This window comes from Streptomyces sp. NPDC127117 (assembly GCF_042677325.1).
In the GTDB taxonomy this organism is placed as follows: domain Bacteria; phylum Actinomycetota; class Actinomycetes; order Streptomycetales; family Streptomycetaceae; genus Streptomyces.
This window is the reverse complement of the sequence record NZ_JBHXTM010000055.1, coordinates 1-48,972: the sequence shown is the minus strand read 5'-3', so window position 1 is coordinate 48,972 and position 48,972 is coordinate 1. Positions and strand designations below refer to the sequence as shown.

At 70.5% G+C, this 48,972-nt stretch carries 37 protein-coding genes and 1 pseudogene; 25 read left to right on the top strand and 13 right to left on the bottom strand.

Annotated features, from left to right (window positions below; translation table 11 throughout):
- Positions 1-59 precede the first annotated feature (59 nt).
- Positions 60-2,324, bottom strand: coding sequence for a transglycosylase domain-containing protein (locus tag ACFVH0_RS33520; RefSeq protein WP_385826409.1), 2,265 nt, complete (start codon positions 2,322-2,324; stop codon positions 60-62).
- 386 nt (positions 2,325-2,710) lie between these two features.
- Between ACFVH0_RS33520 and ACFVH0_RS33515 the strand changes: the two genes are divergently transcribed.
- A complete protein-coding gene (locus ACFVH0_RS33515) occupies positions 2,711-3,061 on the top strand; it encodes a WhiB family transcriptional regulator (protein WP_176740522.1) in 351 nt (116 codons plus the stop codon).
- 13 nt (positions 3,062-3,074) lie between these two features.
- On the opposite strand, the gene ACFVH0_RS33510 is transcribed toward ACFVH0_RS33515, so the two are convergent.
- Positions 3,075-4,577: an ArsA family ATPase gene (locus tag ACFVH0_RS33510; RefSeq protein WP_385826413.1), complete on the bottom strand. Its 1,503-nt coding sequence runs from the start codon at positions 4,575-4,577 to the stop codon at positions 3,075-3,077.
- Between the two features lie 20 nt (positions 4,578-4,597).
- The gene (locus tag ACFVH0_RS33505; RefSeq protein WP_385826407.1) at positions 4,598-5,584 is read right to left on the bottom strand and encodes an ArsA family ATPase; all 987 of its coding nucleotides are present in this window, start codon (positions 5,582-5,584) and stop codon (positions 4,598-4,600) included.
- A gap of 83 nt (positions 5,585-5,667) precedes the next feature.
- Here ACFVH0_RS33505 and ACFVH0_RS33500 point away from each other — a divergent pair, with 83 nt between their 5' ends.
- The 4 genes from ACFVH0_RS33500 (at position 5,668) to ACFVH0_RS33485 (ending at position 8,269) form a co-directional block, all read left to right on the top strand.
- Positions 5,668-5,826, top strand: coding sequence for a DUF4177 domain-containing protein (locus ACFVH0_RS33500; RefSeq protein ID WP_003967454.1), 159 nt, complete (start codon positions 5,668-5,670; stop codon positions 5,824-5,826).
- On the top strand, positions 5,826-6,296 hold the full coding sequence (locus tag ACFVH0_RS33495) for a RidA family protein (RefSeq protein ID WP_093900512.1): 471 nt from the start codon (positions 5,826-5,828) through the stop codon (positions 6,294-6,296). Before ACFVH0_RS33500 ends, ACFVH0_RS33495 begins: the two co-directional genes overlap by 1 nt.
- A gap of 153 nt (positions 6,297-6,449) precedes the next feature.
- Positions 6,450-7,412 (top strand): NUDIX hydrolase, encoded by a 963-nt coding sequence (locus ACFVH0_RS33490; protein ID WP_385826406.1) that lies wholly within the window; start codon positions 6,450-6,452, stop codon positions 7,410-7,412.
- A complete protein-coding gene (locus ACFVH0_RS33485) occupies positions 7,409-8,269 on the top strand; it encodes an MBL fold metallo-hydrolase (RefSeq protein WP_385826404.1) in 861 nt (286 codons plus the stop codon). Before ACFVH0_RS33490 ends, ACFVH0_RS33485 begins: the two co-directional genes overlap by 4 nt.
- A gap of 103 nt (positions 8,270-8,372) precedes the next feature.
- On the opposite strand, the gene ACFVH0_RS33480 is transcribed toward ACFVH0_RS33485, so the two are convergent.
- Positions 8,373-9,047, bottom strand: coding sequence for a Crp/Fnr family transcriptional regulator (locus tag ACFVH0_RS33480; RefSeq protein ID WP_014046869.1), 675 nt, complete (start codon positions 9,045-9,047; stop codon positions 8,373-8,375).
- 313 nt (positions 9,048-9,360) lie between these two features.
- Between ACFVH0_RS33480 and nth the strand changes: the two genes are divergently transcribed.
- The 3 genes from nth (at position 9,361) to ACFVH0_RS33465 (ending at position 12,482) form a co-directional block, all read left to right on the top strand.
- On the top strand, positions 9,361-10,194 hold the full coding sequence (gene nth / locus ACFVH0_RS33475; protein ID WP_385826403.1) for an endonuclease III: 834 nt from the start codon (positions 9,361-9,363) through the stop codon (positions 10,192-10,194).
- A 250-nt stretch (positions 10,195-10,444) separates the two neighbouring features.
- The gene (locus ACFVH0_RS33470; protein WP_385826401.1) at positions 10,445-11,188 is read left to right on the top strand and encodes an NUDIX hydrolase; all 744 of its coding nucleotides are present in this window, start codon (positions 10,445-10,447) and stop codon (positions 11,186-11,188) included.
- A gap of 88 nt (positions 11,189-11,276) precedes the next feature.
- Positions 11,277-12,482 (top strand): MarP family serine protease, encoded by a 1,206-nt coding sequence (locus ACFVH0_RS33465; RefSeq protein WP_385826400.1) that lies wholly within the window; start codon positions 11,277-11,279, stop codon positions 12,480-12,482.
- Positions 12,483-12,727: 245 nt separating this feature from the next.
- Here the strand turns inward: ACFVH0_RS33465 and ACFVH0_RS33460 are convergent, their stop codons facing one another.
- From ACFVH0_RS33460 to ACFVH0_RS33435, 6 genes are all read right to left on the bottom strand, one after another.
- The gene (locus ACFVH0_RS33460) at positions 12,728-12,931 is read right to left on the bottom strand and encodes a hypothetical protein (RefSeq protein WP_124719555.1); all 204 of its coding nucleotides are present in this window, start codon (positions 12,929-12,931) and stop codon (positions 12,728-12,730) included.
- A 106-nt stretch (positions 12,932-13,037) separates the two neighbouring features.
- A complete protein-coding gene (locus ACFVH0_RS33455) occupies positions 13,038-14,210 on the bottom strand; it encodes an alpha/beta fold hydrolase (protein ID WP_385826398.1) in 1,173 nt (390 codons plus the stop codon).
- Positions 14,207-14,740 (bottom strand): phage holin family protein, encoded by a 534-nt coding sequence (locus ACFVH0_RS33450; RefSeq protein WP_385826397.1) that lies wholly within the window; start codon positions 14,738-14,740, stop codon positions 14,207-14,209. The genes ACFVH0_RS33455 and ACFVH0_RS33450 overlap by 4 nt, the downstream gene beginning before the upstream one ends.
- A 47-nt stretch (positions 14,741-14,787) precedes the next feature.
- Positions 14,788-16,194 (bottom strand): Na+/H+ antiporter NhaA, encoded by a 1,407-nt coding sequence (gene nhaA / locus ACFVH0_RS33445; protein WP_385826395.1) that lies wholly within the window; start codon positions 16,192-16,194, stop codon positions 14,788-14,790.
- A gap of 233 nt (positions 16,195-16,427) precedes the next feature.
- Positions 16,428-18,425, bottom strand: coding sequence for an acetate--CoA ligase (gene acs / locus ACFVH0_RS33440; RefSeq protein ID WP_385826394.1), 1,998 nt, complete (start codon positions 18,423-18,425; stop codon positions 16,428-16,430).
- Positions 18,426-18,651: 226 nt separating this feature from the next.
- Positions 18,652-21,357, bottom strand: coding sequence for a SulP family inorganic anion transporter (locus ACFVH0_RS33435; protein WP_385826392.1), 2,706 nt, complete (start codon positions 21,355-21,357; stop codon positions 18,652-18,654).
- A gap of 280 nt (positions 21,358-21,637) precedes the next feature.
- Here ACFVH0_RS33435 and ACFVH0_RS33430 point away from each other — a divergent pair, with 280 nt between their 5' ends.
- The gene (locus tag ACFVH0_RS33430) at positions 21,638-23,029 is read left to right on the top strand and encodes a hypothetical protein (protein WP_385826391.1); all 1,392 of its coding nucleotides are present in this window, start codon (positions 21,638-21,640) and stop codon (positions 23,027-23,029) included.
- A gap of 185 nt (positions 23,030-23,214) precedes the next feature.
- Here the strand turns inward: ACFVH0_RS33430 and ACFVH0_RS33425 are convergent, their stop codons facing one another.
- Positions 23,215-24,210, bottom strand: coding sequence for an ATP-binding protein (locus tag ACFVH0_RS33425; protein WP_385826389.1), 996 nt, complete (start codon positions 24,208-24,210; stop codon positions 23,215-23,217).
- A 102-nt stretch (positions 24,211-24,312) separates the two neighbouring features.
- Here ACFVH0_RS33425 and ACFVH0_RS33420 point away from each other — a divergent pair, with 102 nt between their 5' ends.
- Positions 24,313-25,137, top strand: coding sequence for an oxidoreductase (locus ACFVH0_RS33420; protein WP_385826388.1), 825 nt, complete (start codon positions 24,313-24,315; stop codon positions 25,135-25,137).
- 585 nt (positions 25,138-25,722) lie between these two features.
- Here the strand turns inward: ACFVH0_RS33420 and ACFVH0_RS33415 are convergent.
- A complete protein-coding gene (locus ACFVH0_RS33415; protein WP_385826387.1) occupies positions 25,723-26,559 on the bottom strand; it encodes an HAD family hydrolase in 837 nt (278 codons plus the stop codon).
- 565 nt (positions 26,560-27,124) lie between these two features.
- On the opposite strand from ACFVH0_RS33415, the gene ssd reads away from it, so the two are divergent.
- The 7 genes and pseudogenes from ssd to ACFVH0_RS33380 form a co-directional block, all read left to right on the top strand.
- Entirely contained in the window at positions 27,125-28,186 is a 1,062-nt protein-coding gene (ssd, locus tag ACFVH0_RS33410) for a septum site-determining protein Ssd (RefSeq protein ID WP_385826412.1), read from the top strand.
- Positions 28,183-29,331 (top strand): TadA family conjugal transfer-associated ATPase, encoded by a 1,149-nt coding sequence (locus tag ACFVH0_RS33405; RefSeq protein ID WP_385826385.1) that lies wholly within the window; start codon positions 28,183-28,185, stop codon positions 29,329-29,331. Before ssd ends, ACFVH0_RS33405 begins: the two co-directional genes overlap by 4 nt.
- Positions 29,332-29,351: 20 nt before the next feature.
- On the top strand, positions 29,352-30,209 hold the full coding sequence (locus ACFVH0_RS33400; protein ID WP_385826410.1) for a type II secretion system F family protein: 858 nt from the start codon (positions 29,352-29,354) through the stop codon (positions 30,207-30,209).
- Complete coding sequence (locus ACFVH0_RS33395) at positions 30,206-31,021, top strand: type II secretion system F family protein (RefSeq protein ID WP_385826383.1); 816 nt, start codon at positions 30,206-30,208, stop codon at positions 31,019-31,021. The genes ACFVH0_RS33400 and ACFVH0_RS33395 overlap by 4 nt, the downstream gene beginning before the upstream one ends.
- Before the next feature lie 58 nt (positions 31,022-31,079).
- Positions 31,080-31,280: a DUF4244 domain-containing protein gene (locus tag ACFVH0_RS33390; protein WP_385826382.1), complete on the top strand. Its 201-nt coding sequence runs from the start codon at positions 31,080-31,082 to the stop codon at positions 31,278-31,280.
- On the top strand, positions 31,267-31,692 hold the full coding sequence (locus tag ACFVH0_RS33385) for a TadE family type IV pilus minor pilin (protein WP_385826380.1): 426 nt from the start codon (positions 31,267-31,269) through the stop codon (positions 31,690-31,692). The genes ACFVH0_RS33390 and ACFVH0_RS33385 overlap by 14 nt, the downstream gene beginning before the upstream one ends.
- 134 nt (positions 31,693-31,826) lie before the next feature.
- A pseudogene (locus tag ACFVH0_RS33380) lies at positions 31,827-32,048 on the top strand (Rv3654c family TadE-like protein); the annotation flags it as partial.
- A gap of 40 nt (positions 32,049-32,088) precedes the next feature.
- Here ACFVH0_RS33380 and ACFVH0_RS33375 read toward each other — a convergent pair.
- Positions 32,089-34,695 carry a DEAD/DEAH box helicase gene (locus tag ACFVH0_RS33375; RefSeq protein WP_385826378.1) on the bottom strand — a complete coding sequence of 869 codons (2,607 nt, stop codon included), beginning with the start codon at positions 34,693-34,695 and terminating at the stop codon, positions 32,089-32,091.
- A 78-nt stretch (positions 34,696-34,773) separates the two neighbouring features.
- On the opposite strand from ACFVH0_RS33375, the gene ACFVH0_RS33370 reads away from it, so the two are divergent.
- The 8 genes from ACFVH0_RS33370 to tmk all read left to right on the top strand — a co-directional run bounded on the left by ACFVH0_RS33370 (position 34,774) and on the right by tmk (position 48,965).
- On the top strand, positions 34,774-35,127 hold the full coding sequence (locus ACFVH0_RS33370; RefSeq protein ID WP_003967428.1) for an STAS domain-containing protein: 354 nt from the start codon (positions 34,774-34,776) through the stop codon (positions 35,125-35,127).
- Between the two features lie 511 nt (positions 35,128-35,638).
- Positions 35,639-36,121, top strand: coding sequence for an ATP-binding protein (locus ACFVH0_RS33365; RefSeq protein ID WP_385826377.1), 483 nt, complete (start codon positions 35,639-35,641; stop codon positions 36,119-36,121).
- A 351-nt stretch (positions 36,122-36,472) separates the two neighbouring features.
- On the top strand, positions 36,473-38,920 hold the full coding sequence (locus tag ACFVH0_RS33360) for a sodium-translocating pyrophosphatase (protein ID WP_385826375.1): 2,448 nt from the start codon (positions 36,473-36,475) through the stop codon (positions 38,918-38,920).
- 387 nt (positions 38,921-39,307) lie between these two features.
- On the top strand, positions 39,308-39,925 hold the full coding sequence (locus tag ACFVH0_RS33355; protein WP_385826373.1) for a small secreted protein: 618 nt from the start codon (positions 39,308-39,310) through the stop codon (positions 39,923-39,925).
- Between the two features lie 249 nt (positions 39,926-40,174).
- Positions 40,175-41,689 carry a methyltransferase gene (locus tag ACFVH0_RS33350; protein ID WP_385826372.1) on the top strand — a complete coding sequence of 505 codons (1,515 nt, stop codon included), beginning with the start codon at positions 40,175-40,177 and terminating at the stop codon, positions 41,687-41,689.
- Positions 41,690-42,131: 442 nt separating this feature from the next.
- Entirely contained in the window at positions 42,132-42,329 is a 198-nt protein-coding gene (locus ACFVH0_RS33345; protein WP_385826370.1) for a hypothetical protein, read from the top strand.
- 409 nt (positions 42,330-42,738) lie between these two features.
- Positions 42,739-45,600, top strand: coding sequence for a type I DNA topoisomerase (gene topA / locus ACFVH0_RS33340; protein ID WP_385826369.1), 2,862 nt, complete (start codon positions 42,739-42,741; stop codon positions 45,598-45,600).
- Positions 45,601-45,821: 221 nt separating this feature from the next.
- On the top strand, positions 45,822-48,965 hold the full coding sequence (gene tmk, locus ACFVH0_RS33335) for a dTMP kinase (RefSeq protein ID WP_385826367.1): 3,144 nt from the start codon (positions 45,822-45,824) through the stop codon (positions 48,963-48,965).
- The last annotated feature ends 7 nt before the right edge of the window (positions 48,966-48,972 follow it).

Here is a 48,972-nt window from a genome sequence, read left to right as displayed (position 1 = left end):
GCCCGGATCGAATCCGATCCGGGCACCCCACCCTCATTCCAGGGGTCGAGCCGTGTGGCTCAGGGGCCCTGTGTGCCGCCAGTGGTCTGGCCGCGGTTGCCGCCGCCGTTGTTGCCGCCGATCAGGTCCGGCGGGATGGTGATGCCGGGGAACGGGCTCTTGTTGCCGGGCTTCTTGCCCCCGGCGCCGGGCCTGCCCTCGCCACGATCGCGGTCGCGGTCGCGGCCCTTGCCCCTGTCCCGGTCGTCGCTCTTCGGCGGGTCCGGGATGTTGACGGTGTTGAAGGCGGGGGCGGGCACTCCGTTGAGCGCGCCCGTCATCGCGTCACGCCAGATCGGTCCGGGGACCTGCCCGCCGTACACCTTGTCCTGGTACACGCCACCGATCGTGATGCGCTCCATCTCGACGCTCTGGGACGGGCTGCCGACCCAGACCGCGCCGGACATGTTCGGCGTGTACCCCACGAACCAGGCGTTCTTCCGGGCGTCGGTCGTACCGGTCTTGCCCGCGTTGTCGCGGCTCTGGAGACCCGCCTCCTGGCCGGTACCGGAGTCGACCACTCCGCGGAGCAGGGTGTTGACGGTGTCGGCCGTGGTCGGCGACATCGCCTGCGAGCAGGTGGTCTTGGGCACGGGCAGCGAAGTGCCGTCGGCCTTGCTGACCGACTCCATGGCGATCGGCGTGCAGTACGTACCGCGGTTGGCGAAGGCGGCGTACGCGCTCGCCATAGTCAGCGGCGACAGACCGTTGGAGCCGAGGGTCAGGGTCGACGGGTTCTGCGGCAGCTTGCTGCCGTCGCCCTGGACCACGCCGAGCTTGTCGGTCATCTGCGAGACCGGGCACATGCCGATGTCCTGGAGCATCTGGACGAAGTAGGTGTTGACCGACTTCTCCATCGCCTCCTTCAGCGAGTACGGGCCCTTCTCGGACTCGCTCTCGTTCTCCAGGTGATACTTCGGCACGCCGTCGTTGACCCACGGCTTCCCGCAGGACCGCACCGTGTCCGGGTAGTCCATCTCGTACGGCGACGGATAGGACTGGGTGGCCGGCTTGCCGCCCTCTATGGCCGCGGCGGCCAGGAACGGCTTGAACGTCGAACCGGTCGGGAAGCCGTAGTTGGAGCCGCCCATGACCTTGTTGACCGAGTAGTTGTACTGGGTCTCGTTGGTGCCGAAGCCGTACGGCTTGGACTGGCCCATGCCCATGATCTTGCCGGTGCCCGGCTGGACCAGCGTCACGGCCGTCGCGACCTTGTCCGACTTGTAGACGTGGTTCTTGATCGAGCCCTGCACCGACTGCTGGGACTGCGGGTCGAGCGTCGTCCGGATCGTCAGGCCGCCCTGGTTCCAGATCTTGGCCCGGTCCTCCTTGGTCTTGCCGAAGACCGGGTCGGTGAGGAAGACGTGGCGTACGTAGTCGCAGAAGAAGCCGGCACCGCTGACGGCGGTGATGCAGCCGTTCTTCGGCTTCTTGACCCGGAGCTTGATCGGGGTCGCCTTCGCCTTGTCGGCCTGGGCCTTCGAGATGTCCCCGACGTCCGCCATGCGCTGGAGCACCATGTTGCGGCGCTTGGTGGCCTCGGCCGTGTCGTTGACCGGGTCGTAGCGGCTGGGCGACTGCACGACGCCGGCAAGCAGCGCGGACTCCTCCAGCGTCAGGTCCTTCGCCGGCTTGGAGAAGTAGCGCTGGGAGGCGGCCTCGATGCCGTAGGCCTGCTGCCCGAAGAAGGTGATGTTGAGGTAGTTCTCCAGGATCTTTTTCTTGCCGAGCTCTTCCTCGACCTGGATCGCGTACTTCAGTTCCTGGACCTTGCGGCCCATCGTCTGCTGGGTGGCCTGCGCGACCTTGTCCGGGTCGTCGCCCGCCTCCTCGACGAAGACGTTCTTCACGTACTGCTGGGTGAGGGTCGACGCGCCCTCGGTGGTCCCGCCCGTCTGCACATTGCGGTTCAGCGCGCGCAGGATGCCCTTGAGGTCGATGGCCCCGTGTTCGTAGAACCGGGCGTCCTCGATCGCGACGATCGCCTTCTGCATGTACGGCGAGATGTCCTTCAGCGGGACCACCGTGCGGTCGCGCGAGTACACCGAGGCGATCATTCCGCCCTTGCTGTCCAGGATCGTGGTGCGCTGGCTCAGCGGCGGAGTCTTCAGATTGGCCGGGATCTCGTCGAATCCCTCGACCGTCCCCTTGGTGGCAAGCCCCAGTGCTCCGGCGGCCGGCAGCGCGATGCCCGCGAGCACGACTCCGGAGAGTGCGGCGACACCGAGGAACTTGGCGGCCTGCTGGGTCGTCGAGAGACCCCCGCCCGAGCGCTTCTTTGGCATGGGGGCAGCCTACGTTCTCATTCGCCGGACACACGTATATGCCTTGGCCTAAGCTGCTCTCAACTGTCACAGCAGTCCGGTCCCGTATCAACCCCCGTGCAAGACCCGGCCACAACCTCAGGCGCTCCCGAATTCGCCTCGTGTGTCATCGAACGTCCGTTGTGATCCAGGTGAACTGTCCCGATTCTGACGGGATAGTCGCGTATGCCCTCGCCTCACTCCCCTGGGTGATCTGCCGCATACGCATAGTCCGTTCGGGCCATTCAAGATTGGGCCCGAAGGGGGTGTTGTGCTGTCGCCACCTTCCGTAACGTCCTCAACTGGCAGCGGTGAATATGCCGCTGCCGCCGTGGGGGAGCCTCGATTCGGGAGAGGACGGCGCCGTGATGGGCTGGGTAACCGACTGGAGTGCGCAGGCAGCCTGCCGCACTACCGATCCGGATGAACTGTTCGTACAAGGGGCAGCGCAGAACAGAGCCAAGGCGGTGTGCACCGGATGTCCGGTGCGGACCGAGTGCCTGGCCGATGCGCTGGACAATCGCGTCGAATTCGGCGTGTGGGGCGGAATGACCGAGCGGGAGCGCCGCGCACTGTTGCGCAGGCGGCCCACCGTCACGTCCTGGCGCCGGCTGCTGGAGACCGCGCGCAGCGAGTACGAGCAGTCGACGGGCATCCTGCCCGTGGCGATCGGACTGGACGACGACGAACTGCACGAGAGGTACGCCGCAGTGGGATAGGACCGGCGGGTTGTTACACAGCTCCGGCCGGGGCAGAACCGGTCGCGAGGCGGTCTCCGATGGCCCTGAGCCCTTCGAGATCATGTACGTCACCGGGCAGCGCGGCCACTTCGGTCACGGCGACCTCGGGGTGCAGCGCGGTGAACCGGTCACGTGTGCGCTGTTCGCGCGCGACCACCTGCATCCGTTCAGCATGCAGCCGCAACAGACCTGCGGTCAGCTCCTCGACGGAAGCGGTCGACTCGCGGTCCGAAGCGGTCGTTTCGTGATTCTCGGTGTTCTTCTGCTCGGCGGTGTCCTCGCGCTCGGAGTTGTCGGGCGTGGCGGCGTCGGGGGTGGCGTCCGGTGCGGAACCGGGCGTGGCAACGACTTCGGGGGAGTCGGGAGCGGCCGAGCGGTCGGCCCGGTCACGAAGTCCAGCCTTCCCGGCCGTCTGATCCACAATGCCGATCCCGTCAAGATTTTCTGCGGCGGCCAGCGCGTGCTCGGCGGAGAGCCGGGCGGCATCGCTGCCGTGGACCCGGTTGAGCACCAGACCTGCCAGCGGCATTTCCTCCGCGGCCAGCCGTTCCACGAAGTAGGCCGCCTCGCGCAGCGCGTCCCGCTCCGGAGTCGCGACGACCAGGAACGCCGTACCGGGCGCCTGCAGCAGTTTGTACGTGGCGTCGGCCCGGGTACGGAAGCCGCCGAACATGGTGTCCATCGCCGCGACGAAGGTCTGTACGTCGCGCAGGAACTGACCGCCGAGCAGCTTGCCGAGGGTGCCCGTCATCATCGACATGCCGACGTTCAGGAACTTCATCCCGGCCCGGCCGCCCATCTTCGCCGGGGCCATCAGCAGCTTGATGAACTTTCCGTCCAGGAACGAACCGAGCCGCTTCGGCGCGTCCAGGAAGTCCAGCGCGGAGCGCGACGGAGGGGTGTCGACGATGATCAGGTCCCACTCGTCGCGCGCCCGCAACTGCCCGAGCTTCTCCATCGCCATGTACTCCTGCGTGCCGGCGAAACCGGCCGACAGCGACTGGTAGAAGGGGTTCTCCAGGATCGCGCGGGCCCGCTCGGCGTCCGCGTGCGCCTCGACGATCTCGTCGAAGGTCCGCTTCATGTCGAGCATCATGGCGTGCAGTTCCCCGGCGTCCTCGCCCTCGATGCCCGGCACCCGGCGCGGGACGTTGTCCAGCGAGTCGATGCCCATGGACTGGGCGAGCCGGCGGGCCGGGTCGATGGTGAGGACGACGACCTTGCGCCCGCGCTCGGCCGCCCGTACGCCGAGTGCCGCCGCGGTCGTGGTCTTGCCGACGCCGCCCGAACCGCAGCAGACGACGATCCGGATACCCGGGTCGTCGAGCAGCGCGTCGGTGTCCAGCACGGGTGTGGGGGAGGGGGCGTCCTCCGCAGGCCCTGCCCAGGTGCCCTCGGCCAGGCCCTCCCAAGGGTCCTCCGCCGGGTCCGCCCGGGTGTCCTCCGCCGGGGCCCGGGAGGAGCTGTCCTCCGTCTCCCCGGCCGTGCCCGTCATGGCTCTTTCCGTGCGCTGTGTCATGTCCCCACCCCTTGTCCCGCCCCTTCGCCCACGCCCTGCTTGCGGAGCTCGGTCGCCAGGTCGTAGAGCCCGGCCGGGTCCATTCCCTCGCCGATCAGCGGGAGTTCGTACCCGGGCAGCTCCAGGCCGGCGAGCACGGCACGCTGTTCGCGCTCCAGCTCGACCCGTTGGGCGTGCTCGGCCGCCTGCTCGACCAGTGGGCGCACGAGCCCCGCGGAGCCGGTCACTCCGGCCCGGGTCAGCGCCTTGGCGATCTCCTTGCGGCGGCCGCCCGCGGCGGTGCGCAGGGTGTCCTCGTCCAGCAGATGGGGCCGCACCATGTTCACGATGACCCGGCCCACCGGCAGTTCGGCGTCGCGCAGCTCGGCGATGCCGTCCGCGGTCTCCTGGACCGGCATCTCCTCCAGCAGCGTCACCAGATGGACGGCGGTCTCGGGGGACTTCAGTACCCGCATCACGGCCTGTGCCTGATTGTGTATCGGGCCGATCCTGGCCAGCCCCGCCACCTCGTCGTTCACATTGAGGAAGCGGGTGATGCGTCCGGTGGGCGGCGCGTCCATGATCACGTAGTCGTAGACGTACCGGTTCTGCTTGTCCTTGCGGCGTACGGCTTCGCAGGCCTTGCCGGTCAGCAGCACGTCCCGCACACCGGGCGCGATCGTGGTGGCGAAGTCGATCGCGCCGAGCTTCTTGAGCGCCCGGCCCGCGCTGCCCAGCTTGTAGAACATCTGGAGGTAGTCGAGCAGGGCGCGCTCGGCGTCGATCGCGAGGGCGTACACCTCGCCGCCCCCCGGCGCGACGGCGATCTTGCGCTCCTCGTACGGAAGGGGCTCCGTCTCGAAGAGCTGGGCGATGCCCTGCCTGCCCTCGACCTCCACGAGAAGGGTGCGCCTGCCCTCGGTCGCGAGGGCGAGCGCGAGGGCGGCGGCAACCGTGGTCTTACCGGTACCGCCCTTGCCGCTGACGACCTGGAACCTGCTCACGTATTCGAGCCTAACCAGTCACACCGCAGGCTACGCACGAGGCTGCGCGTGCCAGGGATTACACAGGCGTTACAGTCGGGCCCATGACCAAGTGGGAATACGCGACCGTGCCCCTTCTCGTGCACGCGACCAAGCAGATTCTGGACACCTGGGGCGAGGACGGCTGGGAGCTGGTCCAGGTCGTTCCCGGCCCGAACAACCCCGAGCAGCTCGTGGCCTACCTGAAGCGGGAGAAGGCGTAATGGCGGGCACCGTCGAGGCGAAGCTCGCCGAGCTCGGGCTGACGCTGCCGGACGTCGTGCCGCCGCTGGCCTCGTACCAGCCGGCCGTGCAGTCGGGGGTGTACGTGTACACCTCCGGCCAGCTGCCGATGGTGGACGGCAAGCTCGCGGTCACCGGCAAGGTCGGTGCCGAGGTCACGCCCGACGAGGCCAAGGAGCTGGCGAAGACCTGCGCGCTCAACGCGCTGGCCGCCGTGAAGTCCGTCGCGGGCGACCTGGACCGGATCGCACGGGTGGTGAAGGTCGTGGGCTTCGTCGCCTCGGCGTCCGACTTCACCGGACAGCCCGCCGTGATCAACGGTGCCAGTGAGCTGCTGGGCGCGGTGCTCGGCGACAAGGGTGTGCACGCGCGCAGCGCGGTGGGCGTCGCGGTGCTGCCGCTGGACGCTCCGGTGGAGGTCGAGGTCCAGGTCGAGCTGGTCGGGGCCTGAGCCGTACGTTCCTTTCGTCGCCCTTTTCTGATCCCGTTCAGATATTTTCGATCCCGTCCGGTCACGATGACCGGGCGGGATCATCTGTGTACGGGGCATGTACGGATCACTGCACCTCTCGAACATCGGCGCGGTTCCGGATAGCCTCCGGCCATGTCCAATGGTCAGTGGTACCCACCGGAATGGCCCGACCGGATCCGGGCACTCGCCGCAGGTGAGCTGAGCGCCGCGACCCCGAAGCGGGCCGCCACCGTGATGCTGCTCCGGGATTCCGCCACTGACACCGAGGGCGGCCCCGCCGTCCACATGCTGCGCCGCCGGGCCTCCATGGCTTTTGCCGGCGGGGCGTACGCCTATCCGGGTGGCGGGGTCGACCCGCGCGACGACGACCGGCTCGTCGGCTGGGCCGGACCCGCGCTGGAGAGCTGGGCCGAGCGGCTCGGCGTCGGTACCCCGGCCGAGGCCCAGGCCATCGTCTGCGCGGCGGTCCGGGAGACGTACGAAGAGGCGGGTGTCCTTCTCGCGGGGCCGAGCGCCGACACGGTGGTCAGCGACACCACCGGTGCCGACTGGGAGGCCGACCGCGAGTCACTGGTGGCCCGGGAGCTGTCCTTCGCCGAGTTCCTGGACCGGCGCGGTCTGGTGCTGCGCTCGGACCTGCTGGGCGCGTGGGCGCGCTGGATCACCCCCGAGTTCGAGCCCCGCCGCTACGACACCTGGTTCTTCGTGGCCGCGCTCCCGGAGGGCCAGCGCACCCGCAACGCCTCCACGGAGGCCGACCGCACGGTGTGGATCGGGCCGGGCGAGGCGGCCGACGGGTACGACCGGGGCGAGCTGCTGATGATGCCGCCGACCGTGTCGACGCTGCGGGCGCTGAGGCCGTACGGGACGGCCGCCGAGGCCCTGAAGGCGGCGGATTCCCAGGACCTCACGCCGGTGCTGGCACAGGCAAGGCTGGAGGGCGGAGAGCTGGTGCTGAGCTGGCCGGGACACGACGAGTTCACCAAGCACATCCCGAGCGGGCCGGCGGGTGACGGTACCGGCGGTGGCTCCGATGACGGCTTCGGTGGTCGTCCCGCCGGCGGTTCCGGTGGTGCGGGAGGCGGATCGATATGAGCAATGCGGCAGCGCTGCCCGGACAGCCGCGCGGCGCGGTCCTGTCCGGCCCCGCCACGGCCCGCGCCGTCAACGTCCTCGCCCCCAACGCCTCTCCGATGACGCTGGACGGCACCAACACCTGGATCGTCGCCGAGCCCGACTCGGACCTCGCGGTCGTCATCGACCCGGGCCCGCTGGACGACACGCATCTGCGGGCCGTCATCGACGTCGCGGAGCGGGCCGGCCGCCGGATCGCGCTCACCCTCCTCACCCACGGGCACCCCGACCACGCGGAGGGCGCGGCGCGGTTCGCCGAGCTGACCCGTACGAAGGTGCGCGCGCTGGACCCGGCGCTGCGGCTGGGCGACGAGGGGCTGACGGCCGGCGATGTGATCACCACCGGTGGCCTGGAACTCCGTGTCGTACCGACCCCCGGTCACACCGCGGACTCGCTCTCCTTCCATCTGCCCGCCGACCGGGCGGTGCTGACGGGGGACACGGTCCTCGGGCGCGGCACCACGGTCGTCGCGCACCCGGACGGGCGGCTCGGCGACTACCTCGACTCGCTGCGGAGGCTGCGCTCGCTGACCGTCGACGACGGCGTGCACACGGTGCTGCCGGGGCACGGTCCGGTGCTGGACGACGCGCAGGGCGCGGTCGAGTTCTACCTCGCGCACCGGGCGCACCGGCTGGCCCAGGTGGAGACGGCGGTCGAGGCCGGGCACCGGACGGCGTCGGCGGTGGTGGCGCAGGTGTACGCGGACGTGGACCGGTCCCTGTGGCCCGCCGCGGAACTCTCGGTGCTGGCCCAGCTGGAGTACCTGGGCGAGCACGGCCTCATCCAGGGCCCGCCCGATCCGAACGGAAGGCCTTAGGGCCTCGGGCGTCTCTCCGCGGTCGGCGCGGAAACGTGGCAAGGCCCCGCCGGGTGGTGGCGGGGCCTTGCGTACGTTGCCGATGAGGCCGGGGCCGGTCCGGCTAGCGGGACCGCTTGGCCAGGCGCTCCACGTCCAGCAGGATGACGGCGCGCGCCTCCAGGCGCAGCCAGCCGCGTCCGGCGAAGTCGGCGAGTGCCTTGTTGACCGTCTCGCGGGAGGCGCCGACCAGCTGGGCCAGCTCTTCCTGCGTCAGGTCGTGGACGACGTGGATGCCTTCCTCGGACTGGACGCCGAAGCGGCGCGACAGGTCGAGGAGGGCGCGGGCGACGCGGCCCGGTACGTCGGAGAAGACCAGGTCGGACATCTGGTCGTTGGTCTTGCGCAGGCGGCGGGCGACGGCGCGCAGCAGGGCCGTGGCCACCTCGGGGCGGGCGTTCAGCCAGGGCTGGAGGTCGCCGTGGCCGAGGCCGAGGAGCTTGACCTCGGTCAGCGCGGTGGCGGTGGCGGTGCGGGGGCCCGGGTCGAAGAGCGACAGCTCACCGATCAGCTCGCCGGGGCCGAGGACCGCCAGCATGTTCTCGCGCCCGTCGGGGGAGGTGCGGTGGAGCTTCACCTTGCCCTCGGTGACCACGTAGAGGCGGTCGCCCGGGTCGCCCTCGTGGAAGAGCGCGTCGCCGCGTGCGAGGGTCACCTCACTCATCGAGGCGCGGAGCTCCGCGGCCTGCTCATCATCGAGCGCCGCGAAAAGCGGGGCGCGCCGCAGAACGTCGTCCACGAGTTCTCTCCTTGTCGGCCTGTTCAGGGAACCGTGGTCCCCATCATGCCGGACGGTAAAACAGTGCGATCAATCACAAACCAGTTTGACGCACGGGCGTGCCCAATCGTGCGGCAGGGGGCCGATTGGGGGCGGATGCACGGTGACGGGCGCAGATGTCAGTGCGTGGCTCTAGGCTGGCCGGGTGTCCAAATCGCCGGTGAGAGCGCAGGCCAAGGGGGCTGATGGGGTGTCGGAAGGCCGTGATTCCGCTGTGGGCGAACAGGGTGCGATTCGCTCGGAAAAAGCGACAAAACGCCCCACGGGGAAGCCGGTGGGGAAGTCGGCGCGAACGCCGGCCGTGAAGGCGACGGTGAAGGCCGCGGCGGGGTCGGGATGGAAGCCGGAGTCGCGTCTGGCGATGGTGCGCCGCGCCCGCAAGATCAACCGCGAGCTCGCCGAGCTGTACCCGTACGCCCATCCCGAGCTGGATTTCCGTAACCCTTTCGAGCTCCTGGTCGCTACGGTCCTTTCCGCCCAGACCACCGATCTGAGGGTCAACCAGACCACCCCCGCGCTCTTCGCCGCCTACCCCACCCCCGAGGACATGGCCGCCGCCGTCCCCGAGGAGATGGAGGAGCTCATCCGGCCGACCGGGTTCTTCCGGGCCAAGACCAAGTCGCTGATAGGCCTGTCCGTGGCGCTCAGGGACAACTACGGCGGTGAGGTACCGGGTCGGCTCGCCGATCTCGTCAAGCTTCCGGGGGTCGGCCGCAAGACCGCCAACGTTGTTCTCGGCAATGCCTTCGGCGTCCCCGGGATCACCGTCGACACGCATTTCGGCCGTCTGGTGCGCCGCTGGAAGTGGACCGAGCAGGAGGACCCGGAGAAGGTCGAGGCCGAGATCGGCACGATCTTCCCCAAGAGCGAGTGGACGATGCTCTCGCACCGGGTCGTCTTCCACGGCCGCCGTATCTGCCATGCCCGTAAGCCCGCCTGCGGCGCCTGCCCGATCGCCCCGCTCTGCCCGGCGTACGGCGAGGGCGAGACGGACCCGGAGAAGGCCAGGAAGCTGCTGAAGTACGAGATGGGCGGCCGGCCGGGCCAGCGGCTCAGCCCGCCCGCCGACTACCCGGGCAAGCCCGCGCCGGCCCTCGGAGCGGGCTGACGCACGGCACCGGCCGCAGGGCGGCCGGGATGGCCGGAACGGCAGGGGTCGCGGCGCGGCCGGAACGAAATGCGTGATGACAGGCGTTGTGAGACGAGGGGTGCCTATGAAGACGCACGAACAGAGCACGGATACGGCAGCCGCTCCCAAGGCGGCAGGCCAGGCAGCGACCGGCTCCGCGGCCACAAGACCCGCCGCGTCCGTCGCGGGAAGCCCGGCAGCGGGAAACCACGCGGCGGGAAAGCCGGCAGTGACAGGCCCCGCAGCGGTCAGCCCCGCGGCGGCGGTCGCGGCGGCCGCGGCCACGACCGCCGCCGATGAGGACGCAGCGATCACCGTCACGGCCGAGGGGCTGCCCGCCTGGCTCGACCCCGTGGCCGGCGCCGCGCGGACCATCGAGCCCGACCAGCTCAGCCGCTTCCTGCCGCCGGAGAGCGGTGCCGGTCGGCAGTCCGCCGTGCTCGTACTGTTCGGCGAGGGCGAGCGCGGCCCCGAGCTGCTCCTCATGGAGAGATCCGGAAGCCTGCGTTCCCATGCCGGGCAGCCTTCTTTCCCCGGTGGCTCCCTGGACCCGGAGGACGGCGACCAGGCCACGACGGGGCCGCTCAGGGCCGCTCTGCGGGAGGCCAGGGAAGAGACCGGTCTCGATCCGCGAGGGGTCCAGCTCTTCGGTGTGCTGCCCCGGCTCTACATCCCCGTGAGCGGCTTCGTCGTGACGCCGGTCCTCGGCTGGTGGCGCTCGCCGAGTCCGGTCGGCGTCGTCGATCCGGGTGAGACGGCCCGGGTCTTCACCGTTCCCGTGGCGGATCTCACGGATCCGGCCAACCGTGCGACGGCGGTCCACCCCAGCGGTCACCGGGGCCCGGCATTTCTGGTCGAATCCGCCCTGGTCTGGGGTTTCACGGCCGGGGTGATCGACCGGATTCTGCACTTCGCGGGCTGGGAGCGCCCCTGGGACAGGGCCAAGCAGGTGCCGCTCGACTGGCGCGCATGACAGGCTGACTCCCGTGCTGCGCTGTCCGGCCCCGCCCGGAGCCAGCCGAAGGAATGGGCCCGGTGACGAATCTGCGAGGCTATAGACGGTGAACGTGCTGGACATCCTGCTGCTGGCCGGCGCCGTGTGGTTCGCGGTCATCGGCTACCGACAGGGGTTCGTCGTCGGCATCCTGTCGGTGATCGGGTTCCTGGGCGGCGGCCTCGTCGCCGTCTATCTGCTGCCGGTCCTGTGGGACCAGCTGACGGACGGCTCCGAGGTCTCGTCGACGGCAGCCGTCGTGGCCGTCGTCATCGTGATCGTCTGCGCCTCGGTGGGCCAGGCGTTCACCACCCACCTGGGCAACAAGCTCCGCCGGTACATCACCTGGTCGCCCGCACGCGCCCTCGACGCCACCGGTGGCGCCCTGGTCAACGTCGTCGCGATGCTGCTGGTCGCGTGGCTGATCGGCTCCGCGCTGGCCGGCACCACACTGCCGACGCTGGGCAAGGAGGTCCGCAGCTCCTCGGTCCTGCTCGGCATCTCCCGGGTGATGCCCACGCAGGCATCCACCTGGTTCACGGACTTCTCCTCGGTCCTCGCGCAGAACGGCTTCCCGCAGGTCTTCAGCCCGTTCGCCAACGAGCCGATCACCGAGGTCAAGGCCCCGGACCCGGCGCTGGTGGGCAGCCCCGTCGCGGCCCGCGCCAAGAAGTCCATCGTCAAGGTCGTCGGCACGGCCCCGGGCTGCGGCAAGGTCCTCGAAGGCACCGGCTTCGTCTTCTCCGACCGCCGGGTGATGACCAACGCGCATGTCGTCGGCGGCGTCGACGAGCCGACGGTCCAGATCGGCGGCCAGGGGCGGCTCTACGACGCGAAGGTCGTCCTGTACGACTGGCGGCGCGACATCGCCGTGCTCGACGTTCCGGACCTCGACGCGAAGCCGCTGCGGTTCGCCGGCCCCGACAGCGACGCCCGGACGGGTCACAGCGCCATCGTCGCGGGGTTCCCGGAGAACGGCTCGTACGACGTACGGGCGGCGCGGGTCCGGGGCCGTATCAACGCGGGCGGCCCGGACATCTACCGCCGGGGCACCGTCCACCGCGATGTGTACTCGCTCTACGCGACGGTCCGTCAGGGCAACTCCGGCGGACCACTGCTGACCCCGACGGGCGAGGTGTACGGCGTGGTGTTCGCCAAGTCGCTCGACGACCCCGACACCGGGTACGCGCTGACGGCCGACGAGATCCGCCAGGACATCGCGCGCGGCCGCACAGCCAACCAGCAGGTCGACAGCCAGACGTGCGCGCTCTGAGCACCGGCCGCTGCCCGCGAAGCGCCCGCTGAGAGCCGGCTGAGCGCCGGTCCGGTCAGGCAGGGACCAGGCGCGGCACGGCTCGTCGAGGTACTGCCCGTCGAAGCACGGCCCGACCAGGCGTCGCCCGTCCGGGCGTGGCCCGCCCAGGCGTGGCCCGTCCGGGCGTGGCCCGTCGAGGCCGGGAGAAGTGTGGTGAAGTCCCGCCCGGCCGGTGAGCCTTCACCGGCCGACCGGGGCGGAAATCATCCGCGTGGATGGCGCAGCCGCGCCGAGACCCAGCGGGCCCTGCGGCGCAGAATGCGCGGAATACCGAGCTGGGGGTCGTGCAGAACCTGCATATCGTGCACCCGGCCCTGGGGGCCGCCCCCCTCATGAGTGCTCGGACTCGCCGTGGCGGTCGAGCGGCGGTTGCGTGCTGCGTCACCGAAGTCGTGCGTCCAGCCCATACCGGGACGTCTGCCCGTGCCTCATGGTCGGTAACCGCCCATCCGTCAGCCAATTGGCCTATGCGCCGGGCAATTGGCCGTTCGACGGACAACTGTGCCCCAATGGCTACCGGTCGGGCTCCGGATCCTTGAGCCAGTTGATGAGTTCGGCCGAGAAACCGGCCGGGTCCTCCTCATGGGGGAAGTGCCCCAGACCGTCGAAAAGTCGCCAACGGTAGGGCGCTTCGACGTACTCGCCGGATCCCGCCGCGCTTCGGGTGCGGATCGCTGGATCGAGTGAACCGTGCAGATGCAGAGTCGGTACCCGCACCGGCAGTTTCATCCGCCGATTGAACTGGATTCCGTCCGGACGGGCGAGGGACCGCACCATCCAGCGGTACGGCTCGATCGCGCAGTGCGCCGTCGACGGGATGCACATCGCGCGCCGGTAGACGTCCACCGTCGCGTCGTCGGGGAACTCCGGGGTCCGGGGGCCCGCCCATTCGTGGATCAGCCGGCCGACCAACGCCGCGTCGTCCGCGACGAGCTGACGCTCCGGTACCCATGGGCGCTGGAAACCCCAGATGTACGAGCCGGCCCGGGACTGCGCGAAGTCGGAGAGCATCGAGGAACGCCAGCGGCGCGGATGCGGCATCGAGGAGACCACGAGGCGGCGCACCAGCTTCGGACGCATCACCGCGGCGGTCCAGGCGAGGTAGCCGCCCATGTCATGGCCGACCAGGGCCGCGTCCGGTTCGCCCAGCGAGCGGATCACGCCGGTGACGTCGAGCGCCAGGTTGGCGGGGTCGTAACCCCGGGGCGTACGGTCGCTGCCGCCGACCCCGCGCAGGTCCATTGCCACGGCCCGGAAGCCGGCCTCGGCCAGCGCGGTGAGCTGGTGGCGCCAGGTCCACCAGAACTGAGGGAAGCCGTGCAGCAGCAGCACCAGCGGCCCTTCGCCGAGCTCGGCGATGTGGAATCGGGCACCGTTGGCCGCCACGTCCCGGTGGGTCCACGGCCCGTCGATCCGCACGGGCCCGCCGGAGCCGGCCGGGGCGGGTGAGCCACCTGGGGCGGGTGAGTCACCCAGGGCGGGCGAGCCACCTGGGGCGGGTGAGTCGGTCGAGCGGGTCGGGGCGTCTGGGTCGGTCGAGCCGGGTGAGCTTGCAGGGCCTGAAGTGCTGCCCGAGCCTGCCGGGCTGCCCGAGCCTTCCCGGTCGCCCCTGTCCGCAGGGGTTGCCTGACCTTCCGGGCCTACGGGGCCTACCGGGCCGAATGCGCTGGAATCGGGGACCGTCATGTTGACGAGCGTGCCACAGCGGAGGCCTTGTCCTGGACCGGAGCCTTCTCCATGGCCTTGCCCGTCAGCGTGCTGCCCGAGGCGACCGGGAGGCTCGTTCCTGCCGGGACGGCGGACCTCGGGTGCGGCTTGACGCCCTGCAGCACGGCCGCCGTCTGCTTCGCCGAGGCGATGGACTTCTCCGGCGGCTTGACCTTCTTGATCTTGGCGACGGCGAACAGCGCGAGCAGCAGCGCCAGGACGATGAAGGCGCCGCCCACGATCAGGAACGACCAGGCGAGCCCGAGCCCCAGGTTGTGGATCCCGTACGCCGCCGCGAAAGTCAGCACCGGCACCGCGAACAGGATCAGCACGCCCGCGACGATGAACGCCACACTGCCGATGACACCGCGCTTGACGTCCTGCCGTACCTCGGCCTTGGCCAGGGCGATCTCGTCGTGCACCAGTGCGGACATCTCCGCCGTCGCCGAGGCGACCAGTTGCCCGAGACTGCGGTCGGCGCTGCCCGCGTTGTTGCCGGGGTCGCTCATCCCTGACTCCCTCTCCAGTCCTGCTGCTGAACACATCTGGTGTCAGATCATGCCGGACTGTCCGGCTCGTTGCTCGCTGCCCCCGCCAGTTGGGCAAGGCGACGGTGCTCGGCCGCCTTCTTCTCGTGGATCGCGGCCATCCGCAGGTGGTACTCCGGATCGCCCTGTTCGTAGATGTCGGGCACCCCGTCCTGGTCCTCGTCGAGCTCCTCCGCCTCGTGCAGCTCCCGGTATCTGCGTACCCGGAGTTTGAGCAGTACACCGGAGAACACGGCGGCCGTCAGGGAGCCGATCAGCACGGCGGCCTTGATCTCGTTGATCATGTCCTCGTCGCCGGTGAAGGCCAGCTCGCCGATGAGCAGCGAGACGGTGAAGCCGATGCCGGCGAGCGAGGCGACCGCGAAGACATCGGCCCAGGCCAGCTCCTTGTTCAGCTCCGCCTTGGTGAACCGGGTGGCCAGCCACGTACCGCCGAAGATGCCCACGGTCTTGCCGACGACGAGGCCCAGGACGACACCGAGCGTCTCGGGTCGGGTGAAGACGCCCGCCAGCGCACCGCCGGAGAGGGAGACCCCGGCCGAGAAAAGGGCGAACAACGGCACGGCCAGACCGGCCGACAGCGGGCGGACCAGGTGCTCGATGTGCTCGCCGGGCGAGTGGTTCTCGCCGTCCCGCCGGGTGCAGCGGAGCATCAGACCCATGGCGACACCGGCGATCGTGGCGTGGATGCCGCTGTTGTACATCAGGCCCCAGATGACCAGGGCGAGCGGTATGTAGATGTACCAGCCGCGCACGTTCCGGCGCAGCAGCAGATAGAAGACGGCCAGGCCGACAAAGGCGCCGATCAGCGCCATGAAGTTGATCTTCTCGGTGAAGAAGACCGCGATGATCAGGATCGCGAAGAGGTCGTCGACGACGGCGAGCGTCAGCAGGAAGGCGCGCAGCGCGTTCGGCAGCGAGGTGCCGATGACCGCGAGGACGGCGAGCGCGAAGGCGATGTCGGTGGCGGTGGGGACGGCCCAGCCGTCCGTCGAGCCTCCACCGATCACGTTCACCAGCGTGTAGACGAGGGCCGGAACCGCCATTCCACACAGCGCGGCGACGACCGGGAGAGCGGCCGCCCTGGGGTCGCGCAGTTCGCCCGCGACCAGTTCCCGCTTGAGTTCGACGCCTGCGACGAAGAAGAAGATCGCGAGCAGCCCGTCGGCGGCCCAGTGCGCCACGGAGAGATTGAGGCCCAGCGATTCCGGCCCGAAGTGGAAGTTGCTGACCGAGTCGTAGCCGGAGCCGAAGGTGTTCGCCCAGACCAGCGCGGCCACTGCGGCGACCAGCAGGATCACGCCACCCACGGTCTCGGTGCGCAGGGCCTCCGCGAGGTAGTTCCGCTCAGGGAGGGAGAGCCGTCCGAGCAGGGTGCGGCGGGACGAAGGGGGTGCAGGGGTGGGCGCGGCCACGAGGGGAGACCTCCGGGTCGGTACGGCAGCGATGGCATGGCTGATGCACTTGCCGACCAGACTTCCCGGCACACCCTGTGGAGATTTCTTATTGCTTTGTTGACGCGACTGCCACTGTACCCGGGGTGTGCGGGGATCTATAGGGTGATCTTCACCTTAGATGCCCGAGGGGCACCCGGCGCGTTGCCGGATGCCCCTCGGGGACGTACCGCTCGGTTTGCTGGCCGGTCCTCTCAGTCCTCGGGGGAGGACGACGGCAGCTGGGCCTGGATCAGGTCCATCACCGAGGAGTCGCTCAGCGTGGTGACGTCTCCCACCTCGCGGTTCTCGGCGACATCGCGAAGCAGACGCCGCATGATCTTGCCGGAGCGGGTCTTCGGCAGCTCGGCGACCGGCAGGATCCGCTTCGGCTTGGCGATCGGGCCGAGCGTGGCACCGACGTGGTTGCGCAGATCCGCGATCAGCCCGTCGGAGGCCTCGGCCGTGCCGCGCAGGATCACGAACGCGACGATGGACTGGCCGGTCGTCTCGTCGGCGGCACCGACCACGGCCGCCTCGGCGACCGAGGGGTGCGACACGAGCGCCGACTCGACCTCGGTGGTCGAGATGTTGTGCCCGGACACGAGCATCACGTCGTCGACCCGGCCGAGCAGCCAGATGTCGCCGTCCTCGTCCTTCTTGGCGCCGTCGCCCGCGAAGTACTTGCCTTCGAAGCGTGACCAGTAGGTGTCGATGAAGCGCTGGTCGTCGCCCCAGATGGTGCGGAGCATCGACGGCCACGGCTCGGTGAGGACGAGGTAGCCGCCCCCGCCGTTGGGAACCTCGTTGGCCTCGTCGTCGACGACCGTGGCCGAGATACCGGGCAGGGCGCGCTGGGCGCTGCCCGGCTTGGTCTCCGTCACGCCCGGCAGCGGCGCGATCATCATCGCGCCGGTCTCGGTCTGCCACCAGGTGTCCACGATCGGGCACTTGTCGGCGCCGATGTGCTTGCGGTACCACATCCACGCCTCGGGGTTGATCGGCTCACCGACCGAACCGAGGACCCGGAGACTGCTCAGGTCGAACTTGGCGGGGATGTCGTCACCCCACTTCATGAACGTACGGATCGCGGTCGGCGCGGTGTAGAGGATCGTGACGCCGTACTTCTGCACGATCTCCCAGAAACGCCCCTGGTGCGGGGAGTCGGGCGTGCCCTCGTACATGACCTGCGTGGCGCCGTTGGCCAGCGGGCCGTAGACGATGTACGAGTGGCCGGTCACCCAGCCGATGTCGGCGGTGCACCAGAAGACATCGGTCTCCGGCTTGAGGTCGAAGACCGCGTTGTGGGTGTACGCCGCCTGCGTGAGGTAGCCGCCGGAGGTGTGCAGGATGCCCTTCGGCTTACCCGTCGTGCCGGAGGTGTAGAGGATGAAGAGCGGCTGCTCCGCCTCGAAGGCCTCGGGAGTGTGCTCGGCGGACTGCCGGCCGGTGATCTCGTGCCACCAGACGTCGCGGCCCTCGGTCCACGCGGTGTCCTGGCCGGTGCGCCGGACCACGAGGACGTGCTCGACGCTGTCGATACGGGAGACGGCGTCGTCCACGGCGGGCTTGAGCGCGGACGGCTTGCCGCGGCGGTAGCCGCCGTCGGCGGTGATGACGACCTTGGCGTCCGCGTCCTGGATACGGGCGGCGATGGCGTCGGCGGAGAAGCCGCCGAAGACTACCGAGTGGGCGGCGCCGATGCGGGCGCAGGCCAGCATCGCGATGGCGGCCTCGGGGATCATCGGCAGATAGACGGCGACCCGGTCGCCCTTGCCGACACCGAGCTCGATGAGCGCGTTGGCGGCGCGGGAGACCTCGTCCTTGAGCTGTGCGTAGGTGATGGCGCGGCTGTCGCCGGGCTCGCCCTCGAAGTGGATGGCGACCCGGTCGCCGTTGCCCGCCTCGACATGGCGGTCCACGCAGTTGTACGCGACGTTGAGCTTGCCGTCCGCGAACCACTTCGCGAAGGGCGGGTTGCTCCAGTCGAGCGTTTCGGTCGGCTCCGTGGCCCAGGTCAGGCGACGGGCCTGCTCGGCCCAGAAGCCCAGCCGGTCCGCCTCGGCCTGCTCGTACGCCTCCGCCTTGACGTTGGCGTTCGCGGCCAGATCGGCAGGCGGTGCGAACCGCCGCTCCTCACGAAGCAGATTGGCCAAGCTTTCGTTGCTCACGACATCTCCCATTCCCAGGGTGTCCGTTGTGTCCCGGGGCATAGCTCATCAGGCCAAAGGCCGGGTGACAAGTGTCTGCCCGGAATTGGTTTAGACCTGTGTCTCGTGTATGGAGACACGGTCCCGCATCCACGTGCGGCGCGACGCGGTACGGCGCAGTGCGGGGAGCTGTGCAATGCGCCGCGGAGCGACACGGAGCGGTGCAATACGCCGCGCAGCCACGCGGATGCAGGACCACAAGGTCTCACGGACCGAGGGCGAATGAGGTTCAGACGCCGGTGCGTTCCAACTCGCCGGAACCGGGGGCGTCGCCGGGGTCCACGCGGTCGAAGACCTCATCGAGCTCCAGCCCGCTGCTCGCGCCCTCGGTCAGCAGATAGGCCTGTGCCTCGCCCACGTGGAAGTACATGCCGTGCAGTCGGATCGTGCCCTCGGCGAGCCGCCGTGCCACCGATTCGTGTGCCCGCAGATGGTCCAACTGCTGGACCACGTTGGTGAGGCAGAGCTGCTCCAGCGCATCGGTCGGCAGGCGCCCGGAGATCCGGGCCCAGGCGTGGTGCCGGGACGCCATCCGCTCCAGGCTCGGCAGCCCGTGTCTCAGCCACCGCCACAGGGACGTGGGCGGAGTCTCCCGGTCCGGTTCGCCGCCGAGCAGCGCCTGCATAGCCCCGCAGCCGGAGTGCCCGCAGATGGTGATGGACTCCACCTTCAGCACATCCACCGCGTACTCGATCGCCGCGCCCACCGAGTGGTCCCCGGACTCGGCGTCCGGCAGGGGCACCAGATTGCCGATGTTCCGCACGGTGAACAGGTCGCCGGGGCCACTCGCCGTGATCATGCTGGTGACGAGGCGGGAGTCCGCGCAGGTGATGAAGAGCTGGGACGGGCGCTGCCCCTCGATGGCCAGACGGGCCAGTTCGTCGCGCACCAGCGGAGCGGTATTGCGCTGGAACGAACTCAGACCGCTGATCAGCCGATTGCCGCCGGCCGGGCGGGGGGTCGCGGGGGCTGGTGCGGTGGTGGGGGCGTTGACCTGGCTGCCGGTGGTCATGTCGTGGCTCGCGTGGTGGGATGCGGGACGGTCGGCGGATTGGTCGGCGGGGCGGTCGGCGGGGCTGATGTGATCGGTGTTGCCTGTGTGTCCGGCAGAGCTGATGTGGCTGGTGCTGGCGGACGGTGCGTCGAGGTTGGGGCCGAGGCCGAGGCCCGCTTCTGGCGCACGGCCGGGCTCGTCGTGGCAGTGATGGTTGCGCCACGGAGTCCAGGGGCGGCAACAGGAGTGCGCAGCCGAGGCGGGCTCGGCGATCCGGCCGCCGGACCTGCCGGTGAACACGACCCTGCCGCCATGGGCGGTCTGGGCGGTGCTCCAGTCCTGGATCGCCTCGTACGCCGCGTGGTCCATGAAGAAGCCGTCCAGTTCGACGACGGCGTCCCCGCCCTGGGGCAGCTGGCCGAGCGTACGGCTGAGCCGGGGCACCGCCAGGAACGTCAACTGGCCTCGTACGACGACCAGATGCTGGCCGCCCTGATCGGTGACCGTGATTCTGGTCCGGGCCAGCCGGTGCAGGGCGACCGCCACCGCCAGCGCGATGCCGATCGCCACACCCTTGAGGACGCCGAGGAGAACCACGCCGGTGATCGTCGCCGCGTACACCAGGAATTCGCGGTGCTTATGGACGTTGCGGATGTGGGCGAAACTCACCATCTGGATACCGACCATCATCACCAGCGCGGCGAGCGTGGCCAATGGGATCCACTCCAGCACGGTGACCAGCAGCCCGGTGGCGAGCAGCACCCAGACACCGTGCAGCACGGTGGAGGCGCGCCCGGTCGCCCCGGCGCGTACGTTCGCCGAACTGCGCACCGCACCGCCGGACACCGCCAGCCCGCCCACCAGCCCGGACAGCGTGTTGGCGATGCCCTGGGCGCGCAGCTCGCGGTCGAGATCGGAACGTCTGGCGGGCAGGGCCAGGGATGCGGCCGGAGCCGATGTCCCGGACGGGAGCGCGAGTGCGAGCGCGGGTGCGGCCGATGTGGGTGTCGGCGTCGCGCCGGCCCCCGGCCGGGCGGCCGTCTGCTCGGCGGTGCGGTCGGCCGACAGCTTGTCGACGGCCACCGCGGCGAGCAGCGACTCCAGGCTGGCCACCAGCATCACCGTGAATATGGCGGTGGCCAGGGCGAGTACGGGGCCGTGCGGCATCTCCGGCAGGGCGTGCGAGCGCCAGGACGGCAGATCGACCCGGGCGACCCCGGGCGCGACGATCGCAGCCACCGCCGTAGCGGTCACCACTGCGGCGAGGGCGGCCGGAATCCGGCGTACCGCTCTGCCGACCCGGCCCGGAACCCGGGGCCACAGGATCAGGATGGTGATGGTCAGCACGCCGATGAGCGGGGCGGCCGGGCTCACCCGGCTCAACTGGTCGGGGAGTGCGAGGGCGTTGGTGACGGCTGAACTCTGTGGCGAGCCGCCGAGCACGATGTGCAGCTGCGCGAGCGCGATGGCCACGCCGATTCCGGCGAGGGTGCCGTGGACGATGGCGGGGCTGACGGCGAGGGCGCTGCGCGCCGCCCGCAGCGAGCCGAGCAGGAGCTGGAGGAGTCCGGCGCCGATGGTGATCGCGCAGGTGGTGCGCCAGCCGTAGATCTGGATCAACTCGGCTGTGACCACGGTCAGTCCGGCGGACGGGCCGCTGACCTGGAGCGGGGTGCCGCCGAGCAGTCCGGCGACGATGCCGCCGATCACGGCGGAGATGAGACCGGCTTCCAGCGGGGCGTCCATGGCGACGGCGAGGCCGAGCGACATGGGGACGGCGAGCAGGAAGACCGTGATCGACGCGGACAGGTCGGCGCCCGCGATACGGAACCGTCCGCCGCGCGGTGGCGGCGGGCTGTGTGGTCGTTTGACTCCTGAGGCGCGTGGTGGACGCGAACTACGGGATGTGCGGTTGTGACGAGTGGGGACGCAAGCAGACATCTTCCCGTCTCCTCCGGGCAGCGCGGTCGCGGGATGTGGGGACGCGGCCGTGGGTCACGGCGTACAGCGGCGGGATTTCTCAACTCTCAGTAAATAGATCGTAATGGAGAGTAAAGACGTGCGTCCACACTTGCGATCAAATGGGCCATTCGATCACCCATTGAAGTGAATAAGCATCTTTTCATTCGATATGTCGTATCGATCGAGGCTGTCGCGTGCGAACTTGACCGCGCGGTGTCGGCACTTCGACGCAAGTTACCCGCAGGGAAGAGGTGGGCGGATGATGGTCGCCACGACGAGAGTTGCCGCGAAGAGAATCACTTCGAAGAAGGTCGCTGCGAAGAGGGCCGCCGTCGGGCGGGTCGCACTGGGGGTCGTGGCCGTCGCGCTGACCGCGGGAGTGGCCGGGTGCTCCTCCGGTTCCGGCGGAGGCGTCGGGGCCGCCGGTCCGGGGGCGGCGAAGAAGGCCACCGTCCCGAAGAAGAAGGCCCCCGAAGCCCCGGCCGCGCCAGTCAGCGTCTTCCGGCTCATCGGCGACGGATCCACCGCGTTCACCGGCAGCCAGCCGAAGCAGCCTGTGGCCGAGCGCCTCGCGCCCGGTCGGAAGCCGCCGCAGTTCGTGGTGTTCTCGTGGGACGGCGCAGGCGAGGACAGTCAGAAGCTGTTCTCGCACTTCCGCGAGGTCGGCAAGAAGTACCACGCGAACATGACGTACTTCCTGAGCGGCGTGTACATGCTGCCAGAGGACAAACGGGAGCTCTACGACCCGCCGAAGCACAACGCCGGCAGCTCCGACATCGGCTTCAACGACACCGAGGGAATCCGGAACACCATCACTCAGGTCCGCGGGGCCTGGGAGGACGGTGACGAGATCGGAACCCACTTCAACGGGCACTTCTGCGGGCCCGAGGGCGGCGTCGGAACCTGGTCCGTCGACCAGTGGAAGAGCGAGATCAGCCAGGCCAAGTCCTTCGTGAAGAACTGGAAGACCAACGCCCCGGGCCTCGAAGAGGAGAAGCCGCTCCCCTTCGACTACGACGAGGAACTCATCGGCGGCCGCACCCCCTGCCTGGAAGGGCAGAAGAACATGGTGGCAGCGGCACGGACGATGGGCTTCCGCTACGACTCCAGCGGGGTCAACAACCAGGTCTGGCCGAAGAAGAAGGACGGCATCTGGGACCTCTCGATGCAACTCGTCCCCGTGCCGGGCCGCGGGTTCGAGACCCTTTCGATGGACTACAACTTCATGTTCAACCAGTCTGGTACGACGACGCAGGGCGACCCGGACATGCACGAGTACTGGGGCAACCAGATGCGCGACGGCCTGCTCCAGGCCTTTGACCGCTCGTACGATGGAAACCGCGCCCCGCTGATCATCGGCAACCACTTCGAGTCCTGGAACGGCGGCACCTACATGCGTGCCGTCGAGGACACCATCGCGACGGTCTGCACCAAGGAAGGTGTCCGCTGCGTCTCTTTCCGGCAGTTGGCCGACTGGCTGGACGCGCAGGACCCGGCGACGCTGGCGAAGCTCGGCACGCTCGATGTCGGACAGGCGCCCGAGAAGGGGTGGACCGAGTTCCTCGACGGAGCGGGAACTTCCGGAACCGGCCGGACCGCGGGCGGCGACAAGGCCCACGCCGGGCCCGATGGCGACAAGTCCGGCCACTGAGCCGCGCGGCCTTCGGTCGTGGCCGACGTGTCACGCGCCGGATCGGCCGGGCAGCAGGGCCGCGCGTCGAGCGCCGGACGGGTCGGGAACCCGGTCCTGTCCGGCGCCCGGGGACGCGACGGCTCCCGCCGGGCGGAGCGAACCCGTCCGGCGGTGGCACCGACGACCCGGCGAGGCATCGAGGCTTAGGCAGGCTGAGCGGCGCCGTCCTGTGCGTACCGCTCGTCGAGAACGAAGGCGGGGTCGACCTGGGCAGCCAGATCGGCGCCCGTCTTCTCATTGCCCCAGCTCTCCGCGTTCTTCAGATGGAAATGGACCATCTGCTGTGTGTAGCGCGCCCAGTCCCGCTGCTCGTACGAGTCCTCGGCGGCGTTCTGCAATGCCTGCAGCGCCATCCGGTTGTCCGCCTCCAGCAGCTCGAAGCGGGCGGGGCGGCCCTTCTCCATCGACCGCACCCAGTCGGAGTGCCCGACGCTGACCAGCAGGTCGTGACCCACCTCGGCACGCAGGAACTCCAGGTCGTCCTCGCCCTGCACCTTGTTGCCGATGACCTTCAGGGCGACCCCGAAGTCCCGTGCGTACTCCTTGTACTGGCGGTAGACCGAGACGCCCTTACGGGTCGGCTCCGCCACCAGGAACGTCATGTCGAAGCGGGTGAACATCCCCGAAGCGAAGGAGTCCGAACCCGCTGTCATGTCGACGACGACATAATCGTCGGGGCCGTCGACGAGATGGTTCAGGCAGAGTTCGACCGCGCCGACCTTGGAGTGGTAACAGGCCACGCCCAGATCCGACTCGGTGAACGGCCCGGTGGCCATCAGCCGGATCTCCCCGTCGTCGAGCCGGACCGTGCGTGCGCAGGCGTCGTAGATCGGGTTGTCCTCGCGGACCCGCAGCAGCCGCGAGCCCTCGCCGGGCGGAGTCGTCTTGATCATCGTCTCGGCGGAGGCGATGCGGGGATTGCTGCCGCGCAGGTACTCCTTGATCAGAGGCAGGTGCGCTCCCATGGCGGGCAGCGCGGCGGCCTCCTGGTCGTCGAGGCCGAGCGCGGCCCCGAGATGCTGGTTGATGTCGGCGTCCACCGCGACGACATGGGCTTCATTGGCGGCGAGGTGGCGGATGAAGAGCGAGGACAGCGTTGTCTTGCCGCTGCCGCCCTTCCCTACGAAAGCGATCTTCATGTTCACCTAGGGTAGCGGCGCGACCGCGTTCTGCTGTCGCACTTCGTGAAGAAGGCCACTCCCGGGCGGTATCGGCTCAGTGGACGCGTAGCCTCGTTACCTATGAGTACGACTGCCTCTGATCCGCTCGCCGCCCTGGGCACCCTGCCGGGGGTCGCCGACGCGGTGGACTCCGTACGCAAGGCCGTCGACCGGGTCTACGGTCACCGCGTCATGCGGCGCCGCAGCAATGAGGTCACCGCGGAAGCGGCGTTGCGCGGTGCCCGTGGCTCGGCGGCGCTGTCGGGCGCCGACTGGAACCTGGAGGAGGTGCGCCGGCGTACCGACTTCAGCGGTGACGGCGAGGCGCACGTGATCGGGGCGGCCCTGCGGCTGACCGCCGAAGCGGGTCAACTGCTCTCCATCTGGCGGCAGTCACCGCTGCGGGTGCTGGCGCGGCTGCATCTGGTCGCGGCCGGCGGGGCGGCGCCCGATGACGCCGTCGGCCGGCCGAGGCTGGCGGGCGAGGCGGTGGACGAGCCGCTGGTCGAGGCACCGCTGCCGGGTGCCGACGAGGTGGCCGGGCGTCTTGAGGGGCTCTCCGGGCTGATTCTTTCCGGCACTTCGGCGCCCGCGCTGGTGACGTCGGCGGTCGTGCACGGCGAACTGCTGGCCCTGCGCCCCTTCGGCTCGTACAACGGCCTCGTCGCGCGGACCGCCGAGCGGATCGTGCTGATCGGGAGCGGGCTCGACCCCAAGTCGATCTGCCCCGCCGAGGTGGGCCATGCCGAGCAGGGGCGGGCGGCGTACGTCGCGGCGTTCGAGGGCTATCTGTCGGGGACGCCGGAGGGGATGGCGGCCTGGATCGCGCACTGCGGACGCTCCGTGGAACTGGGTGTCAGGGAGTCGACGGCGGTGTGCGAGGCACTGCAGCGCGGCGCCGCGTAGAAGCCATTCGCGCAGAAGTCGTTCAGTGGGGCAGCGGCTGGATCCGGTGCGAGGCCGCGAGCCCGCCGGGCGCCGGTTTCGAGTCGTCGGGTGCCGCTTCCGCGGTGTGCTTCGCGATAAATTCACGGAAGTAACTTCATCGCGGTAACTTCATGAATGTCTTCGCCGTCTCGACTTATCGCGTCGACATACCGCATTGACTTCAAGGCCCGACAAAAGGGTTGCGGCGGTACCGTCCTCGGTACCGCCGCTGGCATGTCTACCCAGTTACCATGCGTCCTCGATATGTGCCCATCAGGTCGGGATGCTTTGCCCGTTCCCTGGTGCGGCTGGCCCGTAATCGACGGGTCGACGTCGCGTGGGTGCTCGGTTTTCATGCTCGGTCCGTGGGGCCGTCACTGCGTTACAGGTAATCCTCTCGGATGTCCTTGGTCTCGCGGGCCGTTGAGTCATTTGTACTCCAGAGCCGGGGTGAGCGGTAGTGCTGGCCCCACTTCTTTACTTTTGGGTTCAATTACGGGTGAGTTGGATATTTCGCACCGAGCGCCGAGTTGGCGTGTGCCGGGCCACTGCTCAGGGGTGCGTTCAGGCGGAGGTCGCGGCGCGACGGCGTGAGGTGTACCAGACCAGTCCCGCCGTGACGGCGGCCGCGCCCACCGCTGCCGCCGCGACCAACGCCGGACGTGGCGGCAGCGAGAAAGCGGGCAGTCGCTGCTTGAGCCGGACCGGCCGGTCGAAGACGAGAATCGGCCACTCGCGGAGGGTCGCCTCACGTCGCAGCGCGCGATCCGGATTGACCGCGTGCGGATGGCCGACCGACTCCAGCATCGGTACATCCGTGGCGGAGTCGCTGTAGGCGTAGCAGCGCGAGAGGTCGTACCCCTCCGACACCGCGAGGGCCCTGATCGCCTCGGCCTTCGTCGGCCCGTAGGCGTAGTACTCGACTTCGCCGGTGAAGCAGCCGTCGTCACCGACGACCATTCGGGTGGCGACGACCCGGTCGGCACCGAGCAGCTCACCGATCGGCTCGACGACCTCGGCGCCCGAGGTCGAAACGATCACCACATCGCGTCCGGCGGTGTGATGCTCCTCGATGAGCGTCGCGGCTTCGTCGTAGATGATGGGGTCGATCAGCTCGTGCAGGGTCTCGGCGACGATTTCCTTCACTTGCCGGACGTTCCAGCCCTTGCAGAGCGCGGAGAGATATTCCCGCATCCGCTCCATCTGGTCGTGATCTGCACCCCCGGCAAGGAACACGAACTGTGCGTACGCAGTGCGCAGTACAGCGCGGCGGTTGATCAGTCCGCCTTGGTAGAAGGACTTGCTGAAGGTCAGCGTCGAAGACTTCGCAATGACCGTCTTGTCCAGGTCAAAGAAGGCGGCTGTGCGAGGCAAGAAGCGGTTTTCCACAAGGCAGAGCATAGGGGGACACCATTCGGCGTAAACTCTGGCGCGTGGGTTTGCCTGAGAAGGCTCTCGGGTACACCATGGAAGTCACGGATCGTTCGCGACCGTGCTAACCCGGTCCGGCTCCTCCCCCCCCGAGTCGGCCGTGGGGACGACCCCCGCTCTCCCCCCCGGCGGGGGTCGTCGCATGTCCAGACACGTTTCTGTCGTTCGGAATCAAGCATTCCGCCTCCATTCCGGTCGCGACGGCCGCTTCTCGTTCCGTCCCCCACCACCATGACTCGTCACGGTGTGTAGCGGAAGTGCTGCACTCCGGAAGTCGCCGGTATGAGTGACGGAGATATTCACAACGGTGGAGTTGTCCACAGTATTCGAGCAAGATCCACACGATTTTCCGAAGCGCTGCACGGTGATTCCAGCCGCGAAGTCCGCGGGTTGTGGAATCGCCGATCCCGGAACGTTCCGAGATCACCGCGAACCGCGATGAAGGTGCAGTGAGAAGGGGGCGGAGATCGTGGCCGAGTCCATCGCACGGGATCCTCTGCCGGCCGCCGGAGGGCGGCGGGGCGGACCGCTGATCGTGACCGAGGATGTGGAACTGCTCGACGATCTGCTGCGGTTGTGTGCGGCCGCCGGAGCGGAACCGGAAGTTCATCACTCGCCGCCCGAGAACAGGGGCGGCTGGGAACAGGCGCCGATGGTCCTCGTGGGCGACGATGCCGCCCAGCGGTGCCGGGGGGCGGTGCGCAGGCGGGGCGTGATGCTCGTCGGCCGGGACCAGGACGCACCGGATGTCTGGCGCCGGGCCGTGGAGATCGGGGCCGAATATGTACTGAGGCTGCCCGATGCGGAGGGCTGGCTCGTCGACCAGATCGCCAACGCGGCGGAGGGGGTGGGCCGGCCGGCGCTCACCGTGGGGGTGATCGGTGGACGCGGCGGATCGGGCGCATCCACGCTGGCCTGTGCCCTCGCGGTGACGGCGGCCAGGGCCGGGCGGCGGACCATGCTGATCGACGGCGACCCGCTAGGCGGCGGCATCGACGTACTGCTCGGGGGCGAACGGGCCGAGGGAATGCGATGGCCGGATTTCGCCCATTCGAAGGGGCGGGTCGGAGGGGGTGCGCTGGAGGAGTCACTGCCGGCGCTGCACGGACTGCGAGTGCTCAGCTGGGGCCGCGACGACTGGGTGGTCATCCCGCCGCAGGCCATACAGGCCGTGCTGGCTGCCGCACGCAGGCTCGGTGGGGTGGTGGTCGTCGATCTGCCACGCAGGGTCGACGAATCGGTGGCCGAGGCGCTCGCGCAGCTCGACCTCGGGCTGCTGGTGGTTCCGGGGGAGCTTCGCGCGGTCGCGGCGGCGAAGCGCGTGGCGTCGATGGCCGGGATGATCCTGGACGACCTGCGAGTGGTGTCCCGCGGGCCGTACGCGGCGGGGCTCGACGAGCGGTGGGTGGCACAGGCCCTGGGGCTGCCGCTCGCCGGTGAACTCCCGCTCGACACCGGGCTGCTGACCGCTCAGGACGACGGCGCACCTCCAGGCGGCAGTGCGCGCGGTCCGCTGGCCAGGTTCTGCGCGGCGTTCTGGGAGCGGGCGCTCGCCCCGGAGAGCGCGGGGGGACGCGCCGGCGGGGGTGCGTCGTGACGGAGACGCTGCTCGATGCCGTACGGCAGCGGCTCGCGCAGAGTGGCACCGCGCCGACACCGGCCGGGGTGGCGGCCGCGCTGCGGGCCCAGGGGCGAATCCTCGGAGATACCGAAGTGCTCGGTGCCGCCGATGAGTTGCGCGGTGAGCTGGTCGGGACCGGGGTTCTGGAGCCCCTGCTCGCCGATCCGGAGGTCACGGATGTGCTGGTCTCCGCACCGGACCGGGTGTGGGTGGACCGGGGCGGGGGCCTCGAACTCACCGGGGTGACCTTCACGGACGCCGCCGCGGTGCGCAGGCTGGCGCAGCGGCTGGCCGCCGTGGCGGGGCGGCGGCTGGATGACGCCCGCCCCTGGGTGGACGCGAGGCTGCCGGACGGCACCCGCATGCATGCAGTGCTGCCCCCGGTGTCCGTCGGCTCGACGTGCCTGTCGCTGCGGGTGGTTCGCCCCAGGGCCTTCTCACTGACGGAGCTGGTCACGGCGGGGACGGTGCCACCGGGCGGTGACCGGGTACTGCGAGCACTGGTGGAGGCCAGGGTCTCGTACCTGATCAGCGGAGGTACGGGTGCCGGGAAGACGACACTTCTGTCGAGTCTGCTGGGTGCGGTCGGGGAGCGGGAGCGCATCGTGCTCGCCGAGGATTCGGCGGAGTTGCGGCCGGACCATCCGCACGTGGTGCGCCTGGAGTCGCGCCCCGCCAACCAGGAGGGGGCAGGCCGGGTGACCCTCAGGGATCTGGTGCGGCAGGCCCTGCGGATGCGGCCCGACCGGCTGGTGGTCGGAGAAGTGCGCGGTGCCGAGGTCACCGAGCTCCTGGCTGCGCTGAACACCGGTCACGAAGGCGGGTGCGGGACTCTTCACGCCAATGCGGCCGAGCACGTACCGGCCCGTCTTGAGGCCCTGGGGACGGCGGCGGGGCTGGACCGGACGGCGCTGCACAGCCAGTTGGCGGCCGCGCTGTCGGTGGTGGTCCATCTCGTACGGGACCGGGCCGGGCAGCGGCGGATCGCGGAGGTGCAGGTTCTGGAGCGGGACGTGGCAGGGCTGGTGGTGACCGTACCCGCGCTGTGCTGGGGCGCCGATGGATTCGTACGGGAGCGGGGCTGGGAGCGGCTGCGGTCGCTGATCGGGGGTGCGCTGTGACGGGGGCCGCGCCGATGGGGATGTCGGCGGGCGTGAGTTGTGCGGTGGCCCTGTGCGTCGGGGTGGCGGTCTGGCTGGCGGCGGCGCAGGACCACGGGCGGCGGAGGGCCCGGGTGCTGTTCGTCGATGAGGCGGTCCGGCCGTCGCTGCGGGCGCGGTGGGAGCGGGCCGGGGTGTGGCTGCGGAAGTGGTCGGGGGAGCGGCGGGAGTGGCTCTGTGTCCCGGTGACGCTGTTCGTCGCCGTGCTGGGGGAGTCCGTGCTGCCGCTGCTGGCCGGGGCGGCGGTCGTGCCGCTGGTGCGGCGGTGGCTGCGCGGGCGGGCCCTGGGCAAGGAGCGGGAGCTACGGGCGGCCGGGGTGGTGGCGTTGTGCGGTGGGGTCGTGGGCGAGTTGCGGGCCGGGCACGAACCGGGGCAGGCGTTGCTGGTCGCTCTCCGCGGTACCGGGGTGATGGGGGCGGCCGAGGCCGGTGTGATCGCCGCGGCGCGATTCGGTGGCGATGTGCCGGGGGCGCTGGCGCAGGCGGCACGGGAGCCGGGCCTGGACGGGCTTGCCGGGGTGGCGGCCTGCTGGCGGGTGGCGGTCGACGGCGGGGCCGGGCTCGCGGCGGGTCTGGACCGCCTGGAGGGCGCGTTGCGGGCCGAGCGGCGCAGACGGGAGGAGTTGCGGGCCCAACTGGCGGGCGCCTGGTCGACGGTGGCCGTGCTGGCGTTGCTGCCGGTGCTGGGCCTGGGACTGGGCGCGGCGCTCGGGGCCGATCCCTTGCGGGTGCTGCTGCACACCCCGGCCGGGCTGGTCTGTCTGGTGACGGGCGGACTGCTGGAGACGGCCGGGCTCTGCTGGGCGGCCCGGATCGTACGGGCGGGGGAGACGACATGAGCGGGGGTGCGGGCGAAGCCGTCCATCGGATGGCGGCAGTGTGCGCGGTGCTGAGTGCGGTTGCTTGCACTGCCTTTGCCCTGGCGGGACTTGGGCGGAGGCGGGCGGTACGCCGCCGGGGCGCGGTACTGCTGGCGATCGGTGGGTCGGAACGCCGGAGTGGGCGCAGGAGCGGGCGGCGCGGACGTACGACGCCCGGTGCCCGGGTGAAGGAGTGGATCGCGCCACTGGGTGCCGTGGCGGTGGGTTGGGTCCTGGTCGGCGGCCTGCTGGGGGTCATGGCGGGGCTGGCGGGGGCGTACGGCGCTTGGCGGTGGCAGCGGGGCCGACGCAGACACGAACAGGGAGCCGCACTCGCGGAGATGGCGGAAGCCGCACATCAGCTCCCCTTGGCAGCTGACCTGTTGGCGGCCTGCATCTCCGCCGGAGCCGGGCCCCGGGAGGCGGCCGAGGCGGTGGGGGAGTCGCTCGGCGGGCCGGTCGGCAGGTGCCTGGCACGGACGGCTGCGGAGATCCGTCTCGGTGGTGAACCAGCGGCGGCCTGGGGGCGGTTCGGGGAGATACCGGGTGCGGGCGCGCTGGCCCGGTGCCTGGAACGGGCGGGGTCGACCGGAGCCCCGGCGGCGGAGCCGGTCGCCCGGCTGGCCGAGGCGATGCGGGCCGAGCGCGCGAGTGCGGCCGTGGCGCGTGCCCAGCGGGCGGGCGTGCTGATCACCGGTCCCGTCGGGCTCTGTTTTCTGCCCGCTTTCCTGACGGTCGGAGTGGCGCCCGTGGTGATCGGTCTGGCGACCGGACTGCTTCAGACCGAATGACCGAAACGAGTAAGTAAATGTTCATTCAGTATGAATTAAGAAATTCACGGGGGTTGGAATGGTGCAGCGAATCAGGGACTGGGTGCGGGACATGGCGCGTCGAGTCCGGTCGGACGGCGGAATGACGACATCCGAATATGCGGTGGGGACGATCGCGGCCTGTGCCTTCGCGGCGGTGCTCTACAAGGTGGTGACCAGCCAGCCGGTCATGTCCGCATTGCAATCGCTGCTGAAGGACGCGCTCGATGCGAAGTTCTGAGAGCGGTTCCGGCGCGTTCGCCGGAGGTCGATTCCGTATCGCGGGCGGGGGACCGGGCGGCCGAGCGTCGGATCGCGGCGCGGTCACCGCGGAGGCGGCCATGGCGGTTCCGGTGCTGGCGATCTTCGCCCTGGCGCTGGTCTGGGCGCTGATGGCCGCCTCCGCCCAGATCCGGTGCGTGGACGCGGCGAGGGCCGGGGCGAGGGCGGCGGCCCGTTCCGAGCCGGAGGCACAAGTGCTGGAGGTGACCCGTTCGGCGGCACCAGGCGGGGCCGAAGTCGCGATGGAACGGGCCGGGGAGCTGTGGCGGGTACGGGTGGCGGCGCCGATACCGGGGCCGGGCCCGCTGTCCCTGACGCTTCACGCGGAGGCGGCGGCACTGGCCGAGGACACGGTGGGGGTGACGCGGTGAGCGGTACGGGCGGGGCAGGCGAGCCGGACGGTAGGCGGCGTGCGGCTGTGCTCGCGTGGCTGGGCAGGGGCAGGGGGCGGCGCAGGGGCACGGGCAGAGGCGGGGACAGGGGGCTGGCCACGGTGTGGGTGGCGATGACCACGGCCACGTTGTGCGCGGTGTTCGCGGTCGTGCTGGCCCTGGGGCAGGTGGTGGCCGTTAGGCACCGCGCGGGCGGTGCGGCGGACCTGGCGGCCCTGGCCGCGGCCGACCGGGCCCTGCAAGGCCCTGAGGAGGCTTGTGGGGCTGCCGGGAAGGTGGCCGCGGCGCAGGGAGCCGTGGTGGTCCGGTGCACGGTGAGCGGGGAGACCGCCGATGTGGCGGCCCGGGTGAGCTTCGGGCCGTATGAACCGGTGGTCAGGTCCAGGGCCGGCCCTCCGGCGGCCGCTCCCGGCTCTCCGGAGCCTCCGCCGCCTTCGCCGCCTCCTCTGGTTCCGGGGACGGCTCCGGGGCCGGAACCGGAGGCTGCGCAGAGTCCGGTCCCGACAGCTCTGCGGGGTTCGGTTCCCCTGGGGACGGGGGTGCGTATCGGAGAAGTTCGGTGAGGAGGCGTACGGCGCCGCGTTTGTGCAGGGGCTCGTTGCCGTTGCCGCACTTGGGGGACTGGACGCAGGACGGGCAGCCGGCCTCGCACTCGCAGGACGCGATCGCCCGGCGGGTCGCGGTCAGCCAGGCACGGGCGGTGTGGAAGGCCCGCTCGGCGAATCCGGCTCCGCCGGGGTGGCCGTCGTACACGAAGACCGTGGGCAGCAGGGTGTCCGGGTGCAGGGGCACGGAGACGCCACCGATGTCCCACCGGTCGCAGGTGGCGAAGAGCGGCAGCATCCCGATCGACGCGTGCTCGGCGGCGTGCAGGGCGCCGCCGAGGATCTCCGGGTTGATGCGGGCGGCGTCGAGCTGGTCCTCGGTGACCGTCCACCAGACGGCGCGGGTGCGCAGCGTGCGGGGCGGCAGGTCCAGTTTGGTCTCGCCGAGGACCTCGCCGGTGATCAGCCTTCGGCGCAGGAAGGAGACGACCTGGCTGGTGACCTCCACGGAGCCGTAGCAGAGCCGACCGTCACCCCAGGGGATCTCGGTGTCGGTCTCCAGGACGGCGATGGAGGTGGTGTCGCGGGCGGTGGTCGAGTACGGCGGGACGGCCTCCTCGACCAGGGCCACCGAATCCTCCAGGTCCAGTTTCCGGACCAGGTAGGTGCGGCCCTGATGGAGGTGGACGGCGCCCTCGTGGACGGCGGTGTGCGCGGCCGAGTCGTCGACGGTGCCCAGCAGCCGGCCGGTGCCCTCCTCGACGATCTGGACGGGGCGGCCGCCCTCGCCACGGATGTCGGTGAGATCGGCGGCGCGTTCGCGGCGGGTCCAGTGCCAGCCCGATGCCCGCTTGCGGAGCAGCTTCGCGGCCTCCAGCTGCGGCAGCAATTCCGCCACGGCCGGGCCGAACAGCTCCAGGTCGGGCTCGGTGAGGGGGAGCTCCGCGGCGGCGGCGCACAGATGGGGGGCGAGGACGTACGGATTGTCCGGATCGAGGACGGTGGACTCCACGGGCTGCTGGAACAGCGCCTCGGGATGGTGGACGAGGAAAGTGTCCAGCGGGTCGTCACGGGCCACCAGGATGGCCAGGGCGCCCTGGCCGGAGCGTCCGGCGCGGCCCGCCTGCTGCCACAGCGACGCCCTGGTGCCGGGGTAGCCGGCGATCACGACGGCATCCAGGCCGGAGACGTCGATGCCGAGTTCGAGGGCGGTGGTGGCGGCCAGTCCGAGCAGTTCCCCGGAGTGCAGGGCGCGCTCCAGGGCGCGGCGTTCCTCGGGGAGATAACCCCCGCGGTAGGCGGCGACCCGGGCCGGCAGGGAGCGGTCCACCTCGGCGAGGCGCTCCTTGGCGATGACGGAGATCAGCTCGGCGCCACGCCGGGAACGTACGAAGGCGACCGAGCGGACGCCCTGAACGGTGAGGTCGGTGAGGAGGTCGGCGGTCTCGGCGGTGGCGGTGCGGCGGACGGGGGCGCCCTTCTCGCCGTGCAGTTCGGTCAGGGGCGGCTCCCACAGGGCGAAGACCAGCTCGCCGCGGGGCGAGGAGTCGTCGGCGACCTCCTTGACCGGGAGACCGGTGAGGCGGCCGGCCGCGACGGAGGGTTCCGCCGCGGTGGCAGAGGCGAGGAGGAAGACCGGGTCGGCGCCGTAACGGACGCACAGGCGGCGGAGCCGGCGTACGACCTGGGCGACGTGGGAGCCGAAGACGCCGCGGTAGGTGTGGCACTCGTCGATGACGACGAAGCGCAGGGCGCGCAGGAAGGAGGACCAGCGGGGGTGGGACGGGAGTATCCCGCGGTGCAGCATGTCGGGGTTGGTCAGGACGTAGTTGGCGTACTGACGCACCCACTCGCGTTCCTCGACCGGGGTGTCACCGTCGTAGACCGCGGGCCTGATGGCGTTGCCGAGCGGTGCCGCGAGCTGCTTCACGGCACGCCTCTGGTCGGCTGCCAGGGCCTTGGTGGGCGCCAGGTACAGGGTGGTGGCGCCGCGGCCGTTCGGGGCCTCCGAGCCGTCGAGCAGGGCGCTGAGGACCGGGGCGAGGTAGGCGAGCGACTTGCCGGAGGCGGTGCCGGTGGCGATGACCACGGATTCGCCGTCCAGGGCGTGCTCGGCGGCGGCCGACTGGTGCGCCCACGGATGTTCGATTCCGGCTTTCTGGATCGCGGCGACAACTTCCGGCCGGATGCGATCGGGCCAGATGGCATGGGTTCCCGCACGCGGGGGCAAGTGCTCCGTATGAGTGATGCGCGCGGACCGGCCCGCCACTGCGGCGAGCCGGTCGAGGACCATGGCGGGAGAGTGGCTGGTGTCGCTGTTCCCGGGTGGTCGACTGGGGCGGTGATTCTTGGCCATCGGCATCGAGTGTGTCACTGGCGTGACGGACAATGGTCCCAAGGCGTCGTGCATGGCTGCTGGTAAGTGATTGAATGCCATCGCGGCTGGCGATCCGTTCCCTGGCTCCGCCGGGGAGACTGAGGGGCGACCGCTCGATAGCAAGGTGCTGGAGGATCCGTGGACCTGTCCTTGTCGACTCGCAATGTGTCCGGCCCTGGTGGCGACCGTACGGTCGTCGAGGTCGGTGGCGAGATTGATGTGTATACCGCGCCCAAGCTGCGCGAGCAGTTGGTCGAGTTGGTGAATGACGGCAGCTACCACCTGGTTGTCGACATGGAAGGCGTCGACTTCCTCGACTCCACCGGCCTCGGCGTGCTCGTGGGTGGCCTGAAGCGTGTCCGGGCTCATGAGGGCTCGCTGCGCCTGGTCTGCAACCAGGAGCGCATTCTCAAGATTTTCCGGATCACCGGTCTGACCAAGGTGTTCCCGATTCACACCACGGTCGACGAGGCCGTCGCGGCCACCGACTGACAGTCGGCCCGTGGCCGGTCGGATCGGCCCAGGGCCGGTACGGCACGCAGCCGGCGCACCGGCGGCCCGCCAGGCGGCCGGTGCGACGTAGGTGTGCCAGACGGCCGACTGCCGTGAGGCAGGCCGATCGTACGGTCGGGTGGTCGACCGGCCGACCGTGCCGTCGGCCGGGTGGCCGGATGGCTGGTCGAGGAGTCGGTTGGCCGGCGCGGGCCGTTCGGCGGTCGGTTCGGTGGTCCGTCGTTCGACGGGCTGTCGGCCGAGGCCGTTCATTCGGCTCGTTCCGCTCATTTGGCTCGTTCCGTTCGTTCGGCAGATTCCGTTCGTTCGGTTCGTCCGGCGATCGGTCGCTCGGTGATCGGGCCGCTCGCGAGCGGCCCGGCTGCCGGACGGGAGTCCGTCGGCCCGTCGGGGCCGATGGTTCTACGCCGGATCTGGAAAAAACAGCAGGGGCGCCGGGCAGCACGCCCGGGTTCCTGGGATGCACGCCCGTACGTCTGAGGGGGATCGCATGGCCACCGTTGAACTCCGCTTCAGCGCCCAGCCCGAACACGTCAGGACGGCCCGCCTCGTGGCGGCCGCCGTGGCGCGCCGGGCAGGGGTCGACGAAGCCGTGCTCGACGAGGTCAGACTCGCCGTCGGTGAAGCCTGCAGCCGTGCTGTCGGGCTGCACCGCAGTCATGGCATCACCGCACCGGTCTCCGTCGCCCTGATCGAGGAGGAGAAGTCCTTCTCCGTCGAGGTCGCCGACGAGGTGCCCGGCCCAGGGGCCGATCCCGCCCTCGGTGGACCCGCCGGGGCCTCCGCGACACGCGGCGCCACGCCCGGCTCGGGTCTGGATGAGCCGGATCATGAGAGCGACGCCGACGGCGAGGACGAGATGGGTCTCGCGGTCATCAGTGGCCTCGTCGATGATGTGGAAGTCAGATCGGGAGCCAAGGGCGGCGTGATCCGCATGAGCTGGCCGAAGACGCCTGTGACCGTGCTGCCGTGACGCTGCTTCCCTGAGCCGCCGCAGACGCCGCATGTCTCGTGGGCGGTCCGCCGCCTGATCCGCCACTCCGATCCACCCGCCCGTCCCGGTCGGACCTCTTCCCCGGTTCCCCGGCCCATTTCTTGATCCGTCTTTCGAGGCCCTGCTGAGCAGGGCCTTTTTTCATTTATGCGTGATCAATGATCTACGGAAAATGTGCCTGCCCCATTACTGCATTCGGGCCTGCCCGTGAGGGCGATCATTTATCGATCGACGGGTGAAGGTCAATTACATTTACGGCGCACTGTTTTGATCAGCTCCCGCTCCCTACAATCCGTCCACGTCTTGAGCGCTGAGCGTCAAGGAGGACGTATGGCGGAGTTCTTCAACACCCCACTGGCAGGACCCGCGCAAGATTCCGTATTTTCCGCGCCTTCCGGCCGGTCCACTTCTCTGGCGGCCGCGGTTCTCACCGATGACAACCGCGTCATCGTGATCGTCGTCGCGATCGTCGCCGTCGCTGCCCTGGTCGTCGCCAGACTGCTGGTGCGCCAGGTGCTGGCGGCCGGCGAGGGCACCGACCGTATGAAGGAGATCGCGGCCGCCGTCCAGGAAGGCGCGAATGCCTATCTGGCCCGGCAGTTGCGCACCGTCGGCATCTTCGCCGTCGTGGTCTTCTTCCTGCTTCTGCTGCTACCGGCCGACAACTGGTCGCAGCGCGCGGGCCGTTCGTTGTTCTTCCTGGTGGGTGCGCTTTTCTCGGCGGCCACCGGATACATCGGGATGCGGCTGGCCGTACGCAGCAATGTCCGTGTGGCTGCTGCTGCGCGTGAGGCGACTCCCGCGGAGGGCGAGCCGGAAAAAGATCTCACCGCCGTTTCGCACAAAGCGATGAAGATCGCTTTTCGTACCGGTGGCGTGGTCGGCATGATCACCGTGGGCCTCGGCCTGCTCGGTGCGTCCTGTGTCGTGCTCGTCTATGCCGCCGATGCCCCGAAGGTGCTGGAGGGCTTCGGCCTCGGGGCCGCGCTGATCGCCATGTTCATGAGGGTCGGCGGTGGCATCTTCACCAAGGCCGCGGACGTCGGCGCCGACCTCGTCGGCAAGGTCGAGCAGGGCATCCCGGAGGACGATCCGCGCAACGCCGCCACCATCGCCGACAACGTGGGCGACAACGTCGGTGACTGCGCCGGAATGGCCGCCGACCTCTTCGAGTCGTACGCCGTGACGCTCGTCGCCGCGCTCATCCTCGGCAAGGCCGCTTTCGGTGACGCCGGACTGGCCTTCCCGCTGATCGTTCCGGCGATCGGCGTGGTCACCGCGATGATCGGTATCTTCGCGGTCGCCCCGCGGCGCGCCGACCGCAGCGGAATGACCGCGATCAACCGCGGTTTCTTCATCTCCGCGGTGATCTCGCTGGTGCTGGTGGCCGTCGGCGTCTTCGTCTACCTGCCGTCCTCGTACGCGGATCTGGACGGGGTGACCGACAGCGCCATCACCTCGCACGGTGGCGACCCGCGGGTCTTCGCCCTGGTCGCCGTCGCCATCGGCATCGTGCTGGCCGCACTGATCCAGCAGCTGACCGGCTATTTCACCGAGACCGGCAGGCGCCCGGTCAAGGACATCGGCAAGTCGTCGCTGACCGGCCCGGCCACCGTCGTGCTCGCCGGTATCTCCCTCGGCCTGGAGTCCGCCGTCTACACCGCGCTGCTGATCGGCCTGGGCGTCTACGGGGCGTTCCTGCTCGGCGGTACGTCGATCATGCTGGCGCTCTTCGCGGTGGCCCTGGCGGGGACCGGGTTGCTCACCACCGTCGGCGTCATCGTCGCCATGGACACCTTCGGCCCGGTCTCGGACAACGCGCAGGGCATCGCCGAGATGTCCGGTGATGTCACGGGCGCCGGCGCGCAGGTCCTCACCGACCTGGACGCCGTCGGCAACACCACCAAGGCCATCACCAAGGGCATCGCCATCGCCACCGCGGTGCTGGCGGCGTCGGCGCTCTTCGGTTCGTACCGTGACGCGATCGCCACGGCGGTCGACGACGTGGGCGCCAAGGCCGGGGAGATGACGCTCAGTCTGGACATCTCGCAGCCCAACAACCTGGTGGGCCTGATCCTCGGCGCCGCGGTCGTCTTCCTCTTCTCCGGGCTGGCGATCAACGCGGTGTCACGGTCCGCCGGGGCCGTGGTCTACGAGGTGCGGCGGCAGTTCCGCGAGCACCCCGGGATCATGGATCACAGAGAGAAACCGGAGTACGGGCGCGTCGTCGACATCTGCACCAAGGACGCCCTGCGCGAGCTCGCCACGCCCGGTCTGCTGGCCGTCCTGGCGCCGATCGCCGTGGGTTTCACGCTCGGTGTCGGAGCGCTCGGCTCCTATCTCGCGGGTGCCATCGGGACCGGCACCCTGATGGCGGTCTTCCTCGCCAACTCCGGTGGCGCGTGGGACAACGCCAAGAAGCTCGTCGAGGACGGTCACTACGGCGGTAAGGGCAGCGAGGCCCATGCCGCGACCGTCATCGGCGACACGGTCGGCGACCCGTTCAAGGACACGGCAGGACCGGCGATCAACCCCCTGCTCAAGGTGATGAACCTGGTCGCCCTGATCATCGCTCCGGCGGTGGTGCAGTTCAGCTACGGGCAGGACGCGAGCGTCGGCGTGCGGGCACTGGTGGCGGCGCTCGCCGTCGGGGTCATCGTCGGCGCGGTCTATGTCTCCAAGCGGCGCGGGATCGCCGTGGGCGACGAGGAGCCCGGTGACGGGGACGGAGGCGGGGACAGGCCGGCCAAGTCATCGGGCCAGGCAGCCGTTTCGTGAACCGGCGGCCGGGGACGGGCGGCGGCACGTAGCCGGCTCCCGGCTCGATGGCCGGGCGGTGGCCGGTATCCGGCCTCGGCTCGATTGACGGGCGGTGGCGGGCATCCGGCCTGGGCTCAATGAACGGGCGGGCGACGCATTCTGATGTGTCGTCCGCCCGTTCGCATCTCCGCGCGGGTGCCCGTCAGAGGTCGGCCGGTACTCCGTTCGTGTGTTTGTTCGTGCGTGTGTTCCCGGACGGCGAGGGCTGCGTGGGTGAGTGGCATCTCCCTCATTTCCCTTGGTGCAAATGGCTGCAAAAGGTAGCTCATCGGACGCCCGGCACCCGGGCGGAGGGCGCTCGCCGTGTAAGTTCCGGGGCCGAGAGCCTTGGAAGGGACCGATCCGGTGAACAAGAAGCTTGCGGCCGCACTGTCCGGCGGCGCGGTACTGGTACTTACGCTGTCGGGCTGCAGCAGCGACGACAACAGCGACAAGGTGAACGACTGGGCGAAGAAGGTCTGCGACCAGGTCCAGCCCCAGCTCCAGAAGATCGCGAACGCCAACGCCGCCATCCAGCAGCAGACCGCGGACAACAGCAAGCCCGCCGATGTCCAGAAGACCGACTCGGCCGCCTTCCAGCAGATCTCGCAGGCGTACAAGGCACTGGGCACGGCGGTCGACTCCGCGGGTCCGCCGCCGGTCGACGGCGGCGAGGCCACGCACAAGGAGGCCGTGAAGGAGCTCAACGCCTCCTCCGCGGCGTACGGGAACCTGCAGAAGAAGGTCGACGCCCTGGAGACGAAGGACCAGGCGAAGTTCGCCGACGGTCTCAAGGGAATCGCGGACGAGCTGAACAAGATCAGCACCAGCGGTGACGAGGCGCTGAAGAAGCTTCAGTCCGGCGAGGTCGGCACCGCGATGGCGAAGCAGAAGGGCTGCCAGAAGCCGACGGCCTCGACGCAGCCGAAGGGCACCACGGAGCCTTCCACGGCACCGTCCGCCTCGCCCAGCAAGAAGGCGTGACCGGGCGGCAGCGGCAGCAGCAGCGGCTCCGGTGAGGAGTGGTTGCCATGACGCGCGGCCGTTGCGGCATGTGTCCATTGCGACATAGGGCTGCTGAAGCAAATGGCTGTTGTGACATGTGGCTGTTGTGACGCGTGGCCGTCGCGCCGGAGCGTCGGCCGTACCGGATGACGTGACGTACAGCGGCCCGGCCGCCCCGATGGGCGCCGGGCCGCTGCCGTTGTCGGTGGGAGCGGCCACAATGGGTGGGTGAGTACGACCAGCCTCCCCGTGCCCGACCGTTCGCCCCGGCTCCGCGAAGCCCTGCTCGCCGCCGCCTTCACCGCGGACGGGCTCCTCGACCTGCTCGGTGCGCCCGCCTACGCCGCGCTCGCCCGCAGCGAGACGGTCCCGGCGCTGCGGGCCACCCGGGGCGACGCCCCGCTCGACACGCTGGTGCGGCTCTTCCTGCTCCAGCAGCCGGTGCCGTACGAGCGGGCCGCCGCCGCGCTCCCGCTGGCCGAGTGCGTCGAGGACGGCTGGGTGACCCGGGTCGGCGACGAGGCGTGGGCCACGGTCGACGTGCGGCCGTACAGCGGGCCCGAGGGGCAGGACTGGTACATCGTCTCCGATCTGGGCTGCGCCGTCGGCGGCGCGGGCGGCATCGGTTCGCGCGAGGAGGGCGTGGTCCTGGGCGTCGGCGGGGCGTCCACCACGCTCGCCGGGATCACCGTCCGTACGCCCGTGGCTTCCGCGCTCGATGTCGGCACCGGCTCCGGCATCCAGGCGCTGCACGCCTCGCAGCACGCCTCCCGGGTCACGGCCACCGACCTCAACCCGCGTGCGCTGGACTTCACCCGGCTGACGCTTGCGCTGTCCGGAGTCGCCCCGGCCGAGCTGCGCCAGGGCTCGTTGTACGAACCGGTCGGCACCGAGACGTACGACCTGATCGTCTCCAACCCCCCGTTCGTCATCTCGCCCGGAGCCCGGCTCACCTACCGCGACGGCGGCATGGGCGGTGACGACCTGTGCCGGACCCTGGTGCAGCAGACGGGCGCCCGGCTGAACGAGGGCGGGTACGCCCACTTCCTCGCCAACTGGCAGCACGTCGAGGGCGAGGACTGGCAGAGCCGGCTGAGCTCCTGGGTTCCCTTCGGCTGCGACGCCTGGATCGTGCAGCGCGAGGTCCAGGACGTCACGCAGTACGCGGAGCTGTGGCTTCGCGACAGCGGCGACCACCGAACGGACCCCGCCGAGTACGCCGCGCGGTACGACGCCTGGCTGGACGAGTTCGAGGCCCGCAAGACCAAGGGCGTCGGCTTCGGCTGGATCACCCTGCGCAAGTCCGCCGCAGCCGCCGCGGGCAACCCGTCGGTCGTGATCGAGGAGTGGCCGCACGCGGTGGAGCAGCCGCTCGGACCGGCCGTCGAGGCCCACTTCGCCCGTCAGGACTACCTTCGCGAGCAGGACGACGCGGCGCTTCTGGCCGGGCACTTCACCCTGGCCGCCGAGGTGGTGCAGGAGCAGGTCGGCCTGCCCGGCGCGGAGGATCCGGAACACGTGGTGCTCCGTCAGAACCGGGGCATGCGGCGCGCGACGAAGGTCGACGCCGTGGGCGCCGGTTTCGCGGGGGTGTGCGACGGGACGCTGCCCGCAGGCCGGATCCTGGACGCGATCGCCCAGTTGATGAACGAGGACCCGGTGCTGCTGCGTGACCGGACGCCGCAGGCGATCCGGCTGCTGGTCGAGGAGGGCTTCCTGGAGCCGGTTCCTTCGGCGGGCTGATCGCCCGCCGGTCGCTCGCCGATTGCCCGCCCAACCCCCGGGGCTCCGTTCCCGTTCCGTTCGGGCACGTACCGCCGTACGTAAGGAGGGGCCCCGCGAGCAGCGGATTCGGGCCGGCCGTCGGCGGCGCGTCGTGAAGGGGGCGGATTCCGGATGGGACGCTGGACGGAAGCCGGGCGGAGCCTCGGCGGACCCCCGGTGGGACTCCGGCGGAACCCCGAGGTAACTCCCGGCGGCCCCAGCGAGGTTCCGGCGGAACCCCCTGGCAGAACCTCGGAGGAACCTCGGAGGAACCCCGGCTGGGCTCCGGGCGGCGCCACCGAGAAGCGGGCGAAACCGGCCATTCACCCGGGGTTCGCATGGTCGATGCCCTGGAGTGGCAGCCTCCCTCTGGCCGGACGGCACACGCTCCGGCCCGGGCAGGGACAGGGAGGCGTACGGCATGGAGAGCGGACCTGCGATCTTCGCCGGATCGGCATTCGGGCTGTTCGGCGCCGCGCTGCTGCTGTGGACGGGGGCGCGCGTGCTGCACCGCGCGCCGGTGGCGCATGGTGTGAGCCCCGTCGCCTCCGCCGCGCTCGCCACTGTGTTCGGCGTACTTTTTCTCGTCCTCGGCGTGTGGTGCTTCACCCGTATCTGATCCACCGCCCGCGGGCCCGGTCGGATCCCCCGTCCCATCGGCCCGGTCGGATCCCCCGTCCCGTCGGTCCGGCCCGATCCACCGCCACATCGGCCCGGCCGGGAAGCGGTGGCGCGGGGCGGACAGTGGCGGGGAACACGCCCGGACCGTACGCGGCCCGCCGCCGGCGTCCGCGACGCCGCCACGGCACCCGGAAAACCCGCAGGCAGTGACCGCGTACACGGCGGACCGGACGGTCCGGGCGGCAGGAATGGCGGAAGTCGGGTTACCGTTCGAGTGGCCGTTGCGGGCTTTTGCCGTTTGACACGGGGGCGGGTTGTACCGTCACACTCCGCAGCGACAGCACCTTCGGCAGCGTCATCGCGCTGCCCGGATGCCCACCGAGCGTCGACCGGAGAGAAGAGCGAAGTTGTCCCCGACCAGCGAGACCGCACAGGGCGGCCGCCGACTCGTCATCGTCGAGTCGCCTGCCAAGGCGAAGACGATCAAGGGCTACCTCGGCCCCGGATACGTCGTCGAGGCGAGCGTCGGGCACATCCGCGACCTGCCGAACGGCGCCGCAGAGGTTCCGGACGAGTACACCGGCGAGGTCCGTCGGCTCGGCGTGGACGTCGAGCATGACTTCCAGCCCGTCTATGTCGTCAACGCGGACAAGAAGGCGCAGGTCAGGAAGCTCAAGCAGCTGCTGGCCGAGTCCGACGAACTCTTCCTCGCCACCGATGAGGACCGCGAGGGCGAAGCCATCGCGTGGCACCTGCAGGAAGTCCTGAAGCCCAAGGTCCCGGTCCACCGGATGGTCTTCCACGAGATCACCAAGGACGCGATCCGGGCCGCCGTCGCCAACCCGCGCGAGCTCAACCAGCGCATGGTCGACGCCCAGGAGACCCGCCGTATCCTCGACCGCCTCTACGGCTACGAGGTCTCGCCGGTCCTGTGGAAGAAGGTCATGCCGCGCCTGTCGGCCGGCCGTGTCCAGTCCGTGGCGACCCGGCTCGTCGTCGAGCGGGAGCGCGAGCGCATCGCCTTCCGCTCCGCCGAATACTGGGACCTCACCGGCACCTTCTCCACCGGCCGCACCGGTGACGCCTCCGACCCGTCGAACCTCACCGCCCGCCTCAGCGCGGTCGACGGCCGGCGCATCGCCCAGGGCCGTGACTTCGGTCCGGACGGGCAGCTGAAGTCCGGCTCCGGCCAGGTGCTGCACCTGGACGAGACGAACGCCCGCGCCCTGGCCGCCGCGCTCGCCGACTCCTCGTTCGCCGTCCGGTCCGTCGAGTCGAAGCCGTACCGCCGCTCCCCGTACGCCCCCTTCCGTACGACGACCCTCCAGCAGGAGGCGAGCCGCAAGCTGGGCTTCGGGGCCAAGGCCACCATGCAGGTCGCGCAGAAGCTGTACGAGAACGGCTTCATCACCTATATGCGTACCGACTCCACGACCCTCTCGGACACCGCGGTCTCCGCGGCCCGGGCGCAGGTCACCCAGCTCTACGGCGCCGACTACCTGCCGGACAAGCCGCGCACGTACGCCGGGAAGGTCAAGAACGCGCAGGAGGCGCACGAGGCGATCCGCCCCTCCGGCGACCGCTTCCGCACCCCCGCCGAGACCGGCCTCACCGGCGACCAGTTCCGGCTCTACGAGCTGATCTGGAAGCGGACCGTCGCCTCCCAGATGAAGGACGCGGTCGGCAACTCGGTCACCGTCAAGATCGGCGGCCGGGCGAGCGACGGCCGGGACGCCGAGTTCTCCGCGTCCGGCAAGACGATCACCTTCCACGGCTTCATGAAGGCGTACGTCGAGGGCGCCGACGACCCGAACGCCGAGCTGGACGACCGCGAGCGGCGCCTCCCGCAGGTCGCCGAGGGCGACGCGCTGTCCGCCGAGGAGATCTCGGTCGACGGCCACGCCACCAAGCCGCCGGCCCGCTACACCGAGGCCTCGCTGGTCAAGGAGCTGGAAGAGCGCGAGATCGGCCGCCCGTCGACGTACGCGTCGATCATCGGCACGATCCTGGACCGCGGCTACGTCTTCAAGAAGGGCACGGCGCTCGTCCCGTCGTTCCTCTCCTTCGCCGTGGTCAACCTGCTGGAGAAGCACTTCGGCCGGCTCGTCGACTACGACTTCACCGCGAAGATGGAGGACGACCTCGACCGCATCGCGCGCGGTGAGGCCCAGTCCGTGCCGTGGCTCAAGCGGTTCTACTTCGGCGCGGGCGACGACACGGCCGGTGCGGGCGCGGCCTCCGACGCGGGCAACGGCGACGGCGATCACCTCGGCGGTCTGAAGGAGCTCGTCACCGACCTCGGTGCGATCGACGCCCGCGAGATCTCCTCGTTCCCCGTCGGCAACGACATCAAGCTCCGGGTCGGCCGCTACGGGCCGTACATCGAGCGCGGTGAGAAGGACGCCGAGGGCCACCAGCGCGCGGACGTGCCGGAGGACCTGGCGCCCGACGAGCTGTCCGTCGAATACGCGGAGGAGCTGCTGGCCAAGCCGAGCGGCGACTTCGAGCTCGGCGCGGACCCGGTCTCCGGAAACCAGATCATCGCCAAGGACGGGCGCTACGGCCCGTACGTCACCGAGGTGCTGCCCGAGGGCACCCCGAAGACCGGCAAGAACGCGGTGAAGCCGCGGACCGCCTCGCTCTTCAAGACCATGTCCCTGGACACGGTGACGCTGGCCGACGCGCTCAAGCTGATGTCGCTGCCGCGGGTCGTCGGCGAGGACGCCGAGGGCGTCGAGATCACCGCGCAGAACGGCCGCTACGGCCCGTATCTGAAGAAGGGCACGGACTCGCGTTCGCTCACCTCCGAGGACCAGCTCTTCGACATCACGCTCGAAGAGGCCCTCGCGATCTACGCCCAGCCCAAGCAGCGCGGCCGGGCAGCGGCCAAGCCGCCGCTGAAGGAGCTGGGCACGGACCCGGTGAGCGGGGCTCCGGTCGTGGTCAAGGACGGCCGCTTCGGCGCCTACGTCACCGACGGCGAGACCAACGCGACGCTGCGGACCGCCGACAGCGTCGAGGACATCACGCCGGAGCGCGGCTACGAGCTGCTCGCCGAGAAGCGTGCCAAGGGCCCCGCCAAGAAGAAGACGGCGAAGAAGGCCCCGGCCAAGAAGGCCACCGCGAAGAAGACGGCTGCCAAGAAGACCACGGCGACCGCCAAGAAGACCGCGGCGAAGAAGACGACGACCGCGAAGAAGACCACGACCGCCGCCAAGAAGGCGACGGCTGCGAAGAAGACGGCGACCGCGGCGTCCGCGGAGGACTGACCGTACGCGTCGACCGTAGGCGTCGAGTACGCCGGAGGGGGCCGGGCATTCCGGCCCCCTCCGGCGTTCGCGCGTACCTGGGTGTACGTGGGCGAGTGGCGGCGGGCGGTGGCTCGTGGCCGGGGCCCCGGTGGAGGGCAGGGTAGCGCCGGGAGGGGTCGGGCGCCCATATGTTCGGACGGGGCCTCCGAGGACCCCACCGCTCCGGATAGGCTGGGCGGATGACGCGAGCCGAGCAGCCAACGGTCGTGAGCCCCACCTCCGACACACTTGCCGCAGACTCACGCGAGCGCGCCGTACGAGCCCTGTTGCGTGTTCCCCCGCTGAAGCGGTTGTGGAGCGCACAGCTCGTCGGCAGTACCGGCGATGCACTCGCCCTTCTCGTGCTGGTGCTGATGTCGCTGCAAGCGGCGGTCCTGGAGGGCTCATTCGGAGCCGGGTACCGAGGTGCGGCGTTTGCCGTCGCCGCGGTGTTCGGTGCCCGGATCCTTGCCACCCTGCTCTTCGGAGCCGTACTCCTGGGGCCGCTGACGACGCTCACCGCGCCCGGCGGGCCGCTGGACCGGCGGTGGCTGATGATCGGGACGGACGGACTGCGGCTCGCGCTGCTGGTCGTCGCGCCCCTGTGGATCGACTGGATGCCCGACAAGGCACTCATGATGATCCTGATCACCGTCTTCGTCACCGGCGCGGCCGAACGCCTGTGGACGGTCGCCAAGGACGGCGCCGCCCCCGCGCTGCTGCCCGCCCCGCCCCCCGAGGGCGCCGCGGTGCGCCCGCTGCCCGACCACCTCGACGCACTGCGCCGGCTCTCCGTCCGTACCGACTTCGCCGCGATCCCGGTCGCGGCGGCCGCCCTGCTGATCGCCACCCTCGTCGGCAACCTGCTGGGCTCGGGCCTGGAGTGGTTCTCGATCCACCAGGCCGCCCTCGGTTCGTACATCGCGGCCGGGCTCTTCTCGGCGTCGATCTCCACCCTGTACTTCCTGGAACTTCCCGGTACGCAGACCCCGCGCCCGCGCTCGCCGCTGGAGGGCCTGCGGCGGCCGTCGGCCGGCGGCGGACCCGACAAGGGCCGCACCGGGGCCGTCCCGCTGGTCGTCGGCGCATCGGCCGCGGTCGCCGGGGCCATCGCCGCGGCCGCCGCCGTCTCGGTGCTGCACGCCGCCGACCTGGGCGGCGGACCGGCCACCTTCGCGCTGCTGATCCTCGCCCTGACCGGCGCCACCGGGGTCGGCATCCGGACCGCGGGGAAGGTGCTGCCCACCCTGTCGCGGCGCCGGCTGCTCGCACTGGCCACCGCCGTCACCGGCCTCGCGCTGCTCGCCATGGGCCTGGTGCCGGACACGGCGACCGTGCTGATGATCGCGGTGCTGGCCGGATACGCCGCGGGCGTCGCCGCCAGCACCGGTCATGCCCTGGTCGACCAGGAGACCGAGGAGTTCCGCCGGGCCAGGACCACCGAGCACCTCCAGGCCGTCGTACGGGTACTCATCGCGCTCGGCGCGCTCGCGGGCCCGCTGCTGGCCGCCGCGATCGGCGCCCACCGGCTGGGCTCGGGCGACTTCGTCTTCGAGCACGGCGGCGCGGCCTTCGCCCTGATGCTGATCGGCGCGCTGCTGCTGCCGGTCGCCGTGATCGTCCTCGCCAAGACGGACGACCGCTCCGGAGTCCCGCTGCGCCGCGATCTGCGCGAGGCGCTGCGCGGTGGCGACCCGGCGGTCGCCCCGGCCGCGACCGGTTTCTTCATCGCCCTGGAGGGCGGTGACGGCGCGGGCAAGTCCACCCAGGTCGAGGCGCTCGCCGACTGGATCCGCGCCAAGGGCCACGAGGTCGTCGTCACCCGCGAGCCGGGCGCGACACCGGTCGGCAAGCGGCTGCGCTCGATCCTGCTCGACGTCTCGTCGGCCGGACTGTCCAACCGGGCCGAGGCGCTGCTGTACGCCGCCGACCGCGCCGAGCACGTCGACTCGGTCGTACGTCCGGCGCTGGAGCGCGGCGCGATCGTCATCTCCGACCGCTACATCGACTCGTCCGTCGCCTACCAGGGCGCGGGCCGCGATCTCTCCCCGACCGAGATCGCCCGGATCTCGCGCTGGGCGACGAGCGGGCTCGTACCGCATCTGACGGTGCTGCTGGACGTCGATCCGGAGACCGCGCGGGAACGGTTCACCGAGGCTCCCGACCGGCTGGAGTCCGAGCCGCCGGAGTTCCACGCCCGGGTGCGGTCCGGCTTCCTGACGCTGGCCGCCGCCGACCCGACCCGCTACCTGGTCGTGGACGCGGGCCAGGACCCGGAGTCGATCACCACGGTCGTACGTCACCGGCTCGACCAGCTCCTGCCGCTCTCCGAGGCCGAGATCAAGGCCCAGGAGGAGGCGCGCAAGGCCGCCGAGGAGGAGGCCAGGCGCAAGGCCGAGGAAGAGGCGGCCCGCAAGGCCGAGGAGGAGCGGCTGGAGCGCGAGCGGCAGGAACAGCTCGCCAAGCTCCGTGCCGAGGAGGAGGAGCGCAAGGCCCGCGAGCTGGAGGAAGCGCGCCGGCGCGAGGCCGAACGCCAGGCGGAGGAGGCCCGGCAGCGGGCCGAGGAAGCCCGCCGCGTGGCCGAGGAGGAGCGGGTCCGGCGGGAGGCCGAGGAGGCGGCCCGCGAGGCCGAGCAGGCCAGGCTGCGCAGGCAGGCCGAGGAGGAGGCGCGGCTGCGCAAGGAGGCCGAGGCCCTGCGGCTGGAGAAGCAGCGCAAGGCCGAGGAGGCGCTGCTGCGCGCCGAGGAGGCCCGTCGGCGCGCGGAGGCCGAGGCCGCCGCGGCGGCGGAGAAGGCCCGCGCGGAGGCCGCCGCGGCGGCGTCCGTGCCGGAGAACGAGATCACGGTGCCGACGCCGATCGTCGATCCGAACGACGTGACGCAGCAGGTACCCGCGCCGGACGGCTCGTCCTCGTCCTCGCCCTCCTCCGACGAGGCCGAGACGGCGATGATCCCCAAGATCCACGACCGTCCGGGCGGCTCCGGCCGGTCCGGCGGCTCCGGTGCGGCGGGTGCCGCCGACGAGACGACGGTGCTGCCTCCGGTACGGGACACGGATCCGGCGGACCGGATTCCGCGGGGCATGTTCCGCGACGAGCGCCCGGCGGGCTCCGCTCCGGAGAGCGAGAACGAGCGCACCCGCGAGCTTCCGCAGGTCGGCGGCTGGGAGGGCCAGGGGCACCAGCGCCAGGAGCGCTCCGGCCGGCGGCCCCGTCCCGACTGGGCCGAGGAGACCCCGCTGGACGATCTGCCGACGCTGGCGGACGAGCTGCTGGGTGACCACGGCGACCAGCAGGACGACGGGGGCCCGGGCCGTTCGGGCCGGGGACGCCGCCCGCGCCGCTGATCCGTGC

Coding starts and splice junctions, on each gene's coding strand:
- ACFVH0_RS33390 (WP_385826382.1), top strand. CDS start 31,080: ATGGTGCAGCGAATCAGGGACTGGGTGCGGGACATGGCGCGTCGAGTC.
- ACFVH0_RS33490 (WP_385826406.1), top strand. CDS start 6,450: ATGTCCAATGGTCAGTGGTACCCACCGGAATGGCCCGACCGGATCCGG.
- ACFVH0_RS33400 (WP_385826410.1), top strand. CDS start 29,352: ATGTCGGCGGGCGTGAGTTGTGCGGTGGCCCTGTGCGTCGGGGTGGCG.
- ACFVH0_RS33375 (WP_385826378.1), bottom strand. CDS start 34,695: ATGGCATTCAATCACTTACCAGCAGCCATGCACGACGCCTTGGGACCA.
- ACFVH0_RS33495 (WP_093900512.1), top strand. CDS start 5,826: ATGGCGGGCACCGTCGAGGCGAAGCTCGCCGAGCTCGGGCTGACGCTG.
- ACFVH0_RS33520 (WP_385826409.1), bottom strand. CDS start 2,324: ATGCCAAAGAAGCGCTCGGGCGGGGGTCTCTCGACGACCCAGCAGGCC.
- ACFVH0_RS33455 (WP_385826398.1), bottom strand. CDS start 14,210: ATGACGGTCCCCGATTCCAGCGCATTCGGCCCGGTAGGCCCCGTAGGC.
- ACFVH0_RS33515 (WP_176740522.1), top strand. CDS start 2,711: ATGGGCTGGGTAACCGACTGGAGTGCGCAGGCAGCCTGCCGCACTACC.
- ACFVH0_RS33435 (WP_385826392.1), bottom strand. CDS start 21,357: ATGTCTGCTTGCGTCCCCACTCGTCACAACCGCACATCCCGTAGTTCG.
- ACFVH0_RS33365 (WP_385826377.1), top strand. CDS start 35,639: ATGGCCACCGTTGAACTCCGCTTCAGCGCCCAGCCCGAACACGTCAGG.
- ACFVH0_RS33460 (WP_124719555.1), bottom strand. CDS start 12,931: ATGGGCTGGACGCACGACTTCGGTGACGCAGCACGCAACCGCCGCTCG.
- ACFVH0_RS33485 (WP_385826404.1), top strand. CDS start 7,409: ATGAGCAATGCGGCAGCGCTGCCCGGACAGCCGCGCGGCGCGGTCCTG.
- ACFVH0_RS33345 (WP_385826370.1), top strand. CDS start 42,132: ATGGAGAGCGGACCTGCGATCTTCGCCGGATCGGCATTCGGGCTGTTC.
- ACFVH0_RS33500 (WP_003967454.1), top strand. CDS start 5,668: ATGACCAAGTGGGAATACGCGACCGTGCCCCTTCTCGTGCACGCGACC.
- ACFVH0_RS33450 (WP_385826397.1), bottom strand. CDS start 14,740: ATGAGCGACCCCGGCAACAACGCGGGCAGCGCCGACCGCAGTCTCGGG.
- acs (WP_385826394.1), bottom strand. CDS start 18,425: ATGCCCCGGGACACAACGGACACCCTGGGAATGGGAGATGTCGTGAGC.
- ACFVH0_RS33510 (WP_385826413.1), bottom strand. CDS start 4,577: ATGACGGGCACGGCCGGGGAGACGGAGGACAGCTCCTCCCGGGCCCCG.
- ACFVH0_RS33385 (WP_385826380.1), top strand. CDS start 31,267: ATGCGAAGTTCTGAGAGCGGTTCCGGCGCGTTCGCCGGAGGTCGATTC.
- ACFVH0_RS33425 (WP_385826389.1), bottom strand. CDS start 24,210: ATGAAGATCGCTTTCGTAGGGAAGGGCGGCAGCGGCAAGACAACGCTG.
- ACFVH0_RS33420 (WP_385826388.1), top strand. CDS start 24,313: ATGAGTACGACTGCCTCTGATCCGCTCGCCGCCCTGGGCACCCTGCCG.
- ACFVH0_RS33395 (WP_385826383.1), top strand. CDS start 30,206: ATGAGCGGGGGTGCGGGCGAAGCCGTCCATCGGATGGCGGCAGTGTGC.
- ACFVH0_RS33360 (WP_385826375.1), top strand. CDS start 36,473: ATGGCGGAGTTCTTCAACACCCCACTGGCAGGACCCGCGCAAGATTCC.
- ACFVH0_RS33415 (WP_385826387.1), bottom strand. CDS start 26,559: ATGCTCTGCCTTGTGGAAAACCGCTTCTTGCCTCGCACAGCCGCCTTC.
- tmk (WP_385826367.1), top strand. CDS start 45,822: ATGACGCGAGCCGAGCAGCCAACGGTCGTGAGCCCCACCTCCGACACA.
- ACFVH0_RS33430 (WP_385826391.1), top strand. CDS start 21,638: ATGATGGTCGCCACGACGAGAGTTGCCGCGAAGAGAATCACTTCGAAG.